At 54.1% G+C, this 57,671-nt stretch carries 51 protein-coding genes (1 of these 51 running past the window's edge); 16 read left to right on the plus strand and 35 right to left on the minus strand.

All coding sequences use genetic code 11. The features are described 5' to 3' along the window. Positions 1–419: 419 nt before the first annotated feature. Complete coding sequence (gene gmhB, locus C3708_RS08865; protein ID WP_095280867.1) at positions 420–986, minus strand: D-glycero-beta-D-manno-heptose 1,7-bisphosphate 7-phosphatase; 567 nt, start codon at positions 984–986, stop codon at positions 420–422. A 188-nt stretch (positions 987–1,174) separates the two neighbouring features. Here gmhB and metN point away from each other — a divergent pair, with 188 nt between their 5' ends. The 6 genes from metN to proS all read left to right on the plus strand — a co-directional run bounded on the left by metN (position 1,175) and on the right by proS (position 6,753). After that, on the plus strand, positions 1,175–2,206 hold the full coding sequence (metN, locus tag C3708_RS08870) for a methionine ABC transporter ATP-binding protein MetN (RefSeq protein WP_103948065.1): 1,032 nt from the start codon (positions 1,175–1,177) through the stop codon (positions 2,204–2,206). After that, positions 2,199–2,852 carry a methionine ABC transporter permease MetI gene (locus C3708_RS08875; RefSeq protein ID WP_003856130.1) on the plus strand — a complete coding sequence of 218 codons (654 nt, stop codon included), beginning with the start codon at positions 2,199–2,201 and terminating at the stop codon, positions 2,850–2,852. The genes metN and C3708_RS08875 overlap by 8 nt, the downstream gene beginning before the upstream one ends. Positions 2,853–2,890: 38 nt before the next feature. Continuing rightward, complete coding sequence (gene metQ / locus C3708_RS08880; RefSeq protein ID WP_095280865.1) at positions 2,891–3,706, plus strand: methionine ABC transporter substrate-binding lipoprotein MetQ; 816 nt, start codon at positions 2,891–2,893, stop codon at positions 3,704–3,706. A gap of 107 nt (positions 3,707–3,813) precedes the next feature. Then, the gene (rcsF, locus tag C3708_RS08885; protein ID WP_095280864.1) at positions 3,814–4,218 is read left to right on the plus strand and encodes an Rcs stress response system protein RcsF; all 405 of its coding nucleotides are present in this window, start codon (positions 3,814–3,816) and stop codon (positions 4,216–4,218) included. Beyond that, positions 4,215–4,922, plus strand: coding sequence for a tRNA (N6-threonylcarbamoyladenosine(37)-N6)-methyltransferase TrmO (tsaA, locus tag C3708_RS08890; protein ID WP_103949103.1), 708 nt, complete (start codon positions 4,215–4,217; stop codon positions 4,920–4,922). Before rcsF ends, tsaA begins: the two co-directional genes overlap by 4 nt. A 112-nt stretch (positions 4,923–5,034) precedes the next feature. Further along, positions 5,035–6,753, plus strand: coding sequence for a proline--tRNA ligase (gene proS / locus C3708_RS08895; RefSeq protein ID WP_095280862.1), 1,719 nt, complete (start codon positions 5,035–5,037; stop codon positions 6,751–6,753). 42 nt (positions 6,754–6,795) lie between these two features. Here the strand turns inward: proS and nlpE are convergent, their stop codons facing one another. The 3 genes from nlpE to C3708_RS08910 are packed head-to-tail and all read right to left on the minus strand — an operon-like array spanning position 6,796 to position 8,492. Then, positions 6,796–7,494, minus strand: a complete 699-nt coding sequence (nlpE, locus tag C3708_RS08900) for an envelope stress response activation lipoprotein NlpE (protein WP_095280861.1) — start codon at positions 7,492–7,494, stop codon at positions 6,796–6,798. A 33-nt stretch (positions 7,495–7,527) separates the two neighbouring features. Next, positions 7,528–7,950 (minus strand): alternative ribosome rescue aminoacyl-tRNA hydrolase ArfB, encoded by a 423-nt coding sequence (gene arfB / locus C3708_RS08905; RefSeq protein WP_103949104.1) that lies wholly within the window; start codon positions 7,948–7,950, stop codon positions 7,528–7,530. After that, positions 7,947–8,492, minus strand: a complete 546-nt coding sequence (locus C3708_RS08910) for a YaeQ family protein (RefSeq protein WP_095280859.1) — start codon at positions 8,490–8,492, stop codon at positions 7,947–7,949. Before C3708_RS08910 ends, arfB begins: the two co-directional genes overlap by 4 nt. Before the next feature lie 198 nt (positions 8,493–8,690). Here C3708_RS08910 and C3708_RS08915 point away from each other — a divergent pair, with 198 nt between their 5' ends. After that, entirely contained in the window at positions 8,691–8,891 is a 201-nt protein-coding gene (locus C3708_RS08915; RefSeq protein WP_095280858.1) for a YaeP family protein, read from the plus strand. Beyond that, positions 8,878–9,138, plus strand: coding sequence for a Rho-binding antiterminator (gene rof, locus C3708_RS08920; RefSeq protein ID WP_095280857.1), 261 nt, complete (start codon positions 8,878–8,880; stop codon positions 9,136–9,138). Before C3708_RS08915 ends, rof begins: the two co-directional genes overlap by 14 nt. A gap of 28 nt (positions 9,139–9,166) precedes the next feature. On the opposite strand, the gene tilS is transcribed toward rof, so the two are convergent. From tilS to rpsB, 20 genes are all read right to left on the minus strand, one after another. Further along, a complete protein-coding gene (tilS, locus tag C3708_RS08925; protein WP_103948061.1) occupies positions 9,167–10,453 on the minus strand; it encodes a tRNA lysidine(34) synthetase TilS in 1,287 nt (428 codons plus the stop codon). Then, positions 10,450–10,839 (minus strand): VOC family protein, encoded by a 390-nt coding sequence (locus C3708_RS08930; protein ID WP_095280855.1) that lies wholly within the window; start codon positions 10,837–10,839, stop codon positions 10,450–10,452. The genes tilS and C3708_RS08930 overlap by 4 nt, the downstream gene beginning before the upstream one ends. 59 nt (positions 10,840–10,898) lie before the next feature. Continuing rightward, a complete protein-coding gene (locus tag C3708_RS08935) occupies positions 10,899–13,037 on the minus strand; it encodes a lysine decarboxylase LdcC (protein ID WP_103949105.1) in 2,139 nt (712 codons plus the stop codon). A gap of 100 nt (positions 13,038–13,137) precedes the next feature. Next, positions 13,138–14,097: an acetyl-CoA carboxylase carboxyl transferase subunit alpha gene (gene accA, locus C3708_RS08940; protein WP_095280853.1), complete on the minus strand. Its 960-nt coding sequence runs from the start codon at positions 14,095–14,097 to the stop codon at positions 13,138–13,140. 12 nt (positions 14,098–14,109) lie between these two features. Next, entirely contained in the window at positions 14,110–17,592 is a 3,483-nt protein-coding gene (gene dnaE, locus C3708_RS08945; RefSeq protein WP_103949106.1) for a DNA polymerase III subunit alpha, read from the minus strand. 38 nt (positions 17,593–17,630) lie between these two features. Continuing rightward, positions 17,631–18,227, minus strand: a complete 597-nt coding sequence (rnhB, locus tag C3708_RS08950; RefSeq protein WP_095280851.1) for a ribonuclease HII — start codon at positions 18,225–18,227, stop codon at positions 17,631–17,633. Continuing rightward, positions 18,224–19,372 (minus strand): lipid-A-disaccharide synthase, encoded by a 1,149-nt coding sequence (gene lpxB / locus C3708_RS08955; protein WP_095280850.1) that lies wholly within the window; start codon positions 19,370–19,372, stop codon positions 18,224–18,226. The genes rnhB and lpxB overlap by 4 nt, the downstream gene beginning before the upstream one ends. Beyond that, on the minus strand, positions 19,372–20,160 hold the full coding sequence (gene lpxA, locus C3708_RS08960) for an acyl-ACP--UDP-N-acetylglucosamine O-acyltransferase (protein ID WP_095280849.1): 789 nt from the start codon (positions 20,158–20,160) through the stop codon (positions 19,372–19,374). Before lpxA ends, lpxB begins: the two co-directional genes overlap by 1 nt. Positions 20,161–20,163: 3 nt before the next feature. Further along, the gene (gene fabZ / locus C3708_RS08965; protein ID WP_007373234.1) at positions 20,164–20,619 is read right to left on the minus strand and encodes a 3-hydroxyacyl-ACP dehydratase FabZ; all 456 of its coding nucleotides are present in this window, start codon (positions 20,617–20,619) and stop codon (positions 20,164–20,166) included. Between the two features lie 104 nt (positions 20,620–20,723). Beyond that, positions 20,724–21,749 carry a UDP-3-O-(3-hydroxymyristoyl)glucosamine N-acyltransferase gene (lpxD, locus tag C3708_RS08970; protein ID WP_095280848.1) on the minus strand — a complete coding sequence of 342 codons (1,026 nt, stop codon included), beginning with the start codon at positions 21,747–21,749 and terminating at the stop codon, positions 20,724–20,726. A 3-nt stretch (positions 21,750–21,752) separates the two neighbouring features. Beyond that, positions 21,753–22,247, minus strand: coding sequence for a molecular chaperone Skp (gene skp, locus C3708_RS08975; protein ID WP_095280847.1), 495 nt, complete (start codon positions 22,245–22,247; stop codon positions 21,753–21,755). 122 nt (positions 22,248–22,369) lie between these two features. Further along, positions 22,370–24,787 (minus strand): outer membrane protein assembly factor BamA, encoded by a 2,418-nt coding sequence (gene bamA / locus C3708_RS08980; protein ID WP_095280846.1) that lies wholly within the window; start codon positions 24,785–24,787, stop codon positions 22,370–22,372. A gap of 31 nt (positions 24,788–24,818) precedes the next feature. Further along, positions 24,819–26,171 (minus strand): sigma E protease regulator RseP, encoded by a 1,353-nt coding sequence (gene rseP, locus C3708_RS08985; protein ID WP_095280845.1) that lies wholly within the window; start codon positions 26,169–26,171, stop codon positions 24,819–24,821. A gap of 11 nt (positions 26,172–26,182) precedes the next feature. Next, positions 26,183–27,040 carry a phosphatidate cytidylyltransferase gene (cdsA, locus tag C3708_RS08990; protein ID WP_095280844.1) on the minus strand — a complete coding sequence of 286 codons (858 nt, stop codon included), beginning with the start codon at positions 27,038–27,040 and terminating at the stop codon, positions 26,183–26,185. A 12-nt stretch (positions 27,041–27,052) separates the two neighbouring features. Further along, positions 27,053–27,811, minus strand: a complete 759-nt coding sequence (gene ispU / locus C3708_RS08995; RefSeq protein ID WP_095280843.1) for a (2E,6E)-farnesyl-diphosphate-specific ditrans,polycis-undecaprenyl-diphosphate synthase — start codon at positions 27,809–27,811, stop codon at positions 27,053–27,055. 184 nt (positions 27,812–27,995) lie between these two features. Further along, positions 27,996–29,195, minus strand: coding sequence for a 1-deoxy-D-xylulose-5-phosphate reductoisomerase (gene ispC, locus C3708_RS09000; RefSeq protein WP_103948057.1), 1,200 nt, complete (start codon positions 29,193–29,195; stop codon positions 27,996–27,998). A gap of 97 nt (positions 29,196–29,292) precedes the next feature. Further along, positions 29,293–29,850: a ribosome recycling factor gene (gene frr, locus C3708_RS09005; protein WP_095280841.1), complete on the minus strand. Its 558-nt coding sequence runs from the start codon at positions 29,848–29,850 to the stop codon at positions 29,293–29,295. 169 nt (positions 29,851–30,019) lie between these two features. Next, entirely contained in the window at positions 30,020–30,745 is a 726-nt protein-coding gene (gene pyrH, locus C3708_RS09010; RefSeq protein WP_095280840.1) for a UMP kinase, read from the minus strand. A gap of 148 nt (positions 30,746–30,893) precedes the next feature. After that, the gene (gene tsf, locus C3708_RS09015) at positions 30,894–31,745 is read right to left on the minus strand and encodes a translation elongation factor Ts (RefSeq protein WP_095280839.1); all 852 of its coding nucleotides are present in this window, start codon (positions 31,743–31,745) and stop codon (positions 30,894–30,896) included. A 118-nt stretch (positions 31,746–31,863) separates the two neighbouring features. Next, positions 31,864–32,589 carry a 30S ribosomal protein S2 gene (gene rpsB, locus C3708_RS09020; protein ID WP_095280838.1) on the minus strand — a complete coding sequence of 242 codons (726 nt, stop codon included), beginning with the start codon at positions 32,587–32,589 and terminating at the stop codon, positions 31,864–31,866. 321 nt (positions 32,590–32,910) lie between these two features. Between rpsB and map the strand changes: the two genes are divergently transcribed. From map to C3708_RS09045, 4 genes are all read left to right on the plus strand, one after another. Next, the gene (map, locus tag C3708_RS09030) at positions 32,911–33,705 is read left to right on the plus strand and encodes a type I methionyl aminopeptidase (protein WP_095280837.1); all 795 of its coding nucleotides are present in this window, start codon (positions 32,911–32,913) and stop codon (positions 33,703–33,705) included. A 64-nt stretch (positions 33,706–33,769) separates the two neighbouring features. Then, positions 33,770–36,445, plus strand: a complete 2,676-nt coding sequence (gene glnD, locus C3708_RS09035; protein WP_103949107.1) for a bifunctional uridylyltransferase/uridylyl-removing protein GlnD — start codon at positions 33,770–33,772, stop codon at positions 36,443–36,445. Positions 36,446–36,479: 34 nt separating this feature from the next. Then, positions 36,480–37,304, plus strand: a complete 825-nt coding sequence (gene dapD, locus C3708_RS09040; RefSeq protein ID WP_095280835.1) for a 2,3,4,5-tetrahydropyridine-2,6-dicarboxylate N-succinyltransferase — start codon at positions 36,480–36,482, stop codon at positions 37,302–37,304. 111 nt (positions 37,305–37,415) lie between these two features. Beyond that, entirely contained in the window at positions 37,416–37,805 is a 390-nt protein-coding gene (locus tag C3708_RS09045; protein ID WP_095280834.1) for a DUF3461 family protein, read from the plus strand. 122 nt (positions 37,806–37,927) lie between these two features. On the opposite strand, the gene cdaR is transcribed toward C3708_RS09045, so the two are convergent. From cdaR to dgt, 3 genes are all read right to left on the minus strand, one after another. Next, positions 37,928–39,085, minus strand: a complete 1,158-nt coding sequence (cdaR, locus tag C3708_RS09050; RefSeq protein ID WP_095280833.1) for a DNA-binding transcriptional regulator CdaR — start codon at positions 39,083–39,085, stop codon at positions 37,928–37,930. A 153-nt stretch (positions 39,086–39,238) separates the two neighbouring features. Continuing rightward, a complete protein-coding gene (gene degP / locus C3708_RS09055; RefSeq protein WP_095280832.1) occupies positions 39,239–40,687 on the minus strand; it encodes a serine endoprotease DegP in 1,449 nt (482 codons plus the stop codon). Between the two features lie 130 nt (positions 40,688–40,817). Next, positions 40,818–42,332, minus strand: coding sequence for a dGTPase (dgt, locus tag C3708_RS09060; protein WP_103949108.1), 1,515 nt, complete (start codon positions 42,330–42,332; stop codon positions 40,818–40,820). Positions 42,333–42,414: 82 nt separating this feature from the next. On the opposite strand from dgt, the gene mtnN reads away from it, so the two are divergent. From mtnN to C3708_RS09075, 3 genes are read left to right on the plus strand one after another with little or no spacing between them, the layout of a single operon-like run. After that, a complete protein-coding gene (gene mtnN / locus C3708_RS09065; protein WP_095280830.1) occupies positions 42,415–43,113 on the plus strand; it encodes a 5'-methylthioadenosine/S-adenosylhomocysteine nucleosidase in 699 nt (232 codons plus the stop codon). Beyond that, positions 43,106–43,903 carry a vitamin B12 ABC transporter substrate-binding protein BtuF gene (gene btuF, locus C3708_RS09070; RefSeq protein WP_095280829.1) on the plus strand — a complete coding sequence of 266 codons (798 nt, stop codon included), beginning with the start codon at positions 43,106–43,108 and terminating at the stop codon, positions 43,901–43,903. The genes mtnN and btuF overlap by 8 nt, the downstream gene beginning before the upstream one ends. 28 nt (positions 43,904–43,931) lie before the next feature. Continuing rightward, complete coding sequence (locus C3708_RS09075) at positions 43,932–44,555, plus strand: TRIC cation channel family protein (protein WP_095280828.1); 624 nt, start codon at positions 43,932–43,934, stop codon at positions 44,553–44,555. A 102-nt stretch (positions 44,556–44,657) separates the two neighbouring features. On the opposite strand, the gene erpA is transcribed toward C3708_RS09075, so the two are convergent. Together erpA and clcA are read right to left on the minus strand one after the other, a co-directional pair. Further along, on the minus strand, positions 44,658–45,002 hold the full coding sequence (gene erpA, locus C3708_RS09080) for an iron-sulfur cluster insertion protein ErpA (RefSeq protein WP_095280827.1): 345 nt from the start codon (positions 45,000–45,002) through the stop codon (positions 44,658–44,660). A gap of 85 nt (positions 45,003–45,087) precedes the next feature. Then, the gene (gene clcA / locus C3708_RS09085; protein WP_095280826.1) at positions 45,088–46,488 is read right to left on the minus strand and encodes a H(+)/Cl(-) exchange transporter ClcA; all 1,401 of its coding nucleotides are present in this window, start codon (positions 46,486–46,488) and stop codon (positions 45,088–45,090) included. Positions 46,489–46,666: 178 nt separating this feature from the next. On the opposite strand from clcA, the gene hemL reads away from it, so the two are divergent. After that, entirely contained in the window at positions 46,667–47,947 is a 1,281-nt protein-coding gene (gene hemL / locus C3708_RS09090; protein WP_103949109.1) for a glutamate-1-semialdehyde 2,1-aminomutase, read from the plus strand. A gap of 96 nt (positions 47,948–48,043) precedes the next feature. Here the strand turns inward: hemL and fhuB are convergent, their stop codons facing one another. The 6 genes from fhuB to hrpB all read right to left on the minus strand — a co-directional run. Further along, positions 48,044–50,026, minus strand: a complete 1,983-nt coding sequence (gene fhuB / locus C3708_RS09095; RefSeq protein ID WP_103949110.1) for a Fe(3+)-hydroxamate ABC transporter permease FhuB — start codon at positions 50,024–50,026, stop codon at positions 48,044–48,046. Next, on the minus strand, positions 50,023–50,913 hold the full coding sequence (fhuD, locus tag C3708_RS09100; protein WP_103949111.1) for a Fe(3+)-hydroxamate ABC transporter substrate-binding protein FhuD: 891 nt from the start codon (positions 50,911–50,913) through the stop codon (positions 50,023–50,025). The genes fhuB and fhuD overlap by 4 nt, the downstream gene beginning before the upstream one ends. Then, positions 50,913–51,710, minus strand: coding sequence for a Fe3+-hydroxamate ABC transporter ATP-binding protein FhuC (gene fhuC / locus C3708_RS09105; protein WP_095280822.1), 798 nt, complete (start codon positions 51,708–51,710; stop codon positions 50,913–50,915). Before fhuC ends, fhuD begins: the two co-directional genes overlap by 1 nt. Positions 51,711–51,757: 47 nt before the next feature. After that, positions 51,758–54,004, minus strand: coding sequence for a ferrichrome porin FhuA (gene fhuA / locus C3708_RS09110; RefSeq protein WP_095280821.1), 2,247 nt, complete (start codon positions 54,002–54,004; stop codon positions 51,758–51,760). Positions 54,005–54,242: 238 nt separating this feature from the next. After that, entirely contained in the window at positions 54,243–56,765 is a 2,523-nt protein-coding gene (gene mrcB / locus C3708_RS09115) for a bifunctional glycosyl transferase/transpeptidase (protein ID WP_103949112.1), read from the minus strand. A 225-nt stretch (positions 56,766–56,990) separates the two neighbouring features. Further along, positions 56,991–57,671 carry the 3' end of an ATP-dependent helicase HrpB gene (gene hrpB / locus C3708_RS09125; RefSeq protein WP_103949114.1) on the minus strand. The gene runs 1,749 nt beyond the window's last position, so the window shows 681 of its 2,430 coding nt (coding positions 1,750–2,430); its start codon lies off the right edge, out of view — the gene reads right to left on this strand; it ends in the stop codon at positions 56,991–56,993.

Here is a 57,671-nt window from a genome sequence, read left to right on the forward strand (position 1 = left end):
GGCCTGCCGCCAGCGTTCAATCTGAGCCATGATCAAACTCTTCAATTTAAGTTTGATGCTCGTGAATTAAACTTCGTAATGAATTACGTATGTTCACTCAGAGACTTTGGTATTCATTTAGCGTCTTGCGACGTTTAGAATCCATGTCACTTTGAGTGCCCACACAGATTGTCTGATAAATTGTTAAAGAGCAGTGCAACGCGGCTTTCGCTCACCGTTGCGAGGTGGCGTATATTACGCTTTCCTCTTTCAGAGTCAACCCTGAATTTCAGGATTTTTTCTCTTCAACCGACCCGGCTGTTTGTGTGAAGTGATTCACATCTGCCGTGTCGATGGAGGCGCATTATAGGGAGCTTCCGAGGAATGACAAGCGGAAAAATACAATTTTATTTCAACCGCTCACATTTTCAACACAACGCCTATTTTTGCTGCGCTTTGAGCGCTTTTGGCAACTCAGCGAGGCTATTCAGCACCATATCCGCTGCGCTTTCAGCTTCTGGTGTGACAGGCTTGCCGGTGCGAACTAACACTTTGGTCCCCACACCCGCAGCGGTTGCCGCCTGCATATCTTCCAGTTTGTCGCCCACCATATAAGAAGACGCCATATCAATGTGCAGGAATTCCTGCGCGGAGATAAACATCCCCGGATGTGGTTTGCGGCAATCACACGTCTGGCGATATTCTTCCACCGATCCCTGTGGGTGATGCGGGCAGTAATAGATACCATCCAGCTCGACGTCGCGATCGGCCAATGACCAGTCCATCCATTCGGTCAGCGTTTCGAATTGCGCTTCGGTAAATTTACCCCGGGCGATCCCGGACTGATTGGTCACCACCACCAGCGCATAGCCCATCGCTTTGAGTTCGCGCATGGCATCAATAACGCCGTCGATAAATTCGAACGCATCAATCTCGTGCACGTAACCATGATCGACATTAATAGTGCCGTCACGATCGAGAAAAATTGCGGGTACTGATTTTGCCACGGGTTTACTCCTGAAAAAGGCATGTCCCGCTATTATCTCACGTTTCACCACGCAAGAAAGTGCTCATCGCGCACAGTGACATTGATTTAGACGTCTGGATGCCTTAACATCCATTTTGTTTACGGCTGAACCCCGTATCTGGCAGAAGAAAATGCCACGGCTAACTTACATACGATAAAAATAATCTAATGATTAAACTTTCCAATATCACCAAAGTGTTCCAGCAAGGAACCCGAACGATTCAGGCGCTGAACAACGTCAGCCTGCACGTTCCGGCTGGACAGATTTATGGCGTCATTGGCGCTTCGGGTGCCGGTAAAAGTACGCTCATCCGCTGCGTTAACCTGCTCGAGCGTCCGACCGAAGGCAGCGTCCAGGTTGGCGGCCAGGAATTAACCAAACTTTCTGAAAAAGAATTAACTCAAGCCCGTCGTCAGATTGGCATGATCTTCCAGCACTTTAACCTGCTGGCCTCGCGCACCGTTTTTGGTAACGTCGCGCTGCCACTGGAGCTGGACAATACACCAAAGGAAGAAGTGAAACGCCGGGTGACCGAGCTGCTGGATTTGGTCGGGCTGTCTGATAAGCACGACAGCTACCCAGCCAATTTGTCCGGTGGCCAGAAACAGCGCGTGGCGATTGCACGTGCGCTGGCAAGCAATCCGAAAGTGCTGCTCTGCGACGAAGCCACCAGCGCACTGGATCCTGCCACCACCCGTTCTATCCTCGAATTATTGAAAGACATTAACCGCCGCCTCGGGCTGACCATTCTCCTTATTACTCATGAGATGGACGTTGTGAAGCGCATTTGCGACTGTGTCGCGGTAATCAGCAACGGTGAATTGATTGAACAGGACACGGTGAGCGAAGTGTTCTCGCACCCGAAAACACCACTGGCACAGCAGTTCATTCAGTCCACGCTGCACCTGGATATCCCGGAAGATTATCTGGCGCGTTTAAAAACAGAATCTGGTGTAGACAGCGTTCCAATGCTGCGCATGGAATTTACCGGTCAGTCCGTTGACGCCCCGCTGCTTTCCGAAACTGCGCGCCGCTTCAATGTGAACAACAACATTATTAGTGCGCAGATGGATTACGCCGGTGGCGTGAAGTTCGGCATCATGCTGACGGAAATGCACGGAACACAAGAAGAGACGCAAGCCGCAATCGCCTGGCTGCAGGAACACCATGTAAAAGTAGAGGTACTGGGTTATGTCTGAGCCGATGATGTGGCTGCTGGTTCGCGGCGTTTGGGAGACGCTGGCAATGACCTTCGTATCTGGATTCTTTGGTTTCGTGATTGGCTTGCCGGTTGGCGTGCTGTTGTACGTCACGCGTCCTGGGCAGATTATCGAAAACGCGAAGCTTTACCGCACGCTCTCTGCGCTGGTGAATATCTTCCGCTCGATTCCTTTTATTATCCTGCTGGTGTGGATGATTCCATTTACCCGAGTCATCGTGGGAACATCTATTGGTTTGCAGGCGGCTATCGTTCCGCTGACCGTAGGCGCCGCACCATTCATCGCGCGTATGGTTGAAAACGCCCTGCTGGAAATTCCAACCGGTCTGATTGAAGCCTCTCGTGCTATGGGCGCGACGCCGATGCAGATCGTACGCAAAGTTCTGTTACCTGAAGCGCTGCCGGGCCTGGTGAATGCGGCAACCATTACGCTGATCACCCTCGTAGGTTATTCCGCCATGGGCGGCGCCGTTGGGGCTGGCGGCCTGGGGCAGATCGGCTATCAATACGGTTATATTGGTTATAACGCTACCGTAATGAACACGGTTCTGGTATTGCTGGTTGTGCTGGTTTATCTCATTCAATTCTCAGGCGATCGCATCGTCCGGGCTGTTACTCATAAATAACGTTACACAACGCAAACTCGACGAATTAAGGATATGACATGACGTTTAAATTGAAGACCTTTGCCGCAGTAGGCGCGCTGATTGGCTCTCTGGCTCTGGTGGGTTGCGGTCAGGACGAAAAAGATCCAAACCACATTAAAGTCGGTGTCATTGTTGGCGCTGAGCAGCAGGTTGCTGAAGTTGCACAGAAAGTGGCAAAAGAGAAATATGGTCTGGACGTTGAGCTGGTTACCTTTAACGATTACGTTCTGCCTAACGAAGCGCTGAGCAAAGGCGACATCGACGCTAACGCCTTCCAGCACAAACCGTATCTGGATCAGCAGATCAAAGACCGTGGCTACAAACTGGTTGCCGTCGCGAATACCTTCGTTTACCCGATCGCGGGCTACTCTAAAAAAATCAAATCTCTGGAAGAGCTGCAGCCGGGTTCTCAGGTCGCGATTCCTAACGATCCAACCAACCTGGGCCGCTCCCTGTTGCTGCTGCAGAAAGTGGGTCTGATCAAACTGAAAGACGGCGTGGGCTTGCTGCCAACCGTACTGGATGTAACTGAAAACCCGAAAAACCTGAAGCTGGTTGAGCTGGAAGCACCGCAGCTGCCACGTTCTCTGGACGACGCGCAGATTGCACTGGCCGTGATCAACACCACTTACGCCAGCCAGATTGGCCTGACACCAGCGAAAGACGGTATCTTCGTTGAAGACAAAGACTCCCCATACGTGAACCTGATCGTGAGCCGCGAAGACAACAAAGACGCGGAAAACGTGAAAAAATTCGTCCAGGCATACCAGTCTGACGAAGTTTACCAGGAAGCCAACAAAGTGTTTAACGGCGGCGCTGTTAAAGGCTGGTAATCTGACCTTTCTGTAATATCATTCATGACGGGCGAAAGCCCGTCTTGTCATTTATGCGGGCAACTGATTCAATAACTGACGATTTGATTATTCATTGAGGAAATATTATGCGTGCTTTACCGATCTGTCTTTTAGCACTCATGCTGAGCGGCTGTTCAATGCTAAGCAGATCTCCTGTTGAACCTGTTAAAAGCACTGCAACCCCACCGAAGGTGGAGCCAGCCAAGCCGAAGGCACCGCGCCCTGCACCGGTAAGAATCTACACCAAAGCTGAAGACTTAATTGGCAAACCATTCCGCGATCTGGGTGAAGTCACCGGCGAATCCTGCCAGGCCAGCAATCAGGACTCTCCGCCAAACATCCCAACCGCGCGTAAACGTCTGCAGATTAACGCCGCCAAAATGAAAGCTAACGCCGTCCTGCTGCACAGCTGTGAAGTCACCAGCGGCACGCCAGGCTGCTATCGTCAGGCGGTGTGCATGGGCAATGCCCTTAACGTCACGGCGAAATGAGTGCATTTCAGTTTGAGCAGATAGGTGTTATCCGCTCGCCTTATAAAGAGAAGTTTGCCGTACCGCGCCAGCCGGGTCTGGTTAAAAGCGGCGGCGGTGAACTTCACTTAATTCCTCCTTATAATCAGGCCGACGCCGTGCGTGGGCTTGAGGCATTTAGCCATCTGTGGGTGCTGTTCATCTTTCATCAAACGATGGAAGGAGGCTGGCGTCCGACGGTGCGCCCTCCCCGCCTGGGTGGGAATGCCAGAATGGGGGTGTTTGCCACGCGTTCGACCTTCCGCCCGAACCCTGTCGGGATGTCGTTGATTGAGCTAAAAGATATTCGCTGTCAAAAGGATCAGGTGATCCTGCAGTTAGGCAGTCTGGATTTGGTCGACGGTACGCCGGTAGTGGATATCAAACCCTATCTGCCCTTTGCCGAAGCGCTGCCCGAGGCGCGTGCGAGCTACGCTCAGCAGGCACCGGTCGCCGATATGCCCGTCGGTTTTACGTCCGATGTTGACGCGCAACTTCTGCTCCTGGAAAAGCGCTACCCTCGCCTGAAAGCCTTTATTGTTGAAGTCCTGGCGCAAGATCCACGACCCGCGTATAAAAAAGAGGAAGAAGCTGGCAAAACTTACGCCGTCCTGTTGCTCGATTTTAATGTGCGCTGGCGCGTCACCGAGTCAGGTTTTGAAGTGTTTGCGCTGGAAGTGCGCTAATTTTATTTTCCTCTCTTTTGGCATCTTTGCCACACTGGTAAACTAAACCACTTTTTTTGTGTCAGTCTGACGTTTCAGCCTGGTCCAATCGTCGAAATGGAACCGTAACAACATGCGTACTAGCCAATATCTGCTCTCCACACTGAAGGAGACACCTGCCGACGCCGAAGTCATCAGCCATCAGCTGATGCTGCGCGCCGGGATGATCCGCAAGCTGGCCTCTGGGTTGTATACCTGGTTGCCGACCGGCCTGCGCGTCCTGAAAAAAGTCGAAAACATCGTGCGTGAAGAGATGAACAACGCCGGTGCTATCGAGGTGTCCATGCCTGTGGTTCAGCCTGCTGACCTGTGGATGGAAAGTGGTCGCTGGGAGCAGTACGGCCCAGAGCTGCTGCGCTTTGTTGATCGTGGCGAGCGCCCGTTTGTACTCGGCCCAACGCATGAAGAAGTGATCACTGACCTGATTCGTAACGAGCTGAACTCGTACAAACAGCTGCCGCTGAACTTCTTCCAGATCCAGACCAAGTTCCGTGACGAAGTTCGTCCGCGTTTCGGCGTGATGCGTTCCCGCGAATTCCTGATGAAAGATGCCTACTCTTTCCATACTTCTCAGGAATCCCTGCAGGAAACCTACGACGTGATGTACGGCGCCTACAGCAAGATCTTCTCCCGCATGGGTCTGGATTTCCGCGCTGTGCAAGCTGACACCGGTTCTATCGGCGGTAGCGCCTCTCACGAATTCCAGGTGCTGGCGCAGAGCGGTGAAGATGATGTGATCTTCTCCGACACCTCTGACTACGCGGCAAATATCGAATTTGCAGAAGCTCTGGCCCCTGCGACCCCACGTGCGGCAGCGACAGAAGAGATGAAGCTGGTCGATACCCCGAACGCCAAAACCATCGCCGAGCTGGTTGAGCAGTTCAATCTGCCGATCGAGAAAACGGTAAAAACTCTGCTGGTGAAATCCGTTGAAGGAAGCGCGTATCCGCTGGTTGCGCTGCTGGTTCGTGGCGATCACGAGCTGAACGAAGTCAAAGCAGAAAAACTGCCGCAGGTTGCAAGCCCGCTGACTTTCGCTACCGAAGCTGAAATCCGCGCGGTAGTTAACGCAGGTCCTGGTTCACTGGGCCCGGTTAATCTGCCGATTCCAGTCGTGATTGACCGTACCGTGGCAGCCATGAGCGATTTCTCTGCTGGCGCGAACATCGACGGTAAGCACTACTTCGGCATCAACTGGGATCGCGACACCGCGACGCCAGAAGTAGCAGATATCCGTAACGTGGTTGCCGGCGATCCAAGCCCGGACGGCCAGGGTACGCTGATGATCAAACGTGGTATCGAAGTCGGTCACATCTTCCAGTTGGGTACGAAGTACTCTCAGGCGCTGAATGCATCCGTTCAGGGTGAAGATGGCCGTAACCAGACGCTGACCATGGGTTGCTACGGTATCGGGGTAACTCGCGTGGTTGCAGCAGCCATTGAGCAGAACCACGACGAACGCGGCATCGTCTGGCCAGACAATATCGCCCCGTTCCAGGTCGCGATTTTGCCGATGAACATGCACAAGTCTTACCGTGTTCAGGAACTGGCTGAGAAGCTGTACAGCGAACTGCGTGCGCAGGGTATCGAAGTGCTGATGGATGACCGTAAAGAGCGTCCGGGCGTGATGTTTGCGGATATGGAACTGATCGGCATTCCGCACACTGTCGTTATCGGCGACCGTAACCTCGACAGCGACGAGATTGAATACAAATACCGTCGCAGCGGCGAGAAGCAGATGATCAAGACCGGCGATGTCCTTGATTACCTGGTGAAAGCCATCAAAGGTTAAGCCACAAAAAACCCCGCGATTGCGGGGTTTTTCTTTTCAGTCTTATTTGCTGTCGCAGTCTTTACCCGCCGCAAACTTCGCACTCTTATCCGTTACCAGCGTTTTCACCATCTCGCCGCTATCCGGGTTCGGCTCCAGCGTGAAGTGACCGTCTACTGTCAACAACACTGGCTTGCTGTCATTCCCGCGCGCCACGGCATAATCACGTTCCAGCTGCGCATTGTTTGCCACACTGACTTTCTTGCCCGTTGCACAATCGGTGAAGACTGCTGCATCTGCCATGTAGAAATACATGCCGCGCATCGCCATCGGCGTTGAGGGCAGAGCCGCTTTGACTGGCGCTAACGTGTAGTTAAACTGAGATTCGATCGGATTACCTTCACGATCGAGCATCTCCATGCCCTCACCTTTGGCGCGGAAATAGGTTTTCTCGCCTTCGGAATCCGTCAAAATCAGTTTCTCAGCGGTGCGCGCCCACTTGCCATAAGTGGCAAAGGATGACGGTTCTTTCGCCCCCTGATAGCGCTGGTTCATTACCCATGAACCATCCTTTTCCAGGTACAATGTCGTTTCAATGCCTTCGCAATCGGCGCAAGGCAGAACACCGCGCCAGCTCTGCTGCATCGGTTTTAACTCTTCCGACTGTGTCGGTTGTAAAGTCTGCATCTCAGCACGATTATTACACCCAATGAGGGCAAAAAGCGTTGATGCGGCAATAACTGACCATATCGCTGTTTTCACGATGAATTCCTTATAAAAATGGTATCCGGTTTATCAATCCTGAGACCGACGAACTTTTCCACGCAGTGATTTTACCGTGGATTTTTGCGCTTTCGAAGACAACCGACGCTCTTTTGAGGCTCGCGTCGGTCGCGTGGCGCGGCGACTTTTCTGAACTGTAGTCAGTTCCTGTATGACCGCCACCAGCCGGGAAAGTGCGGCTTCTCGATTCAATTCCTGACTGCGATACTCTTGCGCCTTAATAATGATAATGCCATCGCTGGTAATGAGGTGATGGCTGGCGGCGAGCAAGGCTTCTTTATAGGACTCTGGCAGGCTGGAGGCCCGAATGTCAAAGCGCAGATGAATCGCCGTTGAGGCTTTATTCACATGCTGTCCACCCGCGCCCTGAGCCCGGATCGCCGTTATCTCAAACTCATTGTCGGGGATAGTGACGGTTCGGGACACCACAATCATGACGGTGACTGCCACGCAGTAAGATGAATTTCCAGATTATTCTGAGAATCAGACAGCCAGATAGCGCCATCCTGGATCGTCGCCTGCAGCGCCATAGTACGGGCGGCAAACTCAGTCAATTTCGCCAGTTGTTCATCGTCCAGATACCACACTGAAAGGTGTGAATACTGGGCGCATTTGCGCTGGTTTTGCTGCCACCAGATTTCCGCAGCACGCTGATTATAGGCAAAAATCGCCACTTCTGCGGACTGCGTGCAGGCCTTTTTGATTCGACGTTCGTCCGGCAAGCCGAGCTCAATCCACAAATCAATGCCCATATGATCGTTGCGCAGCCAGGCTTCTGGCTCTTCTTCGGCGCTCAGTCCACGCGTAAATTGCAGCCGTTCATTGGCGTATTTGATCCACGCCAGCAGGCGCAGCATCATGCGTTCCTGCGTTTCTGACGGGTGACGAGCCAGCGTTAACGACGCATCGAGAAACTGGTTGCGGTCAAGGTCAGCAACGTTGACTACCGCTTTATAAATTGTCGCTTTCAGCGCCATGAGAGAACTCCATTCGAATCAGGCGCACATTGTAGCGAAATTCCAGCCAAAAGGCTGTTACCTCGCGGTGAATCGCAGCAATATCAAGGCGCTGATATTGCTTGAATGAGTATGGTATAGTCACCTTGCTAAACCGAGTTTATCTTCGTAGGCTTAAGTGTATCTCACAGTAACGTCAGTGCGCTGGCAGGAGGGGATGTGGAAAATTATTGTGAGTTAATTCGCAAAAGGTATGCGGAAATTGCCAGCGGAGATCTGGGGTATATCCCCGATGCGTTGGGCTGTGTATTGAAAGTGCTGAATGAAGTGGCGTCGGACGCCAGCCTTTCAGAATCGGTCAGGGAAAAAGCGGCGTATGCTGCTGCGAATTTACTGGTGAGCGATTATGTCAATGAATGATACCTATCAACCCATCAACTGCGATGACTACGACAACCTCGAGCTCGCCTGTCAGAATCACCTGGTTCTGGCGCTGGCGTTAAAAGACGGCGAGGAGTTGAAAGCAAAAGCGAGTGACCTGGTCTCACGCAAGAACGTTGAATATCTGGTCGTCGAAGATGCCGGGAAAACGCGTGAACTTCGCCTCGATAAAATCGCCAGCTTCAGTCATCCAGATATCGGCACCGTCGTGGTGAGCGAAGAGTAATTTTCTGTAACGGGCAGTTCGCTGCCCGTTACGCCTTCCGCTCGAATCTCAACCCCTCTTCCGCCCAGCCATCCTGCGTGACAAAGACTCCCGCCGCCGCAATCAGCGTTTCACCATAAAATAATAAAGGCGTGGTGTCGCGAAGCCAGGGCGGTACGTTGCACTCCTGCCAGATTTTTTTCAGCTTGCGGCCACCGTTGCGGCCCACAATATGTAAATTCCCGCTGGCTTTAAAGCGGATCGTCACCTGCTCTCCCACTGCTGGCAAACGCACATTACCGGGCGCATTAAGAGCAACCAGACCCGCCCTGTGCGGTAGCTTCAGCGGTTCGTGAATATCAGGCCAGGAGATGATGTTATCTGTCAGCGACGGCTGATGCTTAACCCACCAGAGCTGCGCTTTGAAGCGTCTGATTTCAAACCCATTAAGATGCAGACACGGGTTGGCATCTTCGCGCGCCTGAGCCACTTCATCCCAGATTCGCTTGAGCATGTCGCGCGAGGGCATTTGCGCGTGATGACCCGCAAGCCAGCGACGAACTAACGCCCCTCGGCGCACCACGCTCATCGATTCCAGCGGAGAAATACTCAGCGCCCCCTCTTCCGACACCAGGTTCGCCAGCTCCTCGCTCAGCAGTTCGTCTAACAAGCTTTCCTGTTCTGCACATAATTGCGCACTTCTTGCCGTCGCCTCGGCAAAATGCGGCCAACGCTGAGAAAGTTCGGGCAAAATACGCAGACGTAAGAAGTTACGATCGTAGCCATCGTCCTGATTACTTTCATCTTCTATCCAGCGCAGATTGTGTACACGCGCCCAATGCTCCAGCGATGAACGGGTTTCGTTCAGCAAAGGACGCAGCAGGTATGTCCCGGCAAATTTGCTGCGCTCAGCCATCGCCGATAATCCCGCCGGGCCGCTGCCTCGCTTAAGCGCCAGTAAAAACGTCTCACACTGATCGTCGAGATGCTGCGCCGTCACGATGGCTTCACCGGGCCGAAGCGCGTGCTCAAAGGCGGCATACCGTGCCTTACGTGCCTGCGCCTCCGTCCCAAGTCCTTCGTCCTTAAGCGTCACGCGTTCAACGATCAGCGGGATATTCCACGTCTGGCAAAGCGTCTCGCAGTGGGCCACCCATTCATTGGCATTAGCACTAAGCCCATGATGAATATGAATAGCACGGATCTGGACATCGGGCTGTTGTTCACGCCACAGCATCAGGCGATGTAACAGGACGGTAGAGTCCAGGCCACCGCTAAACCCCACCAGCAACTGACGGTACGGAGAAACAGACTGAGCGATTGCAAGTAACGTCACTGCTGATAAAGCTCCAGCGGCAGGCCATCAGGATCGTTGAAAAAGGTAAAGCGCTTATTGGTAAACGGATCGATGCGAATGGCTTCGCACTTCACGCCATGCCCTTCAAGATGCTTCACCGCCTGCTCAATATTATCGACGCTGAAGGCGAGATGGCGAAGCCCACAGGCTTCTGGTCGCGACGGGCGCGCAGGTGGGAAAGGAAAGGAGAAAAGCTCAATCACATACTGCCCGTTCAACGCCAGGTCACCTTTCCACGAATCGCGTTCAGCGCGATAAGCTTCGCTCATCAGCGTGAATCCGAGAATGTCGCAATAGAACGCCTTACTGTGAGCGTAATCGGTCGCAATAATCGCAATATGGTGAACCTGTTTTAAACCCAGCATAGCCTCTCCTTTTGATAAGGCCCAAACGTTACAACCGAAAACCCTGAGCACGCAAGCGCTTAGCTATTTTTTAAGACTCGCACCCAATAAGTGCCGTTTTCGTCGCGCTTCGCACCGTGAATATCTGTCTCAAAACCGGGATAATGACGACCGACGGAACACAACATGAGCAGGAAATCGAGCACCGCCCGGCTTTGCTCGGTGATCATCTCGCCCGGCATCAATAGCGGAACGCCAGGCGGATAAGGCAGGATCATATTGGCCGATATGCGTCCCACCAGATTTTCCAGCTCGATAGTTTCCACTTCGCCTTTTACCTGACGTTGCCAGGCTTTGTGCGGGGTAAGTTTCATTTCGGGCAAAACGTCAAACGCCTGAAGCATAAGACGCGGCAGATCGTGCTGGCGGATCAGCTTATGGATCCCCTGAGCCAGATCCTGGATCCGCATGTTGCGATAAAAATCAGGATCTTCAGCGTACAGATCCGGGAGCATGTTTTTCACCCGCAGATTAAGATCGTAAGCGCGTTTGAACTCCATCAGCCCCCGCAGCAGCCCCATCGCACGGGTTTTATCGATCCCGATACTGAACAGGAAGAGCAGATTGTACGGGCCCGTTTTCTCTACCACTACGCCGCGTTCATCGAGGAATTTCGCCACCAGCGCCGCCGGGATCCCTTCATCGCTCATCGTTCCTTGCTCGTCCATCCCCGGCGTCAGAATGGTGACTTTCACCGGATCGAGGAACATATGATCCGCATCCGCATCGCGGAATCCATGCCAGCTTTCGTCAGGTGCAACGGACCAGCATTCGGCTTCATCAATCTCTTCCGGTTGCCAGATATCAAAGAACCAGCCGTCGGCCTCATCTTTGAGTCGCTGTACTTCTTTACGGAAATGCAGCGCCCGTTCCACTGAACGGTTAATCAAGCGTTTACCCGGATTGCCGCGCAACATCGCTGCCGCCGTTTCTATCGAGGCCACCAGTGGATAGCTTGGCGAAGTGGTAGTGTGCATCATGAAAGCTTCGTTGAACGTGTCTTCGTCGTATTCGCCCTTGATGTGAATAAGCGAAGCCTGCGAGAACGCCGCCAGCATTTTATGTGTCGACTGAGTTTCGAAGAATACTTTGCCCGGCATACGTTCGCCGCTCATCCCGCTTTTTCCCGCATAAATCGGGTGGAAATTGGTATAGGGAACCCAGGCCGAATCAAAGTGAATCGATGATACGTCAAGCGTCTGCTTGATCCAGTTGGTGTTGTAGAGCAGCCCGTCATAGGTCGAGTTGGTAATCACCGCATGAATAGGCCAACTTGCGCCCGCAACCGATGCGACTTTCTGTTCAATCGCCGCGTGGGAAAACTCACGGCGCGGAATGCCGCCCAAAATCCCCAGCGCGTTTCGCGTTGGCGACAGCCAGAGCGGAACGACATCGCTCATCATCAGCAGATGCGCCAGCGATTTGTGGCAATTACGATCAATCAGCAGTGTGCTTCCGGCAGGTGCGGCGTACATGCCAACAATCTTATTAGACGTCGACGTGCCGTTGGTCACCATATAACTTTGTTCGGCGCCGAAGGTGCGGGCGATGTACTCTTCCGCCTCCAGATGCGGGCCGGTGTGGTCCAGCAGCGAGCCGAGTTCCGTCACCGAGATCGAGACATCCGCTTTCAGCGTGTTACCGCCAAAGAAATCATAGAACAGACAACCAACCGGGCTTTTCTGGTATGCCGTTCCCGCCATGTGACCTGGCGTGCAGAAGGTGTATTTACCTTCTTTCACATAGTTGAACAGTGCGCGGGTAAAAGGAGGCGTGATGTTATCGAGGTATTCACGGGTATATTGCTCGATGCGCGTCGCAATATCCTCGGCTGCTCCGAGTGCGTATTCAAAAAACCACAGCGCCATGCGCATATCGTGAGCGCTGACGTCCATCGTCGAATGAGTATTGATGAACGCATACAGCGGCAGATATTCATTGAGCTGATTGATATCGCTGCACAATTCCAGGTCGTACTCATCCCAGTCAAAGACGACGCCACAGATACGTGGGTTATGCTCGATAACCTTAAGCAGATCGGCACTGTTATGCGGCCAGATAAGCTGGAATCCGCGAGACTGTAATGATTTTTCCAGCTCCTTGATCGGCTCATCTTTATAAAAGACGCCATGCGGACCCATGATGGCAATAATATTCATGGTCTACCTCCTTGAAAAATATTAGATAAGCATAGCCGAGGTAAACGGCAGGTAAAAAAAAAGCCGCAACAGTGTGCGGCTTTTAAGATTATTGTGCAGATTACGCGTAACCGTAGTTCATCAGGCGCTGATAACGACGGTTGAGCAGGTCTTCTTTGCTCAGCACATCGAGATCGGCCAAATCGGCCAGCAGCTGCGCTTTAAGGGAAGCTGCCATCACTTCTGGCTTACGATGCGCGCCGCCCAGCGGTTCTGGGATCACGGTATCGATAAGCTTCAGCTCTTTCAGACGTGGCGCGATAATACCCATCGCTTCCGCCGCCAGCGGCGCTTTGTCTGCGCTCTTCCACAGAATGGACGCGCAGCCTTCCGGGGAGATAACGGAATAGGTGCTGTACTGCAGCATATTCACTTTATCGCCCACACCGATAGCCAGTGCGCCGCCGGAACCGCCTTCACCGATCACGGTACAGATCACCGGGACCGACAGACGAGACATTTCACGCAGGTTGCGCGCGATGGCTTCTGACTGACCGCGCTCTTCTGCACCGACGCCTGGGTATGCACCAGGAGTGTCGATAAAGGTCACGATCGGCATGTTAAAGCGTTCGGCCATTTCCATCAGGCGCAGTGCCTTACGGTAACCTTCCGGTGCTGGCATACCAAAGTTACGACGAATCTTCTCTTTGGTTTCACGGCCTTTCTGATGACCAATGATCATCACCGGGCGACCATCCAGACGTGCGATACCGCCGACAATGGCTTTGTCGTCAGCATAAGCGCGATCGCCTGCCAGTTCGTCAAATTCATCAAACGCCAGGCGGACATAATCCAGGGTGTACGGGCGCTGTGGATGACGAGCCAGCTGGGCAATCTGCCATGCGCCGAGATCGGCAAAGATTTTGCGCGTCAGTTCTACGCTTTTTTCACGCAGACGATGCACTTCTTCGTCGATGTTAATATCCAGTTTTTCATCCTGACGGCTTACCGCTGTCAAAGAATCGATTTTCGCTTCCAGCTCTGCAATCGGCTGTTCGAAATCAAGGAAATTCAGACTCATAGTATTCCTGTATTAGTCAAACTCCAGTTCCACCTGCTCCGAACCAATGAGGCCACGGAGATCGTTGAGTAAACGATCGCTCGGAGAGACACGCCACGTTGCACCAAAGCGCAATCGCGCACGTGCATCCGCCCTCTGATAGTAGAGATGTACTGGAATGGTCCCCGATCGATGGGGTTCCAGAGACTGACGGAGTCGGTTTAAAAGCTGGTCATCAATTTGCCTGTCCGTCAGCGAGATAGCAAGCCCGCGAGCATATTTTTCCCGGGCTTCGTCAATATCCATCACTTCACGGGCCATCATTTTAAGCCCGCCGCTGAAGTCATCAAAGCTGACCTGTCCGCTGACGATAAGTATGCGGTCGTTTTCCAGCAAATGCTGGTATTTTTCCAGCGCTTCGGTGAATAACATCACCTCCAGCCGCCCGGAACGGTCATCCAGAGTACAGATGCCGATGCGATTACCGCGCTTGGTGACCATAACCCGCGCCGCAATGACGAGCCCCGCCGCCGTGGTCATTTTACCACGTTCCGTCGGATGCATGTCTTTTAGCCTGTAGCCTCCGACATAGCGCTCAATTTCTTTCAGATACTGGTTGATCGGATGCCCCGTCAGGTACAAGCCTAACGTTTCACGCTCTCCTTCCAGCACTGTATGTTCTGGCCACGGCTGACAGTTGGCATAAGACTGCTCAATCTGCTCAGGCTCTTCCGCCAGCACACCAAACATATCTGCCTGACCAATCGCTTCCGCTTTCGCGTGCTGGTCAGCCGCTTTCAGCGCGTCACCGAGGGAGTTCATCAGCGCCGCGCGATGCGGGCCGAGGCGGTCAAACGCCCCGGACATAATCAGTTTTTCCAGTACTCGACGGTTCAGTTTTTTGGTGTCAGTCCGGGCGCAAAGATCAAACAGTTCGCGGAAATAACCGCCATTGTTACGCGCTTCGATGATCGCTTCGATTGGGCCTTCGCCCACGCCTTTGATAGCACCGATACCGTAAACTATTTCACCGTCGTCGTTGACGTGGAAATGGTACATCCCGGCGTTAATATCCGGCGGCAAGATTTTCAGCCCCATACGCCAGCATTCATCGACCAGGCCAACCACTTTCTCGGTGTTATCCATATCAGCGGTCATTACCGCCGCCATAAATTCTGCCGGATAGTGCGCTTTCAGCCACAGGGTTTGATACGAAACCAGCGCATAAGCAGCGGAGTGCGATTTGTTAAATCCATAACCGGCGAATTTCTCCACCAGATCGAAGATTTTCATTGCCAGCTCACCGTCTACGCCACGGCTTTTCGCGCCCTCTTCAAAGGTGCCGCGCTGCTTGGCCATCTCTTCCGGCTTTTTCTTACCCATCGCACGACGCAGCATATCCGCGCCGCCAAGGGTATAGCCGGAAAGCTCCTGGGCAATCTGCATCACCTGTTCCTGGTACAGGATAATACCGTACGTTGGCTCAAGAACAGGTTTCAGGCACTCATGCTGCCACTGAACGTCAGGGTAGGAGATTTCTTCGCGACCGTGCTTACGGTCGATAAAGTTATCTACCATTCCTGACTGTAACGGGCCCGGACGGAACAGTGCTACCAGTGCGATCATATCTTCGAAGCAGTCGGGCTGCAGACGCTTAATCAGATCTTTCATGCCGCGCGATTCGAGCTGGAACACCGCAGTGGTTTCCGAGCGTTGCAGCATGTCGAAGCTTTTCTTGTCATCGAGCGGAATGGCGGCGATATCAATCGGCTCCAGGCCCTGTTTGGCCCGGCGCGGGTTGATCATCTTCAGAGCCCAATCAATGATAGTGAGCGTTCGCAAACCCAGGAAGTCGAATTTCACCAGGCCGGCGTACTCAACGTCGTTTTTATCGAACTGGGTGACCGGATGCTGGCCCGATTCGTCGCAATACAGCGGCGCAAAATCGGTAATTTTCGTCGGCGCGATAACCACACCACCGGCGTGCTTACCGGCGTTACGCGTGACACCTTCCAGCTTGCGCGCCATATCAATCAGCGCTTTGACCTCTTCGTCAGCTTCGTAGATTTCCGGCAGCTGCGGTTCCGCTTCGAAGGCCTTCGCCAGCGTCATGCCCGGATCGGGCGGCACCAGTTTAGAGATGCGATCGACGAAACCATAGGGATGGCCCAGCACGCGCCCCACGTCACGGATAACGGCTTTCGCCGCCATCGTACCGAAGGTAATAATCTGTGATACCGCATCACGGCCATACATATCCGCGACGTGCTCAATGACCTGATCGCGTTTCTCCATGCAGAAATCGACGTCAAAGTCGGGCATTGAGACACGTTCGGGGTTAAGAAAACGTTCGAACAGCAGGTCAAACTCAAGCGGATCGAGGTCAGTAATTTTTAGCGCGTAGGCCACAAGCGACCCCGCACCGGAACCACGGCCAGGGCCAACCGGCACGCCGTTATCCTTCGACCACTGGATAAATTCCATTACGATAAGGAAGTAGCCAGGGAACCCCATCTGGTTAATCACCTGGAGTTCGATATCCAGACGTTCGTCATATGGCGGACGTTTTTCTGCGCGGATTACAGGATCCGGGAACAGGAATTCCAGACGGTCTTCCAGACCCTCTTTCGATTTCACAACCAGGAAATCTTCCGTGGTCATATCACCGGTCGGGAACTGAGGCAGGAAGTATTCGCCCAAACGAACGGTGACGTTACAGCGACGGGCAATTTCTACGCTATTTTCCAGCGCTTCCGGGATGTCTGCGAACAGCTCACACATCTCATCTTCGTTGCGCATGTACTGCTGCGAAGAGTAGTTGCGCGGGCGTTTGGGATCGTCGAGCGTAAAACCATCGTGAATCGCCACGCGGATTTCATGCGCATCAAAATCACCCGGTTCAAGGAAACGCACGTCGTTAGTCGCAACCACCGGTAAACCGCGCTCTTCCGCAAGGGCCACCGCCGCATGCAGGTAGCTTTCCTCATCAGGACGACCGGTACGGATCAGTTCCAGATAGAAACGATCCGCGAAGTGTTCTTCGTAAAATGCGACGCACTGATCAACCAGCACGCTATTGCCACGGATCAGGCTTTTGCCGACATCACCCATGCGGCCACCAGAGATGAGCAATAAGCCTTCATTCAGCTCTGCCAGCCACTCGCGGTCGATCCACGGGCCTGCGGCACCGTAGCCGCGCTGGTAGGCGCGGGAGATCAGCAGCGTCAGGTTTTGGTAACCCGTGTTATTCATGGCAAGCACAGAAATTTGCGTCAGCTCATCGCCGATCAGATCGCTCTGGACGTGAAAATCTGCACCGACAATAGGCTTCAGACCTGAGCCATGCGCCGTTCCGTAGAACTTCACCAGACCGCAAAGGTTAGTGAAATCGGTGATCGCCAGCGCAGGCATGCCAAGCGAGGCCGCCTTTTTTACCAGCGGCCCGGTCTTCGCCAGCCCATCAATCATGGAGTAGTCGCTATGCACCCGCAGGTGTACGAAACGTGGTTCAGCCATCTTCAGATTCCGCGTTACTTAATTGCTTGCGTATTGATTCAGGACACCAGTCCCAGTGCGCGTTTCACCGGACCAAAACTGCGTCGATGATGTTCAGTTGCGCCGTGTTCAGCCAGTCTTTCCAGATGGAAAGCGGTCGGATACCCCTTGTGCTGGGCAAAGCCATACTGGGGAAAAGTGACGTCCAGCGCGGCCATTTCAGCATCGCGCGTGACTTTAGCAATAATAGATGCCGCGCTGATTTCAGGCACGCGGCTATCGCCCTTCACCACCGCCAGTGAAGGCATAGGTAGCGCAGGACAACGGTTTCCGTCAATCAGTACATATTCTGGAGTAATTTTTAGTCCAGCAACAGCACGCTGCATCGCCAGCATGGTGGCATGTAAAATATTCAGCGTGTCGATCTCTTCAGGCTCAGCGCGGCCTAAGCTCCAGGCTAATGCTTTTTCTTTGATCTCATCAAAGAGCGCCAGACGGCGCTTTTCGGAAAGCTTTTTCGAGTCATTAAGCCCGATAATCGGACGATGAGGGTCGAGGATGACGGCAGCAGTCACCACCGCGCCGACCAGCGGACCGCGCCCGACTTCGTCCACACCCGCCACCAGATGCGTGTGCGGATAAATAAATTCCATCATTTTGCTAACTCCAGCACCGCATCAGCCGCTTGCTCATCAGCATTACAGCGAATCTGCTGGTGCAATTCGCGGAAAGTATCATGCATCTGGTGACTGGTTTTGCCATCTGCCAGTAATGGCTGCAGCGCATCGGCTAAGGCCTGCGGCTGACACTCATCCTGCAATAACTCTTTCACCAGCTCGCGCCCGGCCAGCAGGTTAGGCAACGACACATAATCCGTTTTCACCAGGCGTTTCGCCAGCCAGAAGGTAAACGGCTTCATGCGATAACCCACCACCATCGGACATTTGGCGAGCATACACTCCAGCGCCGCCGTGCCCGAAGCAAGCAGCGCAGCATCGCTGGCGACCATTGCCTCACGGCCTTTGCCATCCAGCAGATGGATGTGCAGGTCTGGCGCCACTTCGGCTTTGATGCGCTCGAACTGCTCGCGGCGTTTCGCATTCACCAGCGGCACAACCACTTCCAGATCGGGATAAGTCTTCCGGAGGATTTGCGCCGTTTTCAGGAAATCGGCGCTAAGCATTTCCACTTCTGCACCGCGACTTCCTGGCAGCAGGGCCAGACAGTGGGCATCATGCGGGATGCCAAGAACATCGCGCGCCGCATTTTTATCGGGATCAAGCGGCATGGCGTCTGCCATAGTGTGACCGATAAAGCGGCACGGAACATTGAATCTATCGTAAAACGCTTTTTCGAAAGGCAGGAATGCCAGCACCAGATCGGTCGATCTGCCTATTTTGAAAACGCGTTTCTGTCGCCACGCCCAGACGGACGGACTGACGTAGTGGATCGTTTTGATACCCTGCTTTTTCAGGTTCCCTTCAAGGGTGATATTGAAATCAGGGGCATCGATGCCGACAAACACATCGGGTTTGAGGTCGGTAAAACGACGGGTAAGATCGGCGCGAATGTGCAGTAAACGGCGCAAACGGCCCAGCACTTCCACAATGCCCATCACCGCCAGCTCTTCCATTTCGTACCAGGCTTCGCAGCCTTCGGCCTGCATCAGCGGACCGGCAACGCCGACAAAGCGAGCGTTAGGTACGCGAGCCTTGAGTGCGCGGATTAGACCTGCACCAAGAATATCGCCGGAGGTTTCTCCGGCGACCAGGGCTATCGTTAATGGACGATTGTCGACCATTAACGAATCAGACCACGAGTTGAGCGTTCAAAGAATTCGGTGAACGCTTTCACTTCAGGGTGCTGTTCTGCCAGCTCTGCAACTTCTGGCTTGGCCTCTTCCAGCGTTTTGCCGCTACGGTACAGAAGTTTGTACGCGTTGCGGATCGCGGTGATAGCTTCGCGGCTGAAGCCACGACGCTTGAGACCTTCAATGTTGACGCCAAACGGCGTCGCATGGTTGCCCTGCGCAATCACATACGGTGGGACATCTTGTGCCACACCGGAGCAACCGCCGACCATCACGTGTGCACCAATGATGCAGAACTGATGGACTGCGGTCATGCCGCCAATGATTGCGAAATCATCAACCGATACGTGTCCCGCCAGCGTTGCGTTGTTGGCGAGGATACAGCGGCTACCCACAGTACAGTCATGAGCAATGTGCGCATTCACCATAAAGAGGTTGTCACTGCCCACCTTCGTCAATCCACCACCCTGTAATGTGCCACGATGAATGGTGACGCTTTCGCGAATGCGATTACGATCGCCTATTTCCACACGGGTCGGTTCGCCAGCATATTTAAGATCCTGGTTAACTTCGCCAATGGAGGCAAACTGATAGATCTCATTATCGCGGCCAATGGTCGTATGACCATTTACCACAACATGAGACTTCAGTACGGTACCCTCGCCAATAATGACATGGGGCCCAACAATACAAAAAGGACCAATGTGAGCGTTGGCACCAATTACGGCACCCTCTTCCACAATGGCGGTAGGATGAATAAAGGCAGATTTATCAATCACGTATCAGGCCTCCCGGCTACGCGCGCACATCATGGTAGCTTCGCAAACAACTTTGCCGTCAACCAGCGCAACGCCTTTGAAGCGCGTCAGACCACGGCGCGTTTTCTCAAAAGTCACTTCCATGATCATCTGATCACCAGGTACGACTGGACGCTTAAAGCGCGCTTCATCAATACCCGCGAAGTAATACAGTTCACCCGGCTCCAGTTTCCCGACGCTTTTAAACGCCAAAATACCGGTCGCCTGTGCCATCGCTTCCAGGATCAAAACACCCGGGAAGATAGGTTTACCAGGGAAATGTCCCTGGAAGAATGGCTCATTTACTGAGACATTTTTCACTGCGCGCAGAAAACGACCTTCTTCAAAATCCAACACACGATCTACCAGCAAGAACGGGTAGCGGTGCGGCAGAAGCTCTAAAATCTCTTCAATATGCAGAGTATGAGTGTCGGTAGTCAAAATACTCTTCCTGTCAAAATTTACTGAATAGCAATAATAACACGGCCTGCCGGTTTATAAGAAAGCCGACAGGCCGGGAAATTTAGCGTTATAGGGATGAACCTTTAGTCTTGTTGATCGATTTTGCGCTCAATCGCTTTGAGGCGCTTACTCATATCATCAATGTTCATCACCAGGGCTGCGGTTTTACGCCACACTTTGTTCGGTTGCAGCGGAATGCCGGAGGAGTAGACACCCGGTTCAGTGATAGGACGCATCACCATACCCATGCCTGTCACCGTGACTTTGTCGCATATTTCCATATGCCCATTAATCACGCTGGCACCACCGATCATGCAGTAACGGCCAATTTTCAAGCTGCCTGCCATGATTACGCCACCCGCAACTGCCGTATTGTCGCCAATCACAACGTTATGCGCAATCTGACATTGGTTATCAATGATAACACCATTGCCAATAATGGTGTCGTCGAGCGCACCGCGGTCAATGGTAGTGCAGGCACCGATCTCAACGCGATCGCCGATAATCACGCGGCCGAGCTGAGGAATCTTAATCCAGTTACCCCGATCGTTAGCATAGCCAAAGCCGTCTGAACCGATTACGGTACTTGACTGAATCAGGCAATTTTCGCCGATTTCGATCTCATGATAAACGGATACATTGGCCCACAAGCGGGTACCTGCGCCAATTTTTGTGTGTTTACCAACGAAGCAACCTGCACCAATCACCACATTATCACCGAGAACAACATCGGATTCGATAACGGCATTTGGGCCAATTGAGACGTTGTTACCCAGCTTAGCCGAAGGATCAATCACTGCACTGGCAGCAATGTTCTGCGCCGGCTGCGGCGTGGTATCAAGAATTTGAGCCATACGTGCGTAGGTCAGGTAGGGATTTTTCACTACCAGTGCACTTGAGGTGGCAAACGGAAGGTCGTCCTGCGTCAGAACGACAGCAGACGCCTGGCATTGAGCCAGGTGCTCACGGTACTTAGGGCTTACCATGAACGTAATTGTGCCTGCTTTAGCAGATTGCATGGACGCAACAGCGGTGATGACGATATCGCCATCACCGTGTAATTCTGCATCCAACTGCTGAGCGAGATCAGCCAGTCGAATTGAAGGCATTACTTATTTAACCTGTTTCAGAACATCAGCAGTGATGTCTTTCACATCGCTACCATTGAAAGCAACGGCGTTTGCATCAACAACCAGATCGATGTTCTGATCGGCTGCAACCGCTTTCACAGCGCTCTGGATACGAGTAACCAGTTTGCCGCGTTCTTCGTTAGAACGACGCTGACGATCCTGTTCGAAAGCCTGCGCTTTCTGAGAGAAAGTCTGACGCTGTGCCATTACGTCTTTTTCCAGCTTGCTACGATCGGCAGCTTTCATGGTAGAACCATCACGCTGCAAACGCTGCATTTTGGACTGAAGGTCGTTTTCCATACCCTGCAGTTCGCCAGCACGGCCTTTGAATTCGTTTTCCAGAGTCGCAGAAACACCCGTTTTCTGTGCAACCTGCTGGAAAAGATTACCCATGTTCACGATTGCAATTTTGTCCGCTGCCTGAGCAGAAGTTACCATCGCCAAACCCAGACCTGCAGCTAATAACCACTTTTTCACAATAAACTCCTTACCATCCCATTGGTACCCGAAGGTACCGTTCTTTGCGTGGCAAGGCGATCGTCTGTGCGATCGCCGGTTGTCAGCGCTACACTGCCAACGCATTCCATTGCAACGGATTATTACCAGGTTTTACCAATGTTAAACTGGAACTGCTCCGCTTTGTCTCCATCGTATTTCTTAAACGGCTGGGCGTAGGAGAAGACCAACGGCCCCAACGGTGACATCCATTGTAATGCGATACCTGCAGACATGCGAATATTGCTCGGATCGCTATAATCCGGCACGCCCGCCGCTTTCATCTGAGCCGTGTTCTGCCAGTTGGTATCCCACACGGTACCTGCATCCCAGAAGAACGAAGTACGTACTGAGTTTGCATACTTATCGCTGATAAACGGAGTTGGTGTAATGAACTCAAGGCTCGCAACACCCATGGCGTTACCGCCCACCGCATCATCAGAACTACAGACTTCTGAAGACGATTTTTTATCGCAGTTATCAGTGTCATTACCGCCGTAGTAAACCGCTTTCGGACCAATGTTATTGGACTGGAAGCCACGTACGGTGCTGGAACCACCTGCATAGAAGTTCTCATAGAATGGCAATTCTTTGCCACCTAAACCATCACCGTAACCCCAACGGGTACGACCCAGAACAACCCACTTGTGGTCGTCATCAATCGGGAAGTAAGACGCGGTATCCAGCGTGAGTTTGTAGAACTCGTTATCAGAACCCGGAACCGTCACTTTACCGTTGAGGTTAACGCGAGAACCTTCAGTCGGGAAGAAGCCACGGTCAAGACGGTTATAGGTCCAGCCGTAGTTAAAGGTGAAGTCATCAGCAGCGAAACCGTTGTTGTCGCTAGAGGTGCTTGCCTTCTGCCCGATTGAATCGAGATAACGCCACATGGCCACCTGTGGTTGCATATTGGACAGGTCGTTATGCACGTAACCTAAACCAGCACGCAGGGTGTTGTATTCATTTATCGGGAAACCGAGGGTGCCATCAAGACCATAACTTTTGTTGGTGTATGAGGACAGATCCGCGTCATCTGCTTTAAAGTCGTTATAGAAAATACGACCACCCAGACTGACACCGTCAACGGTGAAGTACGGGTTAGTAACAGAGAACTCGGAATAGGTCTGGTAGTCGTTCTTGGTACCATTGATACCAACGGAATACCCTGTACCTAACCAGTTATCCTGCTGCACACCGACCTGGAAGCTCACGCCACTTTCTGTGCCGTAGCCCACACCGAAGTTAAAGCTACCGGTGTTACGTTCTTTTACTTTATAAACAACGTCTACCTGGTCCGGGCTGCCTGATACACGCTGTGTATCCGTATCAACCGTTTCGAAGTAACCCAGACGGTTCAGACGCTCTTTACCCTGGTCAACGAGATCGCTGCCTAGCCATGCGCCTTCCATCTGGCGCATTTCACGACGCAGTACGGAATCTTTGGAGGTATCGTTACCTTCAAAGCGAATCTTACGCACATAGAAGCGGTTGCCCGCATCAACGTTGACGTGGAGCTTAACGGTTTTATCCGTATCGTTGATTTCAGGCTGAGTTTGTACACGCGGATAGGCGTAACCATAACGGCCGAGCAGCTTTTTAATGCCGTCTTCCATTTTGGTCACTTTCGCGCCGCTATACAGCTCGCCCGGCTGGAGCTTAGTCAGACTCTCGATCTCAGCAGAGTGACCCGCCAGGTTTCCACTGACTTCAACACCTGAAAGCTTGTACTGCTCGCCTTCAGTAATGTTAACCGTAATGTAGATCCCTTTCTTGTCCGGAGTCAGACTGACCTGAGTAGAGTCGATGTTGAAACGAGCGTATCCACGATCCAGATAATAGCTACGCAGGGTTTCAAGATCTCCCGCCAGCTTCTGTTTCTGGTATTTACGATCGCCGACCACGTTCCACCACGGCACTTCATCGCGCAGCTGGAAGGTGGAGATCAGCTCGTCCGTACTGAACGCGTGGTTGCCCACGATGTTGATCTGCTGGATCTTCGCAGAGACGCCTTCCTGGAAGACAAGCTTCAGATCGACGCGGTTACGCGGCAGTGGGGTGACAACAGCTTTGACGCTTGCGCTGTATTTACCGACGCTGTAGTAGAAGTCTTCCAGTCCTTTTTCGATATCAGACAGGGTTGTGCGGTCCAGAGATTCACCCACACGAACACCCGATGCTTCAAGGTTTTGCTTGAGCATATCGTCTTTCACCGATTTGTTACCGGAGAAAGTGATACTGGCAATCGTTGGGCGTTCTTTCACCTGAACCAGCAGCGTATCACCATCACGCAGGACGCGGACGTCCTCAAAGTTGCCAGTGGCAAACAATGCGCGAATGGTATTACTGATATCTTCATCATTAACCGTGTCGCCCTGGCGAACTGGCATACTGAGGAGGGCCGCACCGACGGCGACACGCTGAAGGCCTTCGAAATGAATATCCTTCACTACGAACCCTTCAGCACCGTATACGGTTGCGCTGCTAAACAGCAGCGACGCTATGAGCAACTTTTTCATCGCCATCGTTATTATGCATTCTTCCTAACTATCTCTCTTACAACCGAGAGAAATCATTGAAAAGCGCAAGCCCCATTAACAGCACCAGCAGTATCGAGCCAATGCGATAACTAAAGTCTTGAACTCGCTCGGATACCGGCCCACCTTTTAGCTTTTCAATCGCTAAAAACAGCAGATGCCCACCGTCTAAAACGGGAAGCGGGAACAGGTTGATTATCCCGAGGTTCACGCTAATGAGCGCGAGAAACATGAGATAGTAAATCACCCCGTATTCTGCTGACATCCCAGCCCCTTGAGCGATAGAAATCGGCCCACTGAGGTTGTTCAGTTTTACGTCACCGGTTATCAATTTCCCCAACATGTTGACCGTAAGCTTCATCAGTTGCCATGTTTTATCCGTGGCTTCAAGGATGGCGCTAAACGGTCCATACTGGCGTATTGTTTTGTACTCATCTGGCAGCGGGATCACTTTTGGCACTACGCCAGCAAATCCTTCTGCCTTACCACCACCCGGCTTGGTGTCCGGGATGAGCGTCAAAGAGAGCGGACTCCCCTGCCGTTCAATTTCGACTGCCAGCGGTGTGCCAGGATTATCGCGCACCAGAATAACAAAGGTCATCCATTGTGTTAACGGCTGACCATCGACTTTAACGATCCTATCGCCCGCTTGCAAACCTGCTTTACTTGCAGCCGAATCAGCCTGCACTTCAGCTAACACAGGTTCAATCTGTGCACCGCGAGGGCGAATCCCTAATGCAGCAACAGGATCTTCTTTGTCAGGCTCAAAAGTCCAGTGACGTAAATCGAGGACTTTGTCCTGACGCTGATTGGCCCCAAACGGTGAAACACTGATAGTGGTCTGGTCATCGCCGATTTTCGAAACCAATTGCAGCCTTACGGCATCCCAATCAGGGGTTTCGATACCATCGATTGCTTTAAGTTCCATACCTGGCGCAATTTGCGCTGTTGCTGCGACGGAGTTGGCGGTTATTTCGCCAACAACCGGACGAACACCAGGGACACCGATGATAAACACCAGCCAATAGGCGAAAACGGCGAAGATGAAGTTGGCTACCGGTCCGGCAGCAATGATAGCGGCGCGTTGGCCTACCGTTTTGTTATTGAACGCGTAATGTCGCATTTCGGGGGCGACTGGCTCTACACGCTCATCAAGCATTTTGACGTAGCCGCCGAGTGGGATAAGCGCAATAACAAACTCGGTTCCCTGTCGGTCAGTACGACGCCACAGTGATTTACCGAAGCCAATAGAAAAACGCTCGACCCGCACTCCGCAACGCCGGGCAACCCAGAAATGGCCAAACTCGTGCACGGTGATCAGTACACCAAGTGCAACAATGAACGCCGCCAAATTCCAAAGGATGCTCAGCATAAAACCTTCCGTTAAATCGTGCCAAATACCAGCAACAACAGGCATGCAAACACCGGTACCGCAGCCGTGAGGCTATCAATACGGTCCAGTATTCCACCATGTCCTGGAATGAGGTGGCCGCTGTCTTTGATCCCTGCTTCGCGCTTAAACATACTCTCGGTCAAATCACCCAATACTGATGCCAGTGCAGCGAAAATGGAACAAATCAGGAGCGTACCTGGAGCGACTTCAAGATTTGCCCACACGCTATAACCCCAGGAGATTAACGCGGCCGTAAACAGCCCACCGATGAACCCCTGCCAGGTTTTGCCAGGCGACACTTTCGGCGCCAGCTTATGTTTGCCGAACAGTTTGCCAAACATATAGGCACCGGAGTCAGCACCCCAGACGAGAATCATCACATAAAGAAGCCACAGTGAGCCGCTGTAGTGGTTATCGTCATAGTGCCAGACGCGCAGCACAAGCATACCCCAGAAAAAAGGAATAATTGTGAGCAGGCCAAAAATCAGACGCAGCGTTTTAGAATTGCGCCAGAACGTTGCAGAACCGGGATAAAAAAGCACCAGCAGTAATGCGGCAACCCACCAGCCCAGCGAGGCCCACAGGGAACCTACGATCAATGGCTGATGAATATCGTGATGATATTCAGGCAACATAAACAGCATCAGCGCCAGTAACAGGCCACAGAGTACTGCCAGCCATACCCGCTGAGTGCGCGAAGTAAAGCCGCTAAGCTGCCCCCATTCCCACGCCGCGAGCATACACACCACTAGCGTGACAATGGCAAATCCCACCGGCGGCAGCAAAAACAGCGCCGCGATAACGATGGGTATTAATACAAAAGCGGAAATCAGGCGATACTTCAGCAAAAGCTACCCCCATCAGACTTTTTCGGTGCCAGGCTCAGTACCGCCGAAGCGACGCTCACGATTGGCAAAGGCATTCAACGCACCTTCAAAGTCTTGTTCATCAAAATCGGGCCAAAGAACATCCGTAAAGTAAAGTTCGGCGTAGGCAATTTGCCAAAGCAAAAAGTTACTAATTCGATGTTCTCCCCCTGTCCTAATAACCAAATCCACGGGTGCCAGTTCGTTCATGCAGATTTGCTGACCCAGCGCCTCTTCATCAATCTGGTCGGGTCTTAACAGCCCTTCCTGAACTTGCTCAGCCAAATGCCGAACACCCTGGATAATGTCCCAACGTCCGCCGTAATTCGCCGCGATATTCAGCGTCAGACCGGTATTATTTTCGGTCACCGCTTCCGCTTTACGAATGCGTTCCTGCAGACGTGAGTTAAAACGACTGGTATCGCCGATAATGCGCAAGCGTACGTTGTGGCGGTGCAGGCTTTTTACTTCGCTGTCGAGCGCCCACACAAACAATTCCATCAACGCAGTCACTTCCTGCGGCGGTCGATTCCAGTTTTCACTGCTGAAAGCATAGAGCGTTAACGCATCAATGCCGTTATTGGCGGCAAAAGAAACGGCGCGGCGAACAGATTTCGCCCCAGCTTTATGCCCAAAGGCTCGTATCTTCCCTTGTCTTTTCGCCCAGCGGCCGTTGCCATCCATGATGATTGCTACATGGCGACAGCCATGAGCTGGCAAGTTTTCGCTTATTGGTTGATTCGCAGACAACATAACGCGTTTTTAGTCCCTGAAAGGATTTAACGGTACTCAGGAATACTGAAGCCTTTCCACAAAAAAGCCGTGTAAACCACGGCTTGCCTGACCACTCAAAGTCAAATGCCTGCAATCAGGTGGCGCAGACTATATCACTGAAGCCCAACGCTAACAAATAGCACGACCACTAGTGGGTGGATTATCACGAGCTTGCGAGACGTGTCACTTGTTGGTGCGCAACAACGCGCGCTGCAGCATCGACTGCCAGCACTTCTTCCACACTCTGTGGTTCACGCAGATCTATCGCTTCAAGAACCGACAGATTGAGTGTCGCAATATCTGTAAAGCGGATTCGCTGTTGCAGAAATGCCTCGACGGTAATTTCATTGGCCGCGTTGAGTGCCGTCGTCGCCGCTTGCCCCTGATCGAAGGCGTTCATCGCCAGCTTCAGACAAGGGTAGCGATCGTAGTCAGGTTCGCTGAAGGTCAATGCGCTGATTTTGCAAAAATCGAGCGGTTTTGCCCCAGAGATAACACGGTTTGGCCACGCCATAGAGTGAGCAATTGGCGTGCGCATATCCGGTTCCCCCAATTGCGCAAGCACGCTGCCGTCCTGATAACGCACCATAGAATGAATCACAGACTGTGGGTGGATGAGCACTTCCATCTGTTTCGCCGACGCATTAAACAGCCAGCGGGCTTCAATGTATTCCAGACCTTTGTTCATCATAGTGGCGGAATCGACGGAAATTTTACGTCCCATCGACCAGTTCGGATGCCGACAGGCCTGATCGGGCGTCATTGAAGCCAGCTCAGACATCGGCGTTTCACGGAACGGGCCACCAGACCCGGTAAGCAGAATCGACACAACGCCATTCTGCTCAAGGGAAGCGTAACCCAGGTTTTCCTGAAACGGTTGCGGCAAACTCTGAAAAATGGCGTTATGTTCGCTATCTACCGGTAAAAGTCGCGCACCGCGCGCCTTTACTGCGTCCATAAACAGGCGACCACAGGTGACCAGTGACTCTTTATTTGCCAGCAGTACCGTTTTACCGGCATCAATAGCAGCAAGCGTTGGCAGCAGCCCGGCCGCACCCACAATAGCCGCCATCACCAGGTCCACCTCGTTCAGCGCTGCCATTTCACACGCCGCCTGTTGGCCACTCAGAACTTTCGTACGACTGCCATTCTCCGCCAGCAGCGTTTTGACCTGGCGAGCACTTTCCTCGTCATCCATCACCGCATAGCGGGGAGTAAACTCCAGACATTGCTCAACCATACGCTGCACGTTCTTTCCGGCCACAAGAGCGGCCACCGTGTAGTGTTCAGGGTTATGACGAACAACGTCGAGAGTGCTGCAACCGATTGAGCCGGTCGAGCCGAGGAGAGTTAAATGCTTCATGAGATGCCCGGAAAAAAGTTAGACCATATAAAAGCAAAACGCCGCCAGCAAAGTCACAGGACTTTCTGTACGGCGTTTTATCAGATGACGTCAGAAATCAGAACTGCATCAGTTCCGCTTCTTTATCTGCCAGCGCCGCGTCAACTTTCTTGATCGCTGCATCGGTCATTTTCTGCACGTCGTCCTGGGAGCGACGATCGTCATCTTCGCTGATTTCTTTTTCTTTCAGCAGCGCTTTCACTTTATCGTTAGCATCACGACGTACGTTACGTACGGCAACGCGAGCGCCTTCAGCTTCGCCACGAACCACTTTAATCAGCTCTTTACGACGTTCTTCTGTCAGCGGAGGCAGTGGAACACGGATATCAGTACCCGCAGAGCTTGGGTTCAGACCCAAATCGGAAGCCATGATCGCTTTCTCAACAGCCGGGCCCAGAGAACGATCGAAAACGTTGATTTTCAGGGTACGGGTGTCTTCAACTGTGACGCTTGCCAGCTGACGCAGCGGAGTTGGAGTACCGTAGTATTCAACCACAATGCCATCGAGCAGGCTTGGAGAAGCGCGACCAGTACGCACTTTGCTGATTTGGTTTTTGAACGCTTCTACGCACTTTTCCATGCGTGTTTCAGCATCTTTTCTGATGTCGTTAATCACGTTACGAATCCTTGAAAACTAGTCTCAGGCAGACTATCCGCCAGCACAGCCGCTATGGGTGTGCTAAGTATAGTCGCGTTTAATTCATGACAACGCCAAAGGCGCGTCCAGGTAACAAACCCACTACAAAGTAATGCGGAATCTTACCTTGATTTGTCGTCAACGGATATTACTCCGTGATCAAAGTGCCTTCTTTTTCGCCCATCACTACGCGACGCAGTGCACCAGGCTTATTCATGTTGAAAACACGAATCGGTAATTTGTGGTCACGAGCCAGCGTGAAGGCGGCAAGATCCATCACTTTCAGCTCTTTATCCAGCACTTCGTTGTAGCTCAGCTGTTCGTACATGGTCGCAGTCGGATCAGTTGCCGGATCGGCAGTAAACACGCCATCCACTTTGGTCGCTTTCAGCACAACGTCTGCTTCGATCTCGATCCCGCGAAGGCACGCAGCGGAGTCAGTCGTAAAGAATGGGTTACCGGTACCGGCGGAGAGGATCACCACGCGGTTATTGCGCAGCAGGCTGATCGCCTCTGCCCAGCTGTAATTGTCACACACGCCATTCAGCGGAATAGCGGACATCAGGCGGGCGTTCACATAAGCACGATGAAGCGCATCACGCATTGCCAGGCCATTCATCACGGTTGCCAGCATACCCATGTGGTCGCCCACAACACGATTCATACCCGCTTTCGCCAGACCAGCGCCACGGAAAAGGTTGCCACCGCCAATCACCACGCCAACCTGGATACCCAGTTCAACCAGTTCTTTGATTTCCTGTGCCATGCGGTCGAGAATGCTTGCGTCAATACCGAAGCCTTCTGTTCCCTGCAGTGCTTCGCCACTCAGCTTAAGCAGAATGCGTTTGTACACGGGTTTTGCATTGGTAGCCATGTTTCTTTCCTGAGACTGTCAACGATTAAGATGGGGTTAATTCTGGCGACATTGTATGTCGCATATCAGCACAGAAACTAGCGGGCTCTGTCTGATTTACACGCGAGGGGCAAAAAGAAGCCGCCCTCAGGCGGCTCCTTCGCAATCATTAAGACTGCTTGGACATTGCAGCAACTTCTGCTGCGAAGTCAGTTTCAACTTTCTCGATGCCTTCGCCCACTTCGAAGCGGATGAAGCCAGTCACATCAGCGTTGTGCTCTTTCAGCAGCTGAGCAACAGACTTGCTTGGATCCATTACGAAAGGCTGGCCAGTCAGAGAAACTTCGCCGGTGAATTTCTTCATGCGGCCTTCAACCATTTTCTCTGCGATTTCTTTTGGCTTGCCAGACTGCATGGCGATGTCCAGCTGAACCTGGTACTCTTTTTCTACTACTTCAGCAGACACGTCTTCTGGTTTAACGAATTCTGGTTTGCTTGCAGCGATGTGCATAGCCAGCTGTTTAACCAGCTCTTCGTCAGCGCCTTTAGCCGCTACCAGTACACCGATACGTGCGCCGTGCTGGTATGAACCCAGTACTTCGCCTTCCAGTGCAGCAACGCGACGAATGTTGATGTTCTCACCGATTTTAGCAACCAGGGCAACACGTTCTTCTTCGAACTGTGCTTTCAGAACGTCAACGTCAGTGATTTTGCCTGCAACAGCTGCGTCCAGAACTTTGTTAGCAAATGCCTGGAAGCCACCGTCTTTAGCAACGAAGTCAGTCTGGCAGTTAACTTCCAGAATGATGCTGTAGTTGCCATTGATCTTAGTGATGATCACGCCATCAGCTGCAACGTTACCAGCTTTTTTCGCCGCTTTGATTGCGCCGGATTTACGCATGTTTTCGATTGCCAGCTCGATGTCGCCGTTCGCTTCAGTCAGCGCTTTTTTGCAATCCATCATGCCTGCGCCAGTACGCTCGCGCAGCTCTTTTACCAGGGATGCGGTAATTTCAGCCATTCTTTAATCCTCGGGAGAGATGTCCTGCCCGGTTAAAAAACCAGACAGTCTTAAAAGTGAAAAAGGGGCCAGAAAGAGGCCCCTATTTATACACGGTACTAAATAAGGGAGGACCTTATTATTCAGCTTCTACGAAGCTTTCTTCCGCCTGAGAAGCCAGATCCTGGGAACGGCCTTCACGAACGGTAGCTGCAACAGCGCTCAGGTACAGTGTAACTGCACGGATTGCATCGTCGTTACCCGGGATAACGAAGTCAACGCCGTCCGGATCGGAGTTGGTATCAACGATAGAGAACACTGGGATACCCAGGTTGTTCGCTTCTTTGATTGCGATGTGCTCGTGGTCAGCATCGATAACGAACAGAGCGTCTGGCAGACCGCCCATGTCTTTGATACCGCCCAGGCTGTTTTCCAGCTTGTCCAGCTCACGAGTACGCATCAGCGCTTCTTTCTTGGTCAGCTTATCGAAAGTACCGTCCTGAGACTGGATTTCCAGATCTTTCAGGCGCTTGATGGACTGACGAACAGTTTTCCAGTTGGTCAGCATGCCGCCCAACCAGCGATGGTTCACGAAGAACTGATCGCAGCTGTTTGCAGCTTCTTTCACAGCTTCGCTTGCAGCGCGTTTAGTACCAACAAACAGAATCTTACCTTTACGGGAAGAGATCTTGCTCAGCTCAGCCAGGGCTTCGTTGAACATTGGTACAGTTTTCTCAAGGTTGATGATGTGAACTTTGTTACGCGCGCCGAAGATGAAAGGCTTCATTTTCGGGTTCCAGTAACGGGTCTGGTGACCGAAGTGAACACCAGCCTTGAGCATGTCGCGCATGGAAACAGTTGCCATGTTTAAAACCTCTATTTAAAAGTTGGGGTTATGCCTCCACGTATCCCATATTACCGACCCCAAAGGGCACCCCGGAATATGTGCCGATACGTGTGTGTTATTTACACAAAGTGAGATTGTCGCTTCTGGTCCATCTTGTGTAGATGAAATGGATCGGAAGTCCGGCGCGCTTTATACCACAAAACACTACCAGACACCAACAGTTGTTGACGGAGTGTGCTGTTAATGATTCTCAATTTGGCAGGCGGCGCTCCAGACTGGTACCATTGACAACACTTAGACTAGTATTGTCGAAAAAATCGACACCGATGGACAGATTACATGGCTATCTCTATTAAGACCCCTGAAGAAATTGAAAAGATGCGCGTCGCCGGTCGTCTGGCCGCTGAAGTGCTGGAAATGATCGAGCCGTACATCAAACCGGGCGTCAGCACCGGCGAGCTGGATCGCATTTGTAACGACTATATTGTCAACGAGCAGCACGCGGTTTCCGCTTGCCTCGGCTATCACGGCTTCCCGAAATCCGTTTGCATCTCTATTAATGAAGTAGTGTGCCACGGTATTCCGGATGACGAGAAACTGCTGAAAGATGGCGATATCGTTAACATCGACGTGACCGTTATCAAAGATGAGTATCACGGCGATACCTCCAAAATGTTTATCGTCGGCAAACCGACCATTCTCGGCGAGCGTCTGTGCCGCATCACCCAGGAAAGCCTCTACCTGGCGCTGAAAATGGTGAAGCCGGGTATCCGCCTGCGTACCCTCGGTGCTGCCATTCAGAAATTCGTCGAAGCGGAAGGTTTCTCCGTGGTGCGCGAATACTGCGGGCACGGCATTGGCCGTGTCTTCCATGAAGAACCGCAGGTTCTGCACTACGATGCGGATGACGGCGGCGTGGTTCTGCAAAAAGGCATGACCTTCACCATCGAACCGATGGTGAACTCCGGCGACTACCGCATCCGCACCATGAAAGATGGCTGGACGGTAAAAACCAAAGACAGAAGCTTGTCTGCGCAGTACGAGCATACTATTGTGGTAACAGACAACGGCTGCGAAATTATGACGTTGCGAAAGGATGACACCATCCCGGCGATACTCTCGCACAACGAATAATAAGAAGCCGGCAAATGCCGGCTTTTTTAATGGCTATAGCTTTTACTTATGGGTGACGCACGAGATGAGTAACCTTTTACCCGAACAGTATCCCAACACGGCTCTCCCCACCCTGCCCGACCAGCCGGACAACCCTGGCGTCTGGCCACAGCGCGAGCTCACGGTGGCGGATATCAAAGCGCATATCGACGTTTTTCAGCGCTGGCTGGGAAAAGCCTTTGACGAAGGCATTTCGGCAGAAGAGCTTATCGAAGCGCGCACCGAATTTATCGATCAGCTGTTGCAGCGCCTGTGGATCGATTACGGCTTCGGCCAGATCAGTGACGTCGCGTTGGTTGCCGTGGGTGGTTACGGACGCGGTGAACTGCACCCACTTTCCGACATCGACCTGCTGGTACTGAGCCGCAAAAAACTGTCCGACGAGCAGGCGCAAAAAGTGGGTGAACTGCTGACGCTGCTGTGGGACGTGAAGCTGGAAGTCGGCCACAGCGTCCGCACGCTCGAAGAGTGTCTGCTCGAAGGACTGTCGGATCTTACCGTCGCCACCAACCTGATTGAAACGCGCCTGCTGATCGGCGATGTCGCCCTGTTCCTTGAACTGCAAAAGCACATTTTCAGCGACGGTTTCTGGCCATCAGAACGCTTTTTTGCCGCCAAGGTTGAAGAGCAAAATGTCCGCCACCAGCGCTATCACGGCACTAGCTATAACCTCGAACCGGATATCAAAAGCAGCCCAGGCGGCCTGCGGGATATTCATACTCTGCAGTGGGTCGCCCGCCGCCATTTTGGTGCGACATCGATGGACGAAATGGTCGGCTTTGGCTTTTTAACCGAAGCCGAACGCAACGAACTGAACGAATGTCTGCATCTGCTGTGGCGAATCCGTTTTGCACTGCATCTGGAAGTCACCCGCTATGACAACCGCCTGCTGTTTGACCGCCAGCTCAGCGTCGCCCAGCGCCTGAACTACAGCGGGGAAGGTAACGAGCCGGTTGAGCACATGATGAAGGATTTCTTCCGCGTGACTCGCCGCGTGTCTGAACTCAATCAGATGCTGTTGCAGCTGTTCGACGAAGCGATCCTGGCACTGACTACCGATGAAAAACCGCGCCCGATTGATGACGAATTTCAGCTGCGCGGTACGCTTATCGATCTGCGCGATGAAACGCTGTTTATCCGCGAGCCGGAAGCAATCCTGCGGATGTTCTACACGATGGTGCGCAACAGCACGATAACCGGGATCTACTCCACTACGTTGCGCCATCTGCGCCATGCCCGTCGGCATCTGACGCAGCCTTTATGCTATATCCCGGAGGCGCGTTCGTTATTCCTGAGCATGTTGCGCCACCCCGGCGCGGTCAGCCGTGGGCTGCTGCCGATGCACCGTCACAGCGTGCTCTGGGCCTATATGCCGCAGTGGTCGCACATCGTCGGCCAAATGCAGTTTGACCTGTTCCATGCTTACACGGTGGATGAACACACCATTCGCGTGATGCTGAAACTGGAAAGTTTCGCCAAAGAAGAGACGCGTGCGAAACATCCGCTGTGCGTTGAGCTGTGGCCGCGCCTCAGCCACCCAGAGTTGATTCTGATTGCCGCCCTGTTCCACGATATCGCCAAAGGGCGCGGGGGCGATCATTCGGTGCTCGGCGCACAGGACGTGCTGAAATTTGCTGAACTACACGGGCTTAACTCCCGCGAAACGCAACTGGTCGCCTGGCTGGTACGCCATCACCTTTTGATGTCTGTCACCGCGCAGCGTCGCGATATCCAGGACCCGGAAGTGATCAAGCAGTTCGCCGAAATCGTGCAAACGGAAAACCGCCTGCGTTTCCTGGTCTGCCTGACTGTTGCGGATATCTGCGCTACCAACGAAACCCTGTGGAACAGCTGGAAGCAGAGCCTGTTGCGTGAGCTCTATTTCGCCACCGAAAAGCAGCTGCGCCGCGGGATGCAAAACACCCCGGATATGCGCGAGCGCGTGCGCCATCATCAGCTTCAGGCGCTGGCGTTGCTGCGAATGGATAACATTGATGAAGAAGCGCTGCACCAGATCTGGTCGCGCTGTCGGGCCAACTATTTTGTGCGTCACAGCCCACATCAGCTCGCCTGGCACGCGCGGCATCTGTTGAAGCACGACCTAAAAAAACCACTGATCCTGCTGAGCCCGCAAGCTACGCGCGGCGGCACGGAGATCTTTATCTGGAGTCCGGACAGGGCTTATCTGTTTGCCGCCGTTTGCGCCGAACTCGACCGGCGCAATCTGAGCGTTCATGACGCGCAGATCTTTACCACCCGCGACGGCATGGCGATGGATACATTTATCGTGCTGGAACCGGACGGCAGCCCGCTCTCTTCCGATCGTCACGAAGGCATTCGCTTCGGTCTGGAACAGGCGATTACCCAGCACAGCTGGCAGCCGCCGCAACCCCGTCGTCAGCCGGCCAAATTGCGTCATTTCACGGTTGATACAGAGGTCAATTTCCTGCCAACACACACAGACCGGAAATCGTTCCTCGAGCTGATCGCACTCGACCAGCCGGGCCTGCTGGCGCGGGTTGGTCAGGTTTTTGCGGATCTGGGAATTTCGCTGCATGGCGCCCGAATTACAACCATTGGTGAGCGAGTAGAAGATTTATTCATAATCGCCACCGCCGACCGGCGTGCCCTTAATAATCAGCTGCAACTTGAGGTACAACAACGGTTGACAGCAGCCCTCAATCCAAACGATAAAGGGTGACGTGTTTTTTAGTGAAATGGAAAGAGTAAAAACAATGCAGCAGTTACAGAACGTTATTGAGTCCGCCTTTGAGCGTCGCGCCGAAATTACCCCGGCAAATGTGGATACCGTCACCCGCGAAGCGGTGAATCAGGTGATTTCTCTGCTTGATTCCGGCGCGCTGCGTGTCGCGGAAAAAATTAACGGCCAGTGGGTAACTCATCAGTGGCTGAAGATGGCCGTGCTGCTCTCTTTCCGCATTAACGATAACCAGGTTATCGACGGAGCAGAAAGCCGCTACTTCGATAAAGTGCCGATGAAATTCGCTGATTACGACGAAGCGCGTTTCCAGAAAGAAGGTTTCCGCGTGGTTCCGCCTGCGGCCGTTCGCCAGGGCGCATACATCGCACGCAACACCGTATTGATGCCGTCTTACGTCAACATCGGTGCGTATGTTGATGAAGGCTCGATGGTGGATACCTGGGCAACCGTCGGTTCTTGCGCGCAGATCGGTAAAAACGTTCACCTGTCCGGCGGCGTCGGCATCGGTGGTGTTCTTGAGCCACTGCAGGCCAACCCAACCATCATCGAAGATAACTGCTTCATCGGTGCGCGTTCCGAAGTGGTTGAAGGCGTTATCGTGGAAGAAGGCTCAGTTATCTCGATGGGCGTTTACATTGGTCAGAGCACCCGCATTTACGATCGTGAAACCGGTGAAGTGCATTACGGTCGCGTACCGGCCGGTTCTGTTGTCGTCTCCGGCAACCTGCCGTCGAAAGATGGCAAATACAGCCTGTACTGTGCGGTTATCGTGAAAAAAGTCGATGCGAAAACGCGCGGCAAAGTCGGCATCAACGAACTGCTGCGTACCATCGATTAATCGGGTATAACAAAAAGCGGGGGCCACCCCGCTTTTTTTACATCTGATGGTGGCGAAGATAGATTTTTTCGTTAATTATTCATAGGTTATGTTGAGATCAAGGGTACCGCTATGTACGATAATCTGAAAAGTCTGGGCATTACCAATCCTGATGAAATTGATCGTTACAGCCTCCGCCAGGAAGCGAACAACGATATTCTGAAAATCTATTTTCACAAGGACAAAGGAGAGTTTTTCGCAAAGAGCGTGAAGTTCAAATACCCGCGTCAACGTAAAACCGTCGTCGCCGATGGCATTGGTCAGGGGTATAAAGAGGTTCAGGAAATCAGCCCGAACCTGCGCTATGTTATTGATGAACTCGATCAGATCTGCCAGCGCGATCGCACCGAAGTCGACCTTAAACGTAAGATCCTCGACGATCTGCGTCATCTGGAAAGTGTTGTGACTAACAAGATCAGCGAAATCGAATCTGATCTTGAGAAGTTAACGCGCGGGAAGTAAATGCTGTGGTGCGGTCTCCCTGTAGGCCGGGTAAGGCGAAGCCGCCACCCGGCACAAAGGCGAGATTCGTGCGGTTAAACGCCCGGTGGCGTTGCGCTTACCGGGCCTACGTTCCAACAACATCACCTTTGTTCATCCAGCTGCAACGCCACATACAGCAGCAGTCTGTCGTCGAAATTCCCCAAATCTAAGCCCGTCAGTTCTGATATACGATTCAACCGGTATTCCAGCGTATTGCGGTGAATAAACAGCGCTTTCGAGGTCGCCAGCGGTTGCACGTTATGGCGAAACCAGGCCTGTAACGTACGGCGCAGAAGCCCGTTATTATCCATTGCTTTCAGACGCACCAGCGGTCGCGCCAGTTCATTGGCCTGCCAGCCACCGCGTAAACTGTCGAGCAGCACCGGTAACATCAAATCCTGATAGAAATAGCCCCGGCTTTCGGGCATTCGCTGCTTGCCTACCATCATGGTGGTACGCGCCGTTCGCCACGACCGCGCGATGCTGCCCGGCCCGGTGAAATAGTTGCCGAGCGCGACGCGAAAACGCAGCTGACCGTTCTCTTTCATCCGCGCGATAAGTTGATCCACACGACGACGGTGATCTTCTGCGTCCCAACGGCCAAACTGATTGAGCGCCGGTTTCAGAACCACCATCTCCGTCAGCGACACAATCGCCACGAGGTTATTGCGCTCCGGAGTAGCCAGCGCGTTTTGCAGCTGCTGCAACTCCGCCATCGCGCTGTCCACGCCGAGCTGACCGCTGTCCACTTCAATGACCGCCACCACGCGCGGCTGATTCAGGTCGATACCCAAACGCTGCGCCCATTCCGTCAGTGCAGGCGTGTGCTCTTCAGCCTGAATCAGGTTCATCACCAATTCTTCGCGCAGGCGGCTGTCCTGAGCCAGAAGATGCATCAGACGCGACTGTTCCAGCATCATCTCGGCGGTCATACACACCAGCTCACCGTATTTGCGCAGGGATTCCGGTTCGCCAGTCAGACCGATAACGCCGACGATTTCCCCTTCCAGTCGCAGAGGCAGATTGATCCCCTGACGCACACCGTGCAGATGCCGCGCAACCGCATCGTCGATATCCACCACTCGTCCCTGAGAGAGCACCAGAAGCGCACCTTCGTGCAATTCCCCAATGCGTTCGCGATCGCCGCTGCCGATAATTCGCCCACGGGCATCCATTACGTTGATATTGGTATCAATGATGCGCATGGTTCGTGCCACGATTTCCTGCGCCATTTTGGTATCAAGATGCCAGCCAGCCATGTAACCCTCCTGTGAGCAGAGCTCAAGCATAGGGGAGTTCAAAGGGCGTCGCATTGTGCGAATGCACAAAGTCAGTGAGAGAAGTATGGACTTGTGGAAAGGGTCACAGAAAAGGAAAAGCCCCTGCCTGAGTGCAGGCAGGAGCTGAGGGGATTACTGCATCAACAGGTACAGAGTGGTGTCACCACGCTGGATATTCAGCGCCAGCACCGTTGGTTTGCTGTCGAGAATTTTGCGCAGTTCCGCAATGTTTTTCACCGGTTGCTGGTTTGCACCGATAATCACATCGCCTTTTTTCAGGCCAATACGCGCCGCCGGGGTGTTGGCTTTCACATCACTCACCACCACGCCTTTATCCGCGCCTTTGTTGCTCATATCCGCACCTTCAATACCGCTGAAGATGGTGCTGGAATCAACCTGATTCTGGCTGCTCTGCTGCAGTTCCAGGCTCACGTTGACCGGTTTGCCATCGCGCAGCAGGCCGAGAGACACTTTGCTGCCGACCGGCATAGAGCCGACTTCAGCACGCAGCGCCGCGAAGCTGCTGATTGGCTTGCCATTCAGCGTGGTAATAACATCACCCGCCTTGATACCGGCCTTCGCCGCAGAAGAGTTCGGCATGACCTGGCTGACGAATGCGCCGCGCTGAGCGTCCACTTTCATCGCTTTCGCCAGTTCTGAGTTCAGTTCGGTACCCAGAATACCCAGCTCACCACGTTTCACCTGGCCAAACTCAACCATCTGACCGGTCAGGTTTTTCACCATGTTGCTCGGGATCGCAAAGCCGATACCGATGTTACCGCCGTCCGGTGCCAGGATCGCGGTGTTAATCCCGATCAATTCACCGTTCAGGTTAACCAACGCACCGCCGGAGTTACCACGGTTAATTGCCGCATCGGTCTGGATAAAGTTTTCATAGTTTTCCGCGTTCAGGCCGCTACGGCCCAGCGCAGAAACGATACCGGAGGTTACGGTTTCACCCAGACCAAACGGGTTGCCGATGGCCACGGTGTAATCACCCACGCGCAGAGCGTCGGAATCGGCCAGTTTAATCGCCGTCAGGTTTTTCGGATCCTGAATCTGAATCAGGGCGATGTCTGAGCGTGGGTCTTTACCCACCACTTTGGCATCAAACTTACGGCCATCGCTCAGCTGGACTTTGATGGTGCTGGCATTGTCGACAACGTGGTTATTGGTGACGACATAACCTTTGGCTGCGTCAATGATGACACCTGAGCCGAGCGCCATGAATTTCTGCTGCTGCCCGCCGCCGTTACCGCCGCCTGGGGTATCATCACCCGCGCCGCCACCCTGACAGAACGGTGAACTCTGGAACGGGGAACCGTCCTGGCAGAACGGTGAGTTATCACCGAAGAACTGCTGGAAGTTGCGCGGCATGCGCGGTGTATTAACGGTTGTGCTCCCCTCAACGTTAATACTCACCACCGATGGCATCACTTTTTCGAGCATCGGGGCAAGGCTTGGCATCTGCTGCGCGGTTGCTGCCGAAGACGCGGTCTCGGCTGCGGTGGCAGTCAGAGGGGATAACGCTAAACCTAAACTCAGAGCCAGTGCACTCATTGCTAATGTGGTTTTTTTCATATTCTCAATCTCGATTTACAGATAACGCAAAATTGCTGTGTACATCAGATTCGTTTTATAGCCTGAAGTTCCAGGATTAAGTTTCTGGAAAAAGTAAAAATTTATTGGTCGTCTTTACAAAACTCATTCCTTATTCCACTGCCATCAGACGGCGGTATTCATCCCATGCATACAAATCGGTCATTCCGCTGATATAGTCCTGAATAAGTCGACAGCGATAATAATATTCCATAACGGGCCACTGCACGGAATAACGATCGATTTTACTCACTGCTTCGACGTAGGCAAGACGATGACGGGTCGAGAGTTTATGCAGCAGACGGGTTTCAATCGGCAGGCGCTTAACGCGATCTTTTTCCACCAGCTCGGTAAATTCATCGACGGATAATTGCAGCAGCGGACGATAAATTTCCAGCAGGCCGCTAATCACCCGATAGCCCTGTAATTCCAGCTGTTCAACATCCGGGTGACTGAAAACATGGCGCATCGCAACGTGCTTATACAACTCAAGCAGTTGGCTAAAATCGCTGTCGTCTTCCAGCAGCGCATGATTAAACTCGCCGCTAAAAATGTCCGGTAAATTATCGATAAAACGCGCCGCCGCGTAGGGCACCAGTTTATTTAACGTGTTGACCCGCAAATACATAAAGAACTGATCTTCGGTACTGCGACTCAATGAATTGGAGCGCGATTTTTCCCACGCGTTTTCGACGACCTGAGAAAACAGTGAGCCTTTCTCGTGCTTGCCCCAGGCCTCATAAAGGTGCTGATAAAGTTCTTCAACGCTAAATATTCTTTTTTCGACGGCATCTTCCAGATCAGCCACGCAATAGGATATATCGTCTGCGGCTTCCATAATCCACGTCAATGGAAAGCGGCCATGTGGGGTCAAAGAAAGTTCTTTACGCAGCCTTTCAATATAGCGTTCTTCAGATAAATAATAGCCGGGCTTTTTCATTAAATAGCTGTGCGTCGCGGGCGGTTCGCCCATCCACCACGCCGGGCGGGTATATTTAAGAATACAGCCGACCTGCGCCCACGTCAGGTTCATTCGCATCAGAGAATGCACCAGCCGAATCCCCTGCGCATTGCCTTCGAATTGACAAAGATCCTGACGCACCTTGCGCCGCAGGTCGTTTAAGGTCTCTTCGCCTTCGCGCAGTTTTAGGGCTCTGACGATACAGCGATCGTCGCTGAGGGGCTGGCTTGCTGCATCTGAGGGAAACAGTTTTTGTTTAAACCAGTCGTTAATCGCCGCTTCACCGAAATGACCAAACGGCGGATTGCCGATGTCGTGCATCAGGCAGGCCATCTCAACGATGCTTTCGAACGGCCCGGTCAGCTCATCCAGACCGTAGGTTTCGAGCAAACGCTGCTCTTTCAGACGGCTTAAAATCTCTTTGGCAATGTAGCGCCCGACCTGCTGTACTTCCATAGAATGGGTCAGACGCGTGCGGACAGCGGCGTTGCGCTCCAGTGGAAACACCTGAGTTTTTTGCTGCAAGCGGCGGATCGCCGGCGAATTGACTATGCGCCCGCGATCGCTTTCAAAAATACGCAGGATCTCGTGTTCACTCTTTTCTCCCTGCGGAGAACGGAAACGACGATGCCAGTTAATTTTATTGCGAAAATCGATTGGTGCCATGAGCTCCCCCGCCTGAGAATGCGTTTCCCCTGATGCGCATGATAGACTATGCATCTTAACAAGGCACATCGCGAGTAAATCTATGAAAATCGGCATTATTGGTGCAATGGAAGAAGAAGTTACGCTGCTGCGTGACAAAATTGAGAACTGTCAGACCCTCACTCTGGGTGGCTGTGAAATCTACACCGGCCAGCTGAACGGAACTGACGTCGCTCTGCTGAAATCAGGCATCGGTAAAGTAGCGGCAGCACTGGGCGCGACCCTGCTGCTTGAGCGCTGCAAACCGGACGTGATCATCAATACCGGTTCTGCGGGCGGTCTGGCTCCTACCCTGAAAGTGGGCGATATCGTGGTCTCCGATGAAGCGCGTTATCACGATGCCGATGTCACAGCATTCGGTTACGAGTACGGCCAGCTGCCTGGTTGTCCGGCAGGTTTTAAAGCCGACGATAAGCTGGTAGCTGCCGCAGAAAGCTGCATTGCCGAGCTGAACCTCAACGCCGTACGCGGCCTGATCGTCAGCGGCGACGCCTTCATCAATGGTTCCGTGGGTCTGGCGAAAATCCGCCACAACTTCCCGCAGGCGATTGCCGTTGAAATGGAAGCGACCGCGATTGCGCACGTGTGCCATAACTTCAGCGTACCGTTCGTGGTGGTTCGCGCCATCTCCGACGTGGCCGATCAGCAATCCCACCTGAGCTTCGACGAGTTCCTGGCGGTTGCTGCTAAACAGTCCACCATCATGGTCGAAACCCTGGTGCAGAAACTGGCGCGTGGCTAAGTGTGTAAGGGCGCTGGTCGCCCTCTTTCTGCTAGCACCGGCGTGGCTCGCTGCCGCGCCTCGCGTCATTACCCTCTCCCCCGCCAATACGGAACTGGCTTTCGCCGCTGGGATCACGCCAGTGGGCGTCAGCAGCTTTTCAGACTACCCCCCGGAAGCGAAAAAGATTGAAGAGGTCTCGACCTGGCAAGGGATGAACCTTGAACGCATCGTGGCGCTCAAGCCGGATCTGGTGCTGGCCTGGCGCGGCGGAAACGCCGAGCGGCAGGTCAATCAGCTCTCAGCGCTTGGGATAAAAGTGCTGTGGGTCGATGCCATCAGCATTGAGCAAGTGGCGCAGGCGCTGCGTGATTTAGCGCCCTGGAGCCCAACGCCGAAAAAAGCCCAGCAGGCCGCGCAGCAGTTGCTTAACGACTATGCTGCACTGAAGGCAAAATATGACACGCCAGCGAAAAAGCGCGTTTTCCTGCAATTTGGAAGCCAGCCGCTGTTTACCACCGGTAAAGGGTCGATTCAGAATCAGGTTCTGGAAGTGTGCGGCGGTGAAAATATCTTCGCAGCCAGCCGCGTTCCGTGGCCGCAGGTCAGCCGCGAACAGGTGATTGCGCGTCAGCCACAGGCGATTGTGGTGATTGGGAATGCGAGCGAGATTCCGAAAATAGAACAATTCTGGCAAAGCCAGCTAAAAATTCCGGTTATCGCCCTGCACAGTGACTGGTTTGAACGCGCAAGCCCGCGTATTATCCTCGCCGCAAAACAACTCTGCTCTGCCCTCGCGCAGAGCCAGTAATTAACCCTCATCGTCTGAGGATTGAAAAATGCTCGTTTATTGGCTGGATATCCTTGGCACAGCCGTTTTTGCTATCTCCGGCGTTTTGCTGGCGGGCAAATTACGCATGGATCCGTTTGGCGTATTGGTGCTTGGCGTGGTAACGGCAGTCGGCGGGGGAACGATCCGCGATATGGCCCTCGATCACGGTCCGGTATTTTGGGTGAGAGATCCGACCGATCTGGTCGTCGCGATGGTGACCTGTATGCTGACGATAGTGCTGGTTCGCCAGCCGCGTCGCTTACCGAAATGGATCCTGCCGGTGCTGGATGCGGTGGGTCTGGCGGTGTTTGTCGGCATCGGCGTCAATAAAGCTTTTATGGCGGGTACAGGACCACTGGTGGCGATTTGCATGGGCGTGCTGACCGGCGTCGGCGGAGGGATTATCCGCGATATTCTCGCCCGTGAAGTCCCGATGATTCTGCGCACTGAAATCTATGCCACCGCCTGTATTATCGGCGGGATTGTCCACGCGACGGCGTTTTACACCTTTGGCGTTGAGCTGGAAACGGCGGCGATGATCGGCATGGTGGTGACGCTGGTGATTCGACTGGCGGCTATTCGCTGGCACCTGAAGCTACCGACGTTTGCATTGGATGAGAACGGAAGGTAAAAGCAAAAGGCAACCACGAGGTTGCCTTTTTAGTGTTTTCTCCCTCTCCCCGTGGGAGAGGGCCGGGGTGAGGGCATCAAACCGCACCATCCCCGCGCATCATTAAATGCTGAACGAAGAACCACACCCGCAGGTGCTTTTCGCGTTCGGGTTGGTCACCACAAAGCGCGATCCTTCCAGGCCTTCGGTGTAATCCACCGCGCCGCCGACCAGATATTGCAGGCTCATCGGGTCAACGACCAGCGCGACGCCCTGCTTCTCAATTGTCATATCACCGTCGTTTACCTGATCGTCAAAGGTGAAACCATACTGGAAGCCGCTGCAACCGCCGCCGGTAATATACACACGCAGTTTCAGCTCCGGATTATCTTCATCCGCAATCAGGCTTTTCACTTTAATGGCTGCTGCTTCGGTAAACTGCAACGGCAGCGCTACGTCATCACTCATTTTTTGCTCCCATGAATACTGCTACTGAATCGGATTAAAAAACATCCAATTCTTTTTTTCATTATCTAATACCCTGGTAATTCATTCAAGTATTCTGCTTCTCAGCCAGTGCCGCCTCTTGTTTCGCCAGAGTACGAGCAAGAATGGTGGAGTATAGCGGCTTTCCGCCCAGGAATTGGGCTAATAGTGTCGCCCCGAGGCAGGTAATGATCATTGGCAAAATGAGCTGATAATTATCCGTCATCTCCAGAACCAGCACGATAGCGGTCAGCGGCGCACGCAAAGAGGCTGCCAGCAGCGCCCCCATTCCGGCAATCGCAAAAGTGCCAGGCATCAGCTCATACGCCGGAAATCCTGCGGCAGCGGCCATGCCGAACGCGGTGCCAAGCAGCATTCCCAGCGCCAGCATCGGGGCAAAAATCCCGCCCGGCGCACCGGAAGAGAAGCACAGCAGCGTCGTCACCACGCGGGAGATAAACAAAAACAGCAGCATGCCGAGACTAAAATTCCCCGCCATAGCGATAGGGATCAGACTAAACCCGCCGCCCGCCGAACCCGGCTGGATCACGCCCAACACGCCGCACAGGCCGCCAAGTAAACCGCCGATTAACACCCACTTGGTGATATTCCCGCCGTGAATACGCTGGAACATATCCTGGGTTTTAAGCACCAGGAAATTAAACAGCGGCCCCAGCACGCCGAAAATCATCCCCAGGATCAAATACAGCCACAGCGTATTCACCGGCGCATTGGTGAGTTTACCTACTTCAATCACCGCCGATTCGCCGTTAAAAATGCGGAACACAATGCTCGACATGATCACGCCGGTGAAGACGGCTTTTATCGAGATAAGGTTGTAGCGAAACTGCGGGCGCATCTCTTCGATGATAAACAAGATCCCAGCCAGCGGCGCGTTAAATGCCGCCGACAGCCCTGCCGCAGCCCCGGTTGCCAGCAGCGTATGCCGCGCCTCGCCGCTGCGCATGCGGAAAATATCCCCCACCATGCGCCCGATATTCCCGCCAAGCTGCACCGTTGGCCCTTCACGCCCCAGCACCATCCCCGCCCCGAGCGTGCCCATCCCGCCGATAAATTTAACCGGAATAACGCGCCACCAGCGCACCGGACGTAACTCTTCCAGCGCGCCTTCGATTTCTGGAATGCCTGACCCGCCTGCCTCCGGGGCAAATTTGCGCACCAGGAAATAGCCGACCATTGCCAGAATTGCCGACAGCCCAAACGCCAGCGACCACAATAGCCACGGGGTATCTGCCACGCCGCCCAGCGTGCCGATGCGCCAGTTCTGCACGCCATTGACGGCTTTCTCAAACGCCACACCGACCAGCCCGGCCAGCGTGCCGACAACCGCCGCCATCACCAGAATCATCAGCGGGGTTTTATCGCGATTCAGTAAACGTCGAACGCTGGCCCGGCGTCGCAGGCGCGCAAATTGCTGTTCTTCAAACGAGGAGTTTTGTGCTGTCATCACGGGTTCTTTTATTGGTAATACAAATCACGCAGGGATTTTAATGTCCCTGGCGCAGCCCGTCGCCTGAAAAATCCTTAACAATTGTTTAGGATCATAAGGGCAAAAATTTTATAAGCATCGGCGAATCCCTTAGAATAGCTAGCTTAACCCTTTTCTACGAACCAGGAACGACGCTATGAGTAAGTCTGAAAACCTCTACAGTGCTGCACGCGAGCTAATCCCAGGCGGGGTCAACTCTCCCGTTCGCGCCTTTACCGGCGTCGGCGGCACGCCGCTGTTTATCGAACGTGCGGACGGCGCGTATCTGTACGATGTGGATGGCAAAGCCTATATCGATTACGTCGGCTCCTGGGGTCCGATGGTGCTGGGTCATAACCACCCAACCATTCGCAATGCGGTGATTGAAGCGGCGCAGCGCGGTCTGAGCTTCGGCGCACCGACCGAGATGGAAGTCAAAATGGCGGAGCTGGTGACCGAACTGGTCCCGACTATGGACATGGTACGCATGGTGAACTCCGGTACGGAAGCGACCATGAGCGCGATTCGTCTGGCGCGTGGCTTTACGGGCCGCGACAAAATCATCAAATTCGAAGGCTGCTACCACGGTCACGCCGATTGCCTGCTGGTGAAAGCCGGTTCCGGCGCGCTGACCCTCGGCCAGCCGAACTCTCCGGGCGTTCCGGCAGATTTCGCCAAACACACTCTGACCTGCACCTATAACGATCTGGAAACCGTTCGTGCCGCCTTCGAGCAGTACCCGCAGGAAGTTGCCTGCATCATCGTAGAACCGGTCGCGGGTAACATGAACTGCATCCCGCCGCAGCCAGAATTCCTGCCGGGCCTGCGCGCCCTGTGCGACGAATTCGGCGCACTGCTGATCATCGACGAAGTGATGACTGGCTTCCGCGTGGCGCTGGCGGGCGCACAATCTTATTACGACGTGGTACCAGACCTGACCTGTCTGGGCAAAATCATCGGCGGCGGTATGCCGGTGGGCGCATTCGGCGGACGTAAAGACGTGATGGAAGCTCTGGCGCCAACCGGTCCGGTGTACCAGGCGGGAACGCTGTCCGGTAACCCGATTGCGATGGCCGCCGGTTTCGCCTGTCTGACCGAAGTGGCGCAGCCAGGAATTCATGAAACCCTGACCGAACGGACCACGCAGCTGGCTAACGGCCTGCTGGAAGCCGCAGAAGAGAAAGGCATTCCGCTGGTGGTGAACCATGTCGGCGGTATGTTCGGGATTTTCTTCACCGATGCGGAAACCGTGACGAGTTATCAGGACGTGGTGAAGTGCGACGTTGAGCGCTTTAAGCGTTTCTTCCATCTGATGCTGGAAGAAGGTGTGTATCTGGCACCGTCGGCGTTCGAAGCAGGCTTTATGTCAGTCGCGCACAGCGAAGAAGATATCAACAACACCATCGACGCGGCGCGTAAGGTGTTTGCGAAGCTTTGATGGTTTTGTTTGCCGGGTGGCGCTAACGCTTACCCGGCCTACGTGAACGTCACGATTTTGTAGGCCGGGTAAGGCGAAGCCGCCACCCGGCTTTTTTTACCGACTCTGCTTCCTGAGCAAATAAATAAAGTACGGCGCCCCAATGAAGGTCGATAGTAGCCCTGCCGGAATCTGATACGGGAACAGCACCATCCGGCCCAGCCAGTCGGCAATCACCAGCATCATCCCACCGACCAGCGCCGACATCACGATATGCGGCATCGTGCGGCGAAAGCCCATCATGCGCGCGATGTGTGGCGCCATCAGACCGACAAAGCTCAGCGGGCCAATGGTCATGGTCGCGACGGCGGTCAAACAGGCGGCCAGTAGCAACAATCCAACCCGCGACGGCGTCAGCGCAACCCCAACCGCCCGCGCGGTTTCACCGCCCAGTGGCAAAATGGTCATCCAGCGACGTAATAGCGGCGTGATCGCCAGCAGCAACACCATCGCGATCCCGGAATGCATTACCTGCGCGCCCGTTGCGCTGTAGGTCGAGCCAGAAATCCAGGTCAGGATCTGCGCCATACGCGGGTCCCCGCTGGCCTGGAGCATCATCAGCAACATGGTAAACGCGGTGCTGAGCGCCATACCCGCAAGCAGCATCCGGTGCGGCGAAAATCCCCCACGCCCGGCGGCGATCATAATGATCATCAGCGTCGCGGCGGCACCGATACTGCCCGCGGGCATCAGCCAGCCAAAAGCATCGCCCGGCACGAAGAACAGCATCATCACCACGCCAAACGCTGCGCCGGAACTGATGCCTAACACTTCCGGACTCGCCATCGGGTTGCCGGTCAGACGCTGAATAATGCACCCCGCCACCGCCAGCATTACGCCTGCGATCAGCGCGGAGAAAATACGCGGCCAGCGCCACTGCATAAGTTCATCCAGCATCGGGCCGGTCGCCCAGTGCCAGCCGCTGGCGTCACGCCCCAGAGAGAGCGCAATGTACGCGACGATCAGCAGCACAATCAGGCCCGTCAGAACGAACCACTGAATATGCTGACGCTCGGCGTAAACTTTATCGCCAGCGTCCATCGCCGGAGCGCTCATACTGCGCAGGCGCGGCAGCAGCCAGAGCAGCAGCGGCGCACCAATCAGGGCAGTCACGGAGCCGGTGGAGACTTCCATCCACACGCGCGCCAGCCAGAGAATGATTTGATCGGAAAGCCAGAGGATCAGCGCTCCGATCAGCGGGGCCAGCATCAGGCGCGACAGCAGACGACGCGCGCCGAGCATCTTCGCCAGCAGCGGTGCAAACAGCCCAATAAAGCCGATGATCCCGACCGCATTCACCAGCAGGGCGCTGAGCACAATCGCCAGCGTCAGCGCCGCGAGGCGCGCCAGCGAAAGGGCCAGTCCCAGATTACGCGCCACGCCGTCGTCCAGCCCCATCAGGGTCAGCGGGCGCAGCAGCAGCAAGGTCAGTAATACGCCGCCGATCAGCTGCGGCCACAGACGCTGCACAATACTCCAGTCGGTCTGCGTCAGCGTCCCGGTACTCCACAGGAACATGCTTTGCAGCTGGTCGTGATGGAACAGCACCAGCAGCTGGTTGATCGCTCCGCAGTAGAGACTCACCACCAGACCGGCCAGAATCAGCGTCACCGGAGAAAGTCGTTTTCCCCACGCCACGCCAAACACCAGCGCGCCCACCACGCAGGCCCCCGCCAGCGCAGCAAACTGGTTGGTGAGTGCGCCGGGCAGCGCCCAGAGCGTGGTAATGGTGATTCCGAGCTGTGCGCCAGTGGCGACGCCGAGCGTGGTCGGTTCCGCCAGCGGGTTACGCAACACCTGCTGGAACAGCACGCCGACCAGCCCCAGCCCCGCGCCCACCAGTAAGGAAATGGCCAGACGCGGCAACAGGCTGTAGTGGAACAGCATCTGCTGGATGTTATCGATATCCGGTACGGAGAACGCCTGGCCCCACTGCCCGCGCGGCAGCGCAATCGACAGATTTGACCAGGTTAAGATCAGTGCGGCGACGAAAACGACGCTCAATAACAGCGCAGGGAATGGTGCGATCCGTGACTTCATGCCTTGCCTCCCAGCGCGCCGTCAAGCACGCGGGCAAAGTGCATTGCTGACAGCGTCGCTCCGTAGAACCACACCGCTGGCACGCGCTGGAAACGCTGCTCGCGCACGAACGGCATCGCCTGCCACAGCGGCGTCGCCATCAGGCTTTGCATCTCGCGGTCATTGCCATGATCGAAACAGAGCACATCCACATCGCGGAACTGCGCCAGACGGTCGATGCCGACGGTAGTGCTGCCCCAAAAGGTCATCTCCCCTTCCCAGGCATTATGAATATTGAAACGATCAAGCACTTCCTGGAACAGGCAGTTTTTGCCAAACACCAGCACGTGACGCGCATCCAGCAGCGTGACCATTAGCAACGGACGGTCGCCACGCGCGGCAAAACGTGGTTTGAGCGCGTCGATAAAACTATCGAAATGGTCGAGGTGCTCTTTTGCCGCCGCTTCGCGGTCCAGAAGCTGGGCCATTTCGTTGATCGAGTGACGCGCCATGGTCAGCGGTTTTTTCCCGTCGCTGAAAGTAAAACCCCGGCCCGGCGCAATACGCGCCAGCGTCTCGGGCGACGGACCGTAGCCCGCCGACCAGACCAGATAAGAGGGTTTCATTTGGGTCAACAGTTCAAGGTTCGGCTCGGTGCGCAGACCGATGTCGATGGTCGAGGCCGGGATTTTCGGCTCGTTGACCCACATGTTGTAGTTGGGAATATCCGCCACACCGTAGGGCGCGATGCCCAGGGCCAGCATCAGCTCAACCGGCAGCCATTCCAGCGCCACGATGCGGTGCGGATCGATGGCTGCCGCACGCGCGGTATTCATTTTTAACAGCAGTGGCGAAAGCGCCAGCGCCGTCAGTAATCGACGGCGACTTATCAAAGTTGGATCCAGCATCAATACACAAAGCTCACCGGTGCAGCCCCTGCCGGATGCGGCAGGATACCCATTGGAATACCGTAGATCAGTTCCAGCGTCTCGCCGCGCATCAGCTCAGCAGGCGTGCCCTGGGCAATCATCTCGCCGCCGCGCAGGGCCACCAGATAATCGCAGTAGCGCGCGGCCATGTTGATATCGTGCAGAACGGCAATCACCGTCAGCCCTTTCTGCTGGCTGAGGCGATGAATCAAGGCCAGAACATCCACCTGATGGGCGATGTCCAGCGCCGAGGTAGGTTCGTCAAGCAGCAGGCAGTTGCTGTCCTGCGCCACCAGCATCGCAATCCACGCGCGCTGGCGCTCACCGCCGGAAAGGCTATCCACCAGACGGTGCGCCAGTGGTTTTAATCCCACCAGTGCGATCGCTTCTTCCACTTTCTCTCTGTCGGCCACCCCAAAACGCCCGAGCGCGCCGTGCCACGGATAACGTCCAATCGCCACCAGCTCGCGCACGGTCATCCCTTCAGCCTGCGGCAGTTGCTGCGGCAGATAGGCGACCTTGCGTGCAAACGCTTTGCTTTTCCAGCTGTCGAGCGGCTGTCCGTCGAGCAGGATCTCCCCTTCGGAAGGCGGCTGATGGCGACCCAACATTTTGAGCAATGTAGATTTACCCGAACCGTTGTGACCAATAAGGCCTGTGACTTTACCGACAGGGAATGTCAAAGAGAGCGGATGCAGCAGCGTGCGTCCAGGGACGCGAAAGGAGGTGTTATCAAGCGCAAACGTGGTATCGGAGTGCGTTTTATTTTCCTGCATAGTGGCCAACTTGTTAAAGGGCACGGCGAACCGTGCCCGAAAAGAGATTAGAAGCGGAAGGTCGCCGTGGCGACAACCTGGCGTTCAGCACCCCAGAAGCAGCCGTAGGTGTTGAAGCAGCTCGCGACGTATTCACGATCCAACAGGTTGTTGACGTGAACCGCGACGTTAGAGCCCGCCATGCCGAAGCGCGCCAGATCGTAGCGTACCAGGGCATCGACAACGGTGTAACTGCCCACTTTGAAGGAGTTCGCCGGGTCGCCGTAGCTGGAACCGGTCAGACGTCCGCCGGTACCGACGGTCAGGCCAGACAGCGCGCCATCAAAGAAGGTGTAGTCGCCCCACAGGGAAGCCATGTGTTTTGGCACCTGCGCTGGGGTGTTGCCTTTGTAGTTGGTGTCAGTGGTGTACTCAGCATCGGTATAGGTGTAAGAGCCGACCACGTTAACACTTGCAGACAGCGCCGCTTTGGCTTCGATTTCCACGCCGCGTGAACGGATTTCGCCGCCTTCAACGGAGAAGAATGAGCCCGCAGGATCAGCCATCAGATTGTTGGTTTTGGTCAGCTGGTAAATAGCACCGGTCAACACGATTGGACGATCGCTCGGCACGTATTTCACGCCCGCTTCGTACTGCTTACCTTTAGAAGGTGAGAACAGTTTACCCTGCGCATCGGTCTGAGAAGCCGGTTCGAAGGATTCGCTGTAGCTAAAGTACGGGGTTACGCCGTTATCAAACAGGTAGTTAACGCCGCCACGCCAGGTAAACTGAGTATCGTCACGCTTGGATGTGGTGTTGTAAACACGGTTGTAGGATTCCTGATCGGCCCAGTCATAACGACCGCCCAGAGTGACCAGCACTTTATCCCACTGCGCCTGATCCTGTACGTACAGACCCGTTTGCTTCTGGCGATTCAGGATCTGATACGGACCTGATGTCGCTGGATCTTTCGAGTTGAAATCGAAATCGGTGTACACCGGGTTGTAGAGATCCAGTAACGGTACGGAGTCGTCGTAACCGAACCAGGCGTTGATGTCGTTACGCATACGCATAAAGTCAACGCCGGTCAGCAGGGTGTGGTCCCACGCGCCGGTGGCAAATTTGCTTTGCAACTGGGTATCGACGGTGAAGTTTTGCAGCTTCTCGTCATCCTTCACGTACTTACGTGCCAGGTAATGACCTTTGTCCGCTGGCGCTAATGCCGCGCACTGCTTGCTGCCTGCGTTCGCCGGATCGGAACAGACGCCGTAACCGTAGACGCTGTTTTGCGAGGTTTTGTTCTCAGCAAAGCGCAGGTTCTGACGCACAGTGAAGGTATCGTTGAATTCGTGGTCGAAGCTGTACCCCACCATTTTCTGGTTACGGGAGTAGGTATTGTTCTTCGCACCTTCGTTGAAATCGGTTGGCAGACGGCTACCGTTCGGCAGCGGATCAACCGTCCCTTCTTTTGGCAACCAGCCGTAATAACCGGTTTCCGGTTCGTTCTGGAAATAAGAGAGGAAGGTGAAGTTGGTTTTGTCATCCGGGCGCCAGGAGAACGATGGCGCGATGGCATAACGCTGCTCTTCCGCACGCTCCTGCTGGGCATTATTCGAACGCGCGATACCGGTCAGGCGGTAGGAATACACGCCGTCATCATCAATCGCATCGCTGAAGTCAAACCCAGTCTGGAACAGGCTGTCGGTGCCGACTTTGAACTGGATCTCTTTCAGCGGTTCCGTCATCGGACGCTTACTCACCATATTCAACAAACCGCCTGGGCTGCTTTTTCCGTACAGGACGGAAACCGGACCGCGCATGATTTCAGCGCGCTCCAGCATATAAGGGTCGATTACCGCGTCGTTATAGAAGTTGCCCTGCATCTTCATACCGTCGAGGTAGTTGTTCTGGCTCTGACCATCAGCGGCAAAACCGCGAATTACCAGATAGTCATAAGTGTTGGACGCACCGCGCGTACCAACCGCAACACCAGGGGTGTAGCTCAACGCCTCTTTCACCGAGCGCGGCTGGTGCAGTGCCATCTCTTCGGCGGTCACCACAGAAATAGACTGTGGAACCTTCTGAATCGGAGTATCTGTTTTGGTACCGGTCGCAGACTGACGTGCCGCGATCGTTGCCGCCGGGCCCCATGCACTTTCTGTCGCAGCAGGAGCCGCCGTTACAGTAATCGTTTCTTCTTTTTTCGTGGTTTCAGCCGCATGTGCAAAAGCAGACATGCCACCCACCGCTGTGGCTACAACGACTGCGATTTTACGCAGTGAAGGACTCATTGGCTGAGCAGTTTTGGACGCCATTGGTATATCTCTGATGAAAGAGTGAATGATAACGTAAACGAGAATTATTATTATGACCGCAGAATAATATGCGAAACGCTGGCGGCATAGCAAGCGATATGCGGCCCTACAAGAATTGAGGGTATAAGAAATAACCAGAGGGAAAATGAGGGGTTAAAACAGGATTAAATAAGGGTTAGGAATATGTTTTGTATGCGTGAATAAATACCCTCTCCCGCAGGAGAGGGTATTCACAGACTTAGTTACTGCCGAACATGTCTTTGATCCAGCCCGCTACGCCGTCGCTGTCTTTCTTCTCATTCTGCGGCTGCTGCTGTTGCTGCGGCTGCTGCTGTTGAGGCTGAGACTGCTCAAACGGATTGCCCGTCGGCTGTTCAGGCTGGCTTTGCTGGCACAGGGATTCCGGTTTGTCCGTCCATACCGGAAGCGTTCGCATCCCGCCGCCGCAGACGAAGTTACCGGATTCATCCACGCCCATATCGACGATATCTTCCGGCGGTGTCAGGTTCAGCGGCACCGGCGACTGGTTGGTCAGGTAGCGCTGGTAAATCGACATCGCACCGCTCGCACCGTACAGCTTGGTCGGCTGGTTGTTGTCGCGTCCCACCCAGGTAATCACCACTTCACGGCCATCAATACCGGCGAACCAGGTATCGACGTTGTTGTTGGTGGTCCCGGTTTTACCCGCCAGATGCAGGCCCGGATATTTCGCGCCAAGCTGACGACCCGTACCGCGCTGCACCACCTGCTGCATGGTCCACAGCGTCATGTACGCCGCCTGCGCCGGAACCACGCGTTCCGCCTGAGGGAAGCTCTGATACAGCACCGTGCCGTCTTCGGCAATCACCGAGCGCACCGCAGAAAGCTGCGCACGGTTACCGCCGCTGGCAATGGTCTGGAACGCCTGCGCTACTTCGATTGGTGTCAGGTTCAGCGCCCCCAGAATCATCGCCGGAACCGCATGAAGCTGATCTTTCGGCACACCCAGTTTTTCCCAGGTGTCGGTAATCGCTGGCAAGCCCAGCGCCATACCGAGATTCACCGTCGGGACGTTCATGGAACGCGTGAGCGCATCCACCAGCATCACCTGTCCGCTGAACTGTTTATCGTCGTTCTGCGGAGACCACACCTGGCCGTTCGGCTGACGCAGCGCAATCGGTGCATCGGCAATCCAGGTGTTCAGTCGGTACTGATTCGGCTGGCTGAGCGCGGTGAGATAGGTCGCCGGTTTTGCCAGGGAACCAATCGAACGACGCGCCTGCATCGCACGGTTGTAGCCCGCAAACTGCGGCTCTGCCCCGCCGACCATCGCGCGCACTTCGCCGCTGTAGCGGTCGACCACCACCATCGCGGTTTCCAGATCGCTCAACTTACGCTGTTTTTTCAGCGCCGGAATACCGTCAACGGCGGCTTTCTCGGCGGCGTCCTGCGCCACGGAATCAAAGGTGGTAAAGATCTTCACGCCGGAGAGATCTTTCACTTTGTCGCCGAGCTTAGTTTGCAGCTCCTGACGCACCATCTGCATAAACGCAGGCTGAGGTGAAATCACGCCGCCGCGCGGCTGAACGCCCAGCGGACGGGCACTCAGCATGTCGTACAGCTCCTGATCGATAACCTGCTGCTGTTGCAGCAAGCGCAGAACCAGGTTACGACGCTCCAGCGCCAGTTTCGGGTTGCGCCACGGGTTGTAGATCGACGCGCCCTTCACCATGCCCACCAGCAGTGCCTGCTGGTCGAGGCTCAGCTCTTCCACCGGACGACCAAAGTAGTACAGGCTCGCCAGCGGGAAGCCGCGAATCTCGTTATCGCCACTCTGACCGAGGTACACCTCGTTCATATACAGCTCAAGAATGCGATCTTTGCTGTAGCGGGCGTCCATCAGCACAGCCATGTACGCTTCGTTGGCCTTACGCCAGTAGGAGCGTTCGCTGGAGAGGAACAGGTTTTTCACCAGCTGCTGGGTCAGGGTACTCGCCCCCTGCACCGTACGGCCAGCCGTCAGGTTCGCCAGTACCGCACGACCAATCGAGTACAGGCTCACGCCGTCGTGCTCGTAGAAGTGACGGTCTTCTGTCGCCAGCAGAGTATCCACCAGCAGATCCGGGAAGCCATTACGCGCCACGAACAGACGCTGCTCGCCGTTTGGCGAGGAGAGCATGGTGATCAGGCGCGGATCGAGACGGAAGAAACCGAACTGACGGTTGCTGTCCAGGTTTTCGATAGTTTCCAGATGATCGCCGTCAAAGGTCAGACGCGCGCGCACCTGCCCCTCTTTACTGTCCGGGAAATCAAACGGACGACGGATCATCTCAATGCTGCCCGCCTGCACAGTAAATTCGCCGGGACGGGTCATCTTCGTCACCTGGCGGTACTGTGTGGCTTCCAGCAGTTTGACCATTTCGTTCTTGCTGATGGACATGTCTGGCTCAAGGTTGACCATGCGGCCATAGACCGCCGCAGGCAACTGCCAGACTTTACCGTCGATACGGCTGCGGATCTTCTGATCCAGATACACGCCATAAATTGCCATCAGAACGACAAATACAATAAACAGCTTCAGCAGCAGCCAGAACCAGCCGCGTCTGCCGCGAGGTTTGCCCCCTTTGCCTTTAGCCTTGCGTGGCATCGGCTCATCCTCATCATCGTCTTCATAGTCATCGTCATAATCCTCATCTCTGAGGCGACGACGGCTGATTTTTTCCTTCGCCGGACGCGCAGGTTTACCCTTACGTCCTATTGGCTCGCGGTCATTCCCCGCCATGCTTTCTCTCCGCAACATTCAGGCGCAATGGCCCGATTCTCTTTTCTTCCACCCAGCGGTGAAAGAAGAAATCTCTCAAAAATAAACAGCAGGACTTTCTCTCTGAGAAAGTCTTTAGGGTTTGCTCCCTCTCCCTGTGGGAGAGGGCCGGGGTGAGGGCATCAGCGCGCACATTTCCCCCTCACTTTAACCCTCTCCCTCAAAGGAGAGGGGATCAAATAACACTTACGAATACTTCTTCGTGCGCCGCGTCGGCGCGGTATTCGCCGGATCGTCCGGCCAGACGTGTTTCGGGTAGCGCCCTTTCATCTCTTTCTGCACTTCACGATAACTTCCGGCCCAGAACGCGCCCAGGTCGCGGGTGATTTGCAGCGGACGATGGGCGGGCGACAACAGCTCCAGCACCAGCGAAACGCGCCCTTCGGCAATCGACGGCGTAGTCGCTTCGCCAAACATCTCCTGCATCCGCACCGCCAGAGCCGGGGGATTATCCTCATGATATCGAATGGCAATCCGGCTTCCGGTCGGCACAGTGTAATGCCCAGGCAACTCACTATCCAGACGTTGACGTAATGACCAGTCGAGTAAATTCTCAAGCGCCCGCTTCACATCCAGCGATTTCAGGGCTCTCAGAGAATGCACGCCGCTCATTTGCGGCAATAACCACGATTCCAGCGAGGCCAACAGTGACTCGTCATCTACCGCCGGCCACGCGTATTGCGGCAACCAGCGCACGGCACAGTGCAACCGCAGGCGATACTGTTCGGCCTCCGGTGTCCAGTTGAGCACGTTCAGCCCTTTATCGCGAATGCCATTGAGCATCGCCTGATGCAGTTCCTCTTCGGAGGGCTTCGCCAGCGGTTTTACGCTGACAGTCAACCTGCCAATCTGGCTGCGGCGAAACGC

The organism is Lelliottia sp. 7254-16 (assembly GCF_002922995.1).
GTDB classification, from domain to species: domain Bacteria; phylum Pseudomonadota; class Gammaproteobacteria; order Enterobacterales; family Enterobacteriaceae; genus Enterobacter; species Enterobacter jeotgali.

Bases quoted from the DNA above. Each gene is read 5' to 3' on its own strand.
- C3708_RS08875 (WP_003856130.1), top strand. From the start codon at position 2,199: ATGTCTGAGCCGATGATGTGGCTGCTGGTTCGCGGCGTTTGGGAGACG.
- mrcB (WP_103949112.1), bottom strand. From the start codon at position 56,765: ATGGCGGGGAATGACCGCGAGCCAATAGGACGTAAGGGTAAACCTGCG.
- C3708_RS08935 (WP_103949105.1), bottom strand. From the start codon at position 13,037: ATGAATATTATTGCCATCATGGGTCCGCATGGCGTCTTTTATAAAGAT.
- C3708_RS08930 (WP_095280855.1), bottom strand. From the start codon at position 10,839: ATGCTGGGTTTAAAACAGGTTCACCATATTGCGATTATTGCGACCGAT.
- C3708_RS08910 (WP_095280859.1), bottom strand. From the start codon at position 8,492: ATGGCGCTGAAAGCGACAATTTATAAAGCGGTAGTCAACGTTGCTGAC.
- C3708_RS09075 (WP_095280828.1), top strand. From the start codon at position 43,932: ATGCTCGTTTATTGGCTGGATATCCTTGGCACAGCCGTTTTTGCTATC.
- arfB (WP_103949104.1), bottom strand. From the start codon at position 7,950: ATGATTGTGGTGTCCCGAACCGTCACTATCCCCGACAATGAGTTTGAG.
- C3708_RS09045 (WP_095280834.1), top strand. From the start codon at position 37,416: ATGTACGATAATCTGAAAAGTCTGGGCATTACCAATCCTGATGAAATT.
- rpsB (WP_095280838.1), bottom strand. From the start codon at position 32,589: ATGGCAACTGTTTCCATGCGCGACATGCTCAAGGCTGGTGTTCACTTC.
- fhuC (WP_095280822.1), bottom strand. From the start codon at position 51,710: ATGCAGGAAAATAAAACGCACTCCGATACCACGTTTGCGCTTGATAAC.
- dgt (WP_103949108.1), bottom strand. From the start codon at position 42,332: ATGGCACCAATCGATTTTCGCAATAAAATTAACTGGCATCGTCGTTTC.
- metN (WP_103948065.1), top strand. From the start codon at position 1,175: ATGATTAAACTTTCCAATATCACCAAAGTGTTCCAGCAAGGAACCCGA.
- mtnN (WP_095280830.1), top strand. From the start codon at position 42,415: ATGAAAATCGGCATTATTGGTGCAATGGAAGAAGAAGTTACGCTGCTG.
- pyrH (WP_095280840.1), bottom strand. From the start codon at position 30,745: ATGGCTACCAATGCAAAACCCGTGTACAAACGCATTCTGCTTAAGCTG.
- bamA (WP_095280846.1), bottom strand. From the start codon at position 24,787: ATGGCGATGAAAAAGTTGCTCATAGCGTCGCTGCTGTTTAGCAGCGCA.
- degP (WP_095280832.1), bottom strand. From the start codon at position 40,687: ATGAAAAAAACCACATTAGCAATGAGTGCACTGGCTCTGAGTTTAGGT.
- metQ (WP_095280865.1), top strand. From the start codon at position 2,891: ATGACGTTTAAATTGAAGACCTTTGCCGCAGTAGGCGCGCTGATTGGC.
- ispU (WP_095280843.1), bottom strand. From the start codon at position 27,811: ATGTTGTCTGCGAATCAACCAATAAGCGAAAACTTGCCAGCTCATGGC.
- fhuA (WP_095280821.1), bottom strand. From the start codon at position 54,004: ATGGCGTCCAAAACTGCTCAGCCAATGAGTCCTTCACTGCGTAAAATC.
- dnaE (WP_103949106.1), bottom strand. From the start codon at position 17,592: ATGGCTGAACCACGTTTCGTACACCTGCGGGTGCATAGCGACTACTCC.
- accA (WP_095280853.1), bottom strand. From the start codon at position 14,097: ATGAGTCTGAATTTCCTTGATTTCGAACAGCCGATTGCAGAGCTGGAA.
- rseP (WP_095280845.1), bottom strand. From the start codon at position 26,171: ATGCTGAGCATCCTTTGGAATTTGGCGGCGTTCATTGTTGCACTTGGT.
- glnD (WP_103949107.1), top strand. From the start codon at position 33,770: ATGAGTAACCTTTTACCCGAACAGTATCCCAACACGGCTCTCCCCACC.
- hemL (WP_103949109.1), top strand. From the start codon at position 46,667: ATGAGTAAGTCTGAAAACCTCTACAGTGCTGCACGCGAGCTAATCCCA.
- tsaA (WP_103949103.1), top strand. From the start codon at position 4,215: ATGAGTGCATTTCAGTTTGAGCAGATAGGTGTTATCCGCTCGCCTTAT.
- proS (WP_095280862.1), top strand. From the start codon at position 5,035: ATGCGTACTAGCCAATATCTGCTCTCCACACTGAAGGAGACACCTGCC.
- ispC (WP_103948057.1), bottom strand. From the start codon at position 29,195: ATGAAGCATTTAACTCTCCTCGGCTCGACCGGCTCAATCGGTTGCAGC.
- erpA (WP_095280827.1), bottom strand. From the start codon at position 45,002: ATGAGTGATGACGTAGCGCTGCCGTTGCAGTTTACCGAAGCAGCAGCC.
- dapD (WP_095280835.1), top strand. From the start codon at position 36,480: ATGCAGCAGTTACAGAACGTTATTGAGTCCGCCTTTGAGCGTCGCGCC.
- fhuD (WP_103949111.1), bottom strand. From the start codon at position 50,913: ATGCTGGATCCAACTTTGATAAGTCGCCGTCGATTACTGACGGCGCTG.
- tsf (WP_095280839.1), bottom strand. From the start codon at position 31,745: ATGGCTGAAATTACCGCATCCCTGGTAAAAGAGCTGCGCGAGCGTACT.
- fhuB (WP_103949110.1), bottom strand. From the start codon at position 50,026: ATGAAGTCACGGATCGCACCATTCCCTGCGCTGTTATTGAGCGTCGTT.
- lpxB (WP_095280850.1), bottom strand. From the start codon at position 19,372: ATGGTCGACAATCGTCCATTAACGATAGCCCTGGTCGCCGGAGAAACC.
- rcsF (WP_095280864.1), top strand. From the start codon at position 3,814: ATGCGTGCTTTACCGATCTGTCTTTTAGCACTCATGCTGAGCGGCTGT.
- cdaR (WP_095280833.1), bottom strand. From the start codon at position 39,085: ATGGCTGGCTGGCATCTTGATACCAAAATGGCGCAGGAAATCGTGGCA.
- clcA (WP_095280826.1), bottom strand. From the start codon at position 46,488: ATGACAGCACAAAACTCCTCGTTTGAAGAACAGCAATTTGCGCGCCTG.
- map (WP_095280837.1), top strand. From the start codon at position 32,911: ATGGCTATCTCTATTAAGACCCCTGAAGAAATTGAAAAGATGCGCGTC.
- lpxD (WP_095280848.1), bottom strand. From the start codon at position 21,749: ATGCCTTCAATTCGACTGGCTGATCTCGCTCAGCAGTTGGATGCAGAA.
- rof (WP_095280857.1), top strand. From the start codon at position 8,878: ATGTCAATGAATGATACCTATCAACCCATCAACTGCGATGACTACGAC.
- rnhB (WP_095280851.1), bottom strand. From the start codon at position 18,227: ATGATGGAATTTATTTATCCGCACACGCATCTGGTGGCGGGTGTGGAC.